50 protein-coding genes and 1 pseudogene (1 of these 51 cut by a window edge) are annotated in these 56,509 nt (G+C 70.9%); 35 read left to right on the forward strand and 16 right to left on the reverse strand.

Annotated features, from left to right (window positions below):
- Positions 1 to 414: 414 nt before the first annotated feature.
- Positions 415 to 1,605, forward strand: coding sequence for a cytochrome P450 (locus ACFYXM_RS29800; RefSeq protein WP_389293980.1), 1,191 nt, complete (start codon positions 415 to 417; stop codon positions 1,603 to 1,605).
- 14 nt (positions 1,606 to 1,619) lie between these two features.
- Complete coding sequence (locus ACFYXM_RS29805; RefSeq protein ID WP_389293982.1) at positions 1,620 to 2,039, forward strand: PaaI family thioesterase; 420 nt, start codon at positions 1,620 to 1,622, stop codon at positions 2,037 to 2,039.
- Positions 2,040 to 2,093: 54 nt separating this feature from the next.
- Here the strand turns inward: ACFYXM_RS29805 and ACFYXM_RS29810 are convergent, their stop codons facing one another.
- Positions 2,094 to 3,131: a Gfo/Idh/MocA family oxidoreductase gene (locus ACFYXM_RS29810; RefSeq protein ID WP_389293984.1), complete on the reverse strand. Its 1,038-nt coding sequence runs from the start codon at positions 3,129 to 3,131 to the stop codon at positions 2,094 to 2,096.
- Between the two features lie 221 nt (positions 3,132 to 3,352).
- Here ACFYXM_RS29810 and ACFYXM_RS29815 point away from each other — a divergent pair, with 221 nt between their 5' ends.
- The 6 genes from ACFYXM_RS29815 to ACFYXM_RS29840 all read left to right on the forward strand — a co-directional run bounded on the left by ACFYXM_RS29815 (position 3,353) and on the right by ACFYXM_RS29840 (position 9,404).
- The gene (locus tag ACFYXM_RS29815) at positions 3,353 to 4,111 is read left to right on the forward strand and encodes a GntR family transcriptional regulator (RefSeq protein WP_389293986.1); all 759 of its coding nucleotides are present in this window, start codon (positions 3,353 to 3,355) and stop codon (positions 4,109 to 4,111) included.
- 504 nt (positions 4,112 to 4,615) lie between these two features.
- Positions 4,616 to 5,599: a sugar ABC transporter substrate-binding protein gene (locus ACFYXM_RS29820; RefSeq protein WP_389293987.1), complete on the forward strand. Its 984-nt coding sequence runs from the start codon at positions 4,616 to 4,618 to the stop codon at positions 5,597 to 5,599.
- The gene (locus ACFYXM_RS29825; protein WP_360104483.1) at positions 5,596 to 6,648 is read left to right on the forward strand and encodes an ABC transporter permease; all 1,053 of its coding nucleotides are present in this window, start codon (positions 5,596 to 5,598) and stop codon (positions 6,646 to 6,648) included. The genes ACFYXM_RS29820 and ACFYXM_RS29825 overlap by 4 nt, the downstream gene beginning before the upstream one ends.
- Entirely contained in the window at positions 6,648 to 7,493 is an 846-nt protein-coding gene (locus tag ACFYXM_RS29830; protein ID WP_389294078.1) for an ATP-binding cassette domain-containing protein, read from the forward strand. Before ACFYXM_RS29825 ends, ACFYXM_RS29830 begins: the two co-directional genes overlap by 1 nt.
- A 145-nt stretch (positions 7,494 to 7,638) precedes the next feature.
- Entirely contained in the window at positions 7,639 to 8,802 is a 1,164-nt protein-coding gene (locus tag ACFYXM_RS29835) for an ROK family glucokinase (RefSeq protein ID WP_389293990.1), read from the forward strand.
- A gap of 14 nt (positions 8,803 to 8,816) precedes the next feature.
- Positions 8,817 to 9,404 carry a hypothetical protein gene (locus tag ACFYXM_RS29840; RefSeq protein ID WP_389293992.1) on the forward strand — a complete coding sequence of 196 codons (588 nt, stop codon included), beginning with the start codon at positions 8,817 to 8,819 and terminating at the stop codon, positions 9,402 to 9,404.
- A 13-nt stretch (positions 9,405 to 9,417) separates the two neighbouring features.
- Here the strand turns inward: ACFYXM_RS29840 and ACFYXM_RS29845 are convergent, their stop codons facing one another.
- The 4 genes from ACFYXM_RS29845 to ACFYXM_RS29860 form a co-directional block, all read right to left on the reverse strand.
- Positions 9,418 to 9,621 carry a hypothetical protein gene (locus ACFYXM_RS29845; protein ID WP_389294080.1) on the reverse strand — a complete coding sequence of 68 codons (204 nt, stop codon included), beginning with the start codon at positions 9,619 to 9,621 and terminating at the stop codon, positions 9,418 to 9,420.
- Positions 9,621 to 9,827: a hypothetical protein gene (locus ACFYXM_RS29850; protein WP_389293993.1), complete on the reverse strand. Its 207-nt coding sequence runs from the start codon at positions 9,825 to 9,827 to the stop codon at positions 9,621 to 9,623. The genes ACFYXM_RS29845 and ACFYXM_RS29850 overlap by 1 nt, the downstream gene beginning before the upstream one ends.
- A 239-nt stretch (positions 9,828 to 10,066) precedes the next feature.
- A complete protein-coding gene (locus ACFYXM_RS29855) occupies positions 10,067 to 11,518 on the reverse strand; it encodes an MFS transporter (protein WP_389293995.1) in 1,452 nt (483 codons plus the stop codon).
- Complete coding sequence (locus tag ACFYXM_RS29860; RefSeq protein ID WP_389293997.1) at positions 11,515 to 12,462, reverse strand: nucleoside hydrolase; 948 nt, start codon at positions 12,460 to 12,462, stop codon at positions 11,515 to 11,517. Before ACFYXM_RS29860 ends, ACFYXM_RS29855 begins: the two co-directional genes overlap by 4 nt.
- 437 nt (positions 12,463 to 12,899) lie before the next feature.
- On the opposite strand from ACFYXM_RS29860, the gene ACFYXM_RS29865 reads away from it, so the two are divergent.
- A complete protein-coding gene (locus ACFYXM_RS29865; RefSeq protein WP_389293999.1) occupies positions 12,900 to 13,952 on the forward strand; it encodes a LacI family DNA-binding transcriptional regulator in 1,053 nt (350 codons plus the stop codon).
- 134 nt (positions 13,953 to 14,086) lie between these two features.
- On the opposite strand, the gene ACFYXM_RS29870 is transcribed toward ACFYXM_RS29865, so the two are convergent.
- The 3 genes and pseudogenes from ACFYXM_RS29870 to ACFYXM_RS29880 form a co-directional block, all read right to left on the reverse strand.
- A complete protein-coding gene (locus tag ACFYXM_RS29870; protein WP_389294001.1) occupies positions 14,087 to 15,007 on the reverse strand; it encodes a ribokinase in 921 nt (306 codons plus the stop codon).
- Between the two features lie 328 nt (positions 15,008 to 15,335).
- Entirely contained in the window at positions 15,336 to 16,349 is a 1,014-nt protein-coding gene (locus tag ACFYXM_RS29875) for a LacI family DNA-binding transcriptional regulator (protein WP_389294003.1), read from the reverse strand.
- Positions 16,350 to 16,838: 489 nt separating this feature from the next.
- Positions 16,839 to 16,990, reverse strand: a pseudogene (locus ACFYXM_RS29880) (MFS transporter); the annotation flags it as partial.
- Positions 16,991 to 17,104: 114 nt separating this feature from the next.
- Here ACFYXM_RS29880 and ACFYXM_RS29885 point away from each other — a divergent pair.
- The 3 genes from ACFYXM_RS29885 to ACFYXM_RS29895 are packed head-to-tail and all read left to right on the forward strand — an operon-like array spanning position 17,105 to position 19,865.
- Positions 17,105 to 18,379, forward strand: a complete 1,275-nt coding sequence (locus ACFYXM_RS29885) for an alpha/beta fold hydrolase (protein ID WP_389294005.1) — start codon at positions 17,105 to 17,107, stop codon at positions 18,377 to 18,379.
- 13 nt (positions 18,380 to 18,392) lie between these two features.
- Positions 18,393 to 19,049 carry an MBL fold metallo-hydrolase gene (locus ACFYXM_RS29890; protein ID WP_389294007.1) on the forward strand — a complete coding sequence of 219 codons (657 nt, stop codon included), beginning with the start codon at positions 18,393 to 18,395 and terminating at the stop codon, positions 19,047 to 19,049.
- Positions 19,050 to 19,085: 36 nt separating this feature from the next.
- Positions 19,086 to 19,865: an exodeoxyribonuclease III gene (locus ACFYXM_RS29895; RefSeq protein WP_389294009.1), complete on the forward strand. Its 780-nt coding sequence runs from the start codon at positions 19,086 to 19,088 to the stop codon at positions 19,863 to 19,865.
- 164 nt (positions 19,866 to 20,029) lie between these two features.
- On the opposite strand, the gene ACFYXM_RS29900 is transcribed toward ACFYXM_RS29895, so the two are convergent.
- Positions 20,030 to 21,214 carry a Cmx/CmrA family chloramphenicol efflux MFS transporter gene (locus tag ACFYXM_RS29900; protein ID WP_389294011.1) on the reverse strand — a complete coding sequence of 395 codons (1,185 nt, stop codon included), beginning with the start codon at positions 21,212 to 21,214 and terminating at the stop codon, positions 20,030 to 20,032.
- A gap of 477 nt (positions 21,215 to 21,691) precedes the next feature.
- Here ACFYXM_RS29900 and ACFYXM_RS29905 point away from each other — a divergent pair, with 477 nt between their 5' ends.
- The 5 genes from ACFYXM_RS29905 to ACFYXM_RS29925 all read left to right on the forward strand — a co-directional run bounded on the left by ACFYXM_RS29905 (position 21,692) and on the right by ACFYXM_RS29925 (position 25,451).
- The gene (locus ACFYXM_RS29905) at positions 21,692 to 22,132 is read left to right on the forward strand and encodes a DUF6278 family protein (protein ID WP_389294013.1); all 441 of its coding nucleotides are present in this window, start codon (positions 21,692 to 21,694) and stop codon (positions 22,130 to 22,132) included.
- A gap of 123 nt (positions 22,133 to 22,255) precedes the next feature.
- A complete protein-coding gene (locus ACFYXM_RS29910; RefSeq protein ID WP_389294015.1) occupies positions 22,256 to 22,999 on the forward strand; it encodes an amino acid ABC transporter ATP-binding protein in 744 nt (247 codons plus the stop codon).
- Positions 23,000 to 23,012: 13 nt separating this feature from the next.
- Positions 23,013 to 23,924, forward strand: a complete 912-nt coding sequence (locus tag ACFYXM_RS29915; RefSeq protein ID WP_389294017.1) for a glutamate ABC transporter substrate-binding protein — start codon at positions 23,013 to 23,015, stop codon at positions 23,922 to 23,924.
- A 16-nt stretch (positions 23,925 to 23,940) separates the two neighbouring features.
- On the forward strand, positions 23,941 to 24,585 hold the full coding sequence (locus ACFYXM_RS29920) for an amino acid ABC transporter permease (protein ID WP_389294018.1): 645 nt from the start codon (positions 23,941 to 23,943) through the stop codon (positions 24,583 to 24,585).
- On the forward strand, positions 24,582 to 25,451 hold the full coding sequence (locus ACFYXM_RS29925; RefSeq protein ID WP_389294020.1) for an amino acid ABC transporter permease: 870 nt from the start codon (positions 24,582 to 24,584) through the stop codon (positions 25,449 to 25,451). Before ACFYXM_RS29920 ends, ACFYXM_RS29925 begins: the two co-directional genes overlap by 4 nt.
- Positions 25,452 to 25,674: 223 nt before the next feature.
- Here the strand turns inward: ACFYXM_RS29925 and ACFYXM_RS29930 are convergent, their stop codons facing one another.
- Entirely contained in the window at positions 25,675 to 26,898 is a 1,224-nt protein-coding gene (locus tag ACFYXM_RS29930; RefSeq protein WP_389294021.1) for an Ig-like domain-containing protein, read from the reverse strand.
- A gap of 225 nt (positions 26,899 to 27,123) precedes the next feature.
- On the opposite strand from ACFYXM_RS29930, the gene ACFYXM_RS29935 reads away from it, so the two are divergent.
- The 7 genes from ACFYXM_RS29935 to ACFYXM_RS29965 all read left to right on the forward strand — a co-directional run bounded on the left by ACFYXM_RS29935 (position 27,124) and on the right by ACFYXM_RS29965 (position 35,839).
- Positions 27,124 to 28,293: a lipid II:glycine glycyltransferase FemX gene (locus tag ACFYXM_RS29935; protein ID WP_389294023.1), complete on the forward strand. Its 1,170-nt coding sequence runs from the start codon at positions 27,124 to 27,126 to the stop codon at positions 28,291 to 28,293.
- Positions 28,290 to 30,041, forward strand: coding sequence for a murein biosynthesis integral membrane protein MurJ (murJ, locus tag ACFYXM_RS29940; protein WP_389294025.1), 1,752 nt, complete (start codon positions 28,290 to 28,292; stop codon positions 30,039 to 30,041). Before ACFYXM_RS29935 ends, murJ begins: the two co-directional genes overlap by 4 nt.
- Positions 30,042 to 30,148: 107 nt before the next feature.
- Positions 30,149 to 30,832: a response regulator gene (locus ACFYXM_RS29945; RefSeq protein ID WP_389294027.1), complete on the forward strand. Its 684-nt coding sequence runs from the start codon at positions 30,149 to 30,151 to the stop codon at positions 30,830 to 30,832.
- Positions 30,829 to 32,277 carry an ATP-binding protein gene (locus ACFYXM_RS29950; protein ID WP_389294029.1) on the forward strand — a complete coding sequence of 483 codons (1,449 nt, stop codon included), beginning with the start codon at positions 30,829 to 30,831 and terminating at the stop codon, positions 32,275 to 32,277. The genes ACFYXM_RS29945 and ACFYXM_RS29950 overlap by 4 nt, the downstream gene beginning before the upstream one ends.
- Complete coding sequence (locus ACFYXM_RS29955; RefSeq protein ID WP_389294031.1) at positions 32,274 to 32,822, forward strand: hypothetical protein; 549 nt, start codon at positions 32,274 to 32,276, stop codon at positions 32,820 to 32,822. The genes ACFYXM_RS29950 and ACFYXM_RS29955 overlap by 4 nt, the downstream gene beginning before the upstream one ends.
- 296 nt (positions 32,823 to 33,118) lie before the next feature.
- The gene (gene ggt / locus ACFYXM_RS29960) at positions 33,119 to 34,933 is read left to right on the forward strand and encodes a gamma-glutamyltransferase (protein ID WP_389294033.1); all 1,815 of its coding nucleotides are present in this window, start codon (positions 33,119 to 33,121) and stop codon (positions 34,931 to 34,933) included.
- Positions 34,934 to 35,086: 153 nt separating this feature from the next.
- Entirely contained in the window at positions 35,087 to 35,839 is a 753-nt protein-coding gene (locus tag ACFYXM_RS29965) for a glycoside hydrolase family 75 protein (protein ID WP_389294035.1), read from the forward strand.
- A gap of 119 nt (positions 35,840 to 35,958) precedes the next feature.
- Here the strand turns inward: ACFYXM_RS29965 and map are convergent, their stop codons facing one another.
- Positions 35,959 to 36,726, reverse strand: a complete 768-nt coding sequence (gene map / locus ACFYXM_RS29970) for a type I methionyl aminopeptidase (protein ID WP_389294037.1) — start codon at positions 36,724 to 36,726, stop codon at positions 35,959 to 35,961.
- 41 nt (positions 36,727 to 36,767) lie between these two features.
- Between map and ACFYXM_RS29975 the strand changes: the two genes are divergently transcribed.
- Positions 36,768 to 37,037, forward strand: coding sequence for a helix-turn-helix domain-containing protein (locus ACFYXM_RS29975; RefSeq protein WP_389294039.1), 270 nt, complete (start codon positions 36,768 to 36,770; stop codon positions 37,035 to 37,037).
- A gap of 566 nt (positions 37,038 to 37,603) precedes the next feature.
- Here the strand turns inward: ACFYXM_RS29975 and ACFYXM_RS29980 are convergent.
- From ACFYXM_RS29980 to ACFYXM_RS29990, 3 genes are all read right to left on the reverse strand, one after another.
- Positions 37,604 to 38,662, reverse strand: a complete 1,059-nt coding sequence (locus tag ACFYXM_RS29980; RefSeq protein WP_389294041.1) for a Rieske 2Fe-2S domain-containing protein — start codon at positions 38,660 to 38,662, stop codon at positions 37,604 to 37,606.
- Between the two features lie 211 nt (positions 38,663 to 38,873).
- The gene (locus ACFYXM_RS29985) at positions 38,874 to 39,695 is read right to left on the reverse strand and encodes an SDR family NAD(P)-dependent oxidoreductase (protein ID WP_389294043.1); all 822 of its coding nucleotides are present in this window, start codon (positions 39,693 to 39,695) and stop codon (positions 38,874 to 38,876) included.
- A 425-nt stretch (positions 39,696 to 40,120) separates the two neighbouring features.
- The gene (locus ACFYXM_RS29990) at positions 40,121 to 41,389 is read right to left on the reverse strand and encodes an aminotransferase class I/II-fold pyridoxal phosphate-dependent enzyme (protein ID WP_389294044.1); all 1,269 of its coding nucleotides are present in this window, start codon (positions 41,387 to 41,389) and stop codon (positions 40,121 to 40,123) included.
- 334 nt (positions 41,390 to 41,723) lie between these two features.
- On the opposite strand from ACFYXM_RS29990, the gene ACFYXM_RS29995 reads away from it, so the two are divergent.
- From ACFYXM_RS29995 to ACFYXM_RS30030, 8 genes are all read left to right on the forward strand, one after another.
- On the forward strand, positions 41,724 to 42,566 hold the full coding sequence (locus ACFYXM_RS29995; protein WP_389294046.1) for a nitrilase-related carbon-nitrogen hydrolase: 843 nt from the start codon (positions 41,724 to 41,726) through the stop codon (positions 42,564 to 42,566).
- A complete protein-coding gene (locus ACFYXM_RS30000) occupies positions 42,563 to 43,846 on the forward strand; it encodes an aspartate aminotransferase family protein (RefSeq protein WP_389294048.1) in 1,284 nt (427 codons plus the stop codon). The genes ACFYXM_RS29995 and ACFYXM_RS30000 overlap by 4 nt, the downstream gene beginning before the upstream one ends.
- A gap of 289 nt (positions 43,847 to 44,135) precedes the next feature.
- Complete coding sequence (gene hydA / locus ACFYXM_RS30005; RefSeq protein ID WP_389294050.1) at positions 44,136 to 45,527, forward strand: dihydropyrimidinase; 1,392 nt, start codon at positions 44,136 to 44,138, stop codon at positions 45,525 to 45,527.
- A gap of 46 nt (positions 45,528 to 45,573) precedes the next feature.
- Complete coding sequence (locus tag ACFYXM_RS30010; protein ID WP_389294052.1) at positions 45,574 to 46,587, forward strand: TIGR03842 family LLM class F420-dependent oxidoreductase; 1,014 nt, start codon at positions 45,574 to 45,576, stop codon at positions 46,585 to 46,587.
- A gap of 566 nt (positions 46,588 to 47,153) precedes the next feature.
- Complete coding sequence (locus tag ACFYXM_RS30015; protein WP_389294054.1) at positions 47,154 to 47,687, forward strand: hypothetical protein; 534 nt, start codon at positions 47,154 to 47,156, stop codon at positions 47,685 to 47,687.
- Between the two features lie 64 nt (positions 47,688 to 47,751).
- Positions 47,752 to 48,765, forward strand: a complete 1,014-nt coding sequence (locus ACFYXM_RS30020) for a hypothetical protein (protein WP_389294055.1) — start codon at positions 47,752 to 47,754, stop codon at positions 48,763 to 48,765.
- A gap of 41 nt (positions 48,766 to 48,806) precedes the next feature.
- A complete protein-coding gene (locus tag ACFYXM_RS30025; RefSeq protein WP_389294056.1) occupies positions 48,807 to 50,138 on the forward strand; it encodes a Dyp-type peroxidase in 1,332 nt (443 codons plus the stop codon).
- A gap of 63 nt (positions 50,139 to 50,201) precedes the next feature.
- Complete coding sequence (locus ACFYXM_RS30030; protein ID WP_389294057.1) at positions 50,202 to 51,086, forward strand: hypothetical protein; 885 nt, start codon at positions 50,202 to 50,204, stop codon at positions 51,084 to 51,086.
- A gap of 169 nt (positions 51,087 to 51,255) precedes the next feature.
- Here the strand turns inward: ACFYXM_RS30030 and ACFYXM_RS30035 are convergent, their stop codons facing one another.
- Positions 51,256 to 52,377, reverse strand: coding sequence for a PP2C family protein-serine/threonine phosphatase (locus tag ACFYXM_RS30035; RefSeq protein ID WP_389294059.1), 1,122 nt, complete (start codon positions 52,375 to 52,377; stop codon positions 51,256 to 51,258).
- A 487-nt stretch (positions 52,378 to 52,864) separates the two neighbouring features.
- Here ACFYXM_RS30035 and ACFYXM_RS30040 point away from each other — a divergent pair, with 487 nt between their 5' ends.
- The gene (locus ACFYXM_RS30040; RefSeq protein ID WP_389294061.1) at positions 52,865 to 54,430 is read left to right on the forward strand and encodes a serine protease; all 1,566 of its coding nucleotides are present in this window, start codon (positions 52,865 to 52,867) and stop codon (positions 54,428 to 54,430) included.
- A gap of 121 nt (positions 54,431 to 54,551) precedes the next feature.
- Here the strand turns inward: ACFYXM_RS30040 and ACFYXM_RS30045 are convergent, their stop codons facing one another.
- Complete coding sequence (locus ACFYXM_RS30045) at positions 54,552 to 55,340, reverse strand: hypothetical protein (protein ID WP_389294063.1); 789 nt, start codon at positions 55,338 to 55,340, stop codon at positions 54,552 to 54,554.
- A gap of 257 nt (positions 55,341 to 55,597) precedes the next feature.
- Between ACFYXM_RS30045 and ACFYXM_RS30050 the strand changes: the two genes are divergently transcribed.
- Positions 55,598 to 56,509, forward strand: the 5' portion of a protein-coding gene (locus ACFYXM_RS30050) for an amidase (protein WP_389294065.1). 561 nt of this gene lie beyond the right edge of the window; the window shows 912 of its 1,473 coding nt (coding positions 1–912); the start codon lies at positions 55,598 to 55,600; its stop codon lies beyond the right edge, outside the window.

Consider the following 56,509-nt stretch of genomic DNA (forward strand, 5'->3'; position numbering starts at 1 on the left):
CTGCACTGGTCACGCTTCCGCAGACGCAGCCAGGCCCGAGCCCGACGCTCCCACTACAAACGCCGAGGCCACACCCTTCAGATGCGGTTGCAGTATTAGGGCGGACCGGCCCCGGCCGCCGTCCGGCGGTTGCCGGTGCGAAGCAGCCCGCGAATCCTGATGGGAAGCCGTTTCGTCCGTCGGGAGAAGTCCTGGCGGGCCGACCGATGAGTTCCGGCCGACCGTGGGGTCTGAAGAGCGAAAGCGACCGATTCGAACGAGCATGCGTGCTCGGTGCGAGTACCGGAGCAAGGAGCACAGCCATGGCTGAGCTGGCACTCGCCGATCAGGACGGCTGCGGAAAATCGAAGCCGCCGTAGGGTGAACCGGTCGATCTCCAGCGAGAGAACCGATCAGACCGGGAGGGGCGATCCCATGTCCGACGTCAGCAGCCTTGTCGACCTCGATCTGCGTGAAGTCGAGGACTTCACCGCGAACCCCTATCCGTCCTACGAGAAGCTGCGTGCCGCGGGCCCCGTCCACACCGTCCGTACCGACGAGTTCGAGCGGGTCTGGCTCGTGGTCGGATACGACGAGGCCCGCGCGACCCTCGCCGACCTGCGGTTCTCCAAGCAGTGGCAAGGACGGATCGAGTGGCCCGAGGGCAACGATCCGATCTTCGCCAACATGCTGGAGCTGGACGCCCCGCGCCACACCCGGCTCCGCAAGCTCGTCACCCGTGAGTTCACTGCGCGCCGGATCGAGGCACTGCGGCCGCGCGTGCAGCAGATCACCGACGAACTCCTCGACGCGATGGTTCCCGCGGGGCGCGCCGATCTCGTGGACGCGCTCGCCTTCCCGCTGCCGATGACCGTGATCTGCGAGCTGATCGGTGTGCCGGACCTGGACCGCAACGCCTTCCGTCGGCTGTCGAACGCCATCGTGACCCCGACCACGCCCGATCAGGAGCGCGAAGCCGTCACCGCCATGGGCGCCTACCTCGGTGAGCTCATCGAGGACAAGCGGCGCTCGCCCGGTGACGACCTGATGAGCGCGCTCGTCAGGACCCGCGACGAGGAGGGGGACACGCTGTCGCCCGAAGAACTCGTGGGCATGGCCTTCCTGTTGCTGGTCGCCGGGCACGAGACCACCGTCAACCTCATCTCGAACGGGGTGCGGGCCCTGCTCGACCATCCCGGCCAACTCTCCGCCCTGCGTGCCGACTTCGACCTGATCGACGGTGCGGTCGAGGAGATGCTGAGGTACGACGGCCCGGTGGAGACCTCCACGTTCCGCTTCCCGCGCGAACCGGTCGAGGTCGGGCGGCGCGTCATTCCGGCCGGGGAGCCGGTGCTGGTCTGCCTGGCGGGCGCCGACCGCGACCCCGACCGCTATCCCGAGCCGGACCGTTTCGACATCCGTCGTGAGACCCAGGGGCATCTGGCCTTCGGTCACGGCTCCCACTTCTGTCTGGGGGCGTCACTGGCCCGGATGGAGGGCCGGATCGCGATCCGTACGCTGTTGGAACGGTGCCCCGGCCTCGCGCTGGACGAGGAGGCATGGCGCCCGGACTGGCTTCCCGGCATGCTGATCCGCGGGGTCCGGTCCCTGCCCGTCCGCTGGTGAGAGAGGATTCCGTCATGACCGAACTCGATCTGAGCATGGCGCGCAAGGTTCTCGAGAGTCAGCCGTTCAGCGGGCTCGTGGGGGCACGGATCACCGCCTTCGGGTCCGGCGCCGCCACGCTGGAAGTGGACATGAGCCAGGAACTCCGGCAGCAGAACGGCTTTCTGCACGGTGGCGTCCTGGCCTATGCGGCCGACAACTCGATCACCTTCGCCGCCGGGACGACCCTCGGCCCGGCCGTACTGACCGGCGGCTTCTCCATCCAGTACGTGCGGCCCGCCACCGGTCGCACCCTGGTCGCCCGCGCGGAGGTCGTGCACACCGGACGGCGACAGGCCGTGGTCCGGTGCGATCTGCTGGCGGTGGGGGAGGACGGGGCGGAGACGCTCTGCGCGGTCGCCCAGGGCACGGTTCTCTCCGCCACACCACAGTGACGAGCCATCACACGGCCCTACGAAGGAGAAGAGTTGGCGTCCCGGGGTGGCGATTCACCTCGCGGCGCCGCCCCCGGTCCGGTCGGCCGTCCCGTCGGACACCTCCGCGATCCCCACGGGGCGCCGCTCCGTGCGGGACACCTCGCACGCCTCCGCGATCAGCAGCGCGTGCCATGCCTCCCTGCCGTCGCACGGGTTGGGCAGTTCGCCCCGAACCAGCCTTACGAAAGCGTCCAGTTCCGCCTCGTAGGCCGGGCCGAACCGTTCCAGGAAGCCCGGCCAGGGGTTCGGCGGCGCGGCGGGGCCCAGCGGTTCCGCGGACGTGACCGGTGTGCGGTCGTCCAGTCCGACCGTGATCTGCCCCTTCTCACCCGCCAGTTCCATGCGTACGTCGTAACCGGCGCCGTTGCAGCGGGTGGCCGTCGCCGTGGCCAGGATGCCGTCATCAAGGGTCAGCAGCACCGCCGCCGTATCCACGTCACCGGCCGCCCGGAACATCCCGGGCCCGGCGTCCGACCCGACGGCGTACACCTCCGTCACCTCACGGCCCGTCACCCAGCGCAGCATGTCGAAGTCGTGCACCAGGCAGTCCCGGTACAGCCCGCCGGAGAGTGGCAGATACCCGGCGGGCGGCGGTGCCGGGTCCATGGTCATCGCCCGCACGGTGTGCAGCCGGCCCAGCGCCCCCGAGCGCACCGCCTCGCGCGCCGCGCCGTACCCCGCGTCGAACCTGCGCATGAAGCCCATCTGGAGGACGCTCCCCGCCCGCTCCACCTCGCGCAGCGCGCCGAGCGTCCCCGGCAGACCGAGCGCGATCGGCTTCTCGCAGAACGCGGGGAGCCCCGCCCGCGCGGCCCGCCCGACCAGATCCGCGTGCGACGACGTGGCCGAGGCGATCACCACGGCGTCCACCCCCGCGCCGAACACCTGGTCGGCACCGTCCGCGTGCTTGGCGCCGAGGTGGTCCGCGACCCGCGCGGCGCGCGCCCTGTCGGTGTCGGTCACCACCAGGGCGTCCACCCCTGGGTGGCGGGCCAGCACACCCGCGTGGAAGGAGCCGATCCGGCCGGTGCCGATGAGTCCGATGCGCATGGACCCAACGTGCCGCCCACCCGTGGCGCTGTCAACCATATGTCAGGACAACAGCACAATGGCGTGACAGGGCGACAGGGCGACAGGGCGACAGGACTACGGGAGCAACAGGACACCACGACGACAGGACGCCACGACACCGGACGCCACGACGACAGAACGACGTCACGACAGAACGACATGACTACCGGAGGCTCTGACGTCGGCGTTACCCTCCACGCGTGTCCAAACCCACCGCCGACCCCGCCGCACTCGAACTCGGCGTGGACCGCACGAGCCCGGTCCCCCTGTACCACCAACTGGCCCAGCAGCTGGAAGCGGCCGTCGAGGAGGGCCGGCTCGCCCCTGGCACCCTTCTCGGCAACGAGATCGACCTGGCCTCCCGGCTCGGCCTGTCCCGGCCCACCGTCCGCCAGGCCATCCAGTCACTGGTCGACAAAGGGATCATGGTCCGCCGCCGGGGCGTCGGCACACAGGTCGTGCACAGCGGGGTCGGGCGCCCGCTCGAACCGAGCAGCCTGTACGACGACCTGGAGGCCGCGGGCGGACACCCCACGACCCGCGTCCTGCGCAACACCGTGGAGCCCGCCGGTCCCCGGGTCGCCGACGTCCTCGGCGTCGCGGAGGGCAGCGACGTCCACCTCGTCGAGCGGATCCGGTACGCGCACGACGAACCGCTGGCTCTCCTGCGCAACCACCTGCCGCCCGGAACCGTCGACCTGGACACCGCGCGGCTGGAGAGCACCGGCCTCTACCGGATGCTGCGCGGCGCCGGCATCGCCATGCACAGCGCCCGCCAGTCCATCGGCGCCCGCCCGGCCACCGCGGAGGAGGCCGCCGTGCTCGCCGAGACCGAAGGGGCCGTTCTGCTCACGATGGAACGCACCACCTTCGACGACACCGGGCGAGCGATCGAATGCGGGTCCCACCTCTACCGGGCCTCGCGCCACTCCTTCGACTTCCAGCTGCTCGTACGGTGACGGCGTCCTCCGGATCGTCCGGCCGGTGACAGCTGCTCCCGGCCGGCTCGTACGGTGACGACCGTCACGCCCGGGGCTCCGCCCGCGGGAGCCCGGCCGGCCTCTCCGGGGAACGGCCGACCGTCGTCGGGCGGATCGCCGACGACCGTCACGCGGACCGTTGACGCCGGGGCGGTCCGCCGCTACAACTGCCCTCGGGGCGACCGGACACCCGTTCCTCCCGGCCCGTCCGCCGCCCTTCACCACGTATCACAGCGGGAGAGAGCCCACCGCGCACCGCCCCGAAGAGCCCCGCGCACCGCCCCCCGAGGACCCTCCCGCGTCCCGCACGGCACACCCCGCGCCGATGCCTGTGCCCCGCCCTGCCGGGCGGTCCCGTCGTCGACTCGGGGATACTTGGCCAGCCGGGCCGGGGGCGACACGCCCCCGGCCGACCACAGAGCACAGCGAGCAGCACAAGAAGGGCACGGCGTCGTGGCAAGGGTTCGGACAGGGGTACGTGCGATGGGCGCCGTGCTTGCGGCGGTGCTCGCGGCCTCCCTCGCGGGATGCAGCAGCACCGGTGGCAAGCGGGCGGAGGAGCGCGCGGCCCGGGCCGCCGCCGAGGGCCGCGCCGCGGTCGACACGCCCCGCTGGACCTTCGCCATGGTCACCCACTCCGGTGACGGCGACACCTTCTGGGACATCGTCCAGAGAGGCGCCGAGCAGGCTGCCGTCAAGGACAACATCAAGTTCCTGTACTCGCACCACGACGAGGCCCAGCAGCAGGCCCAGCTGGTCCAGGCCGCCATCGACCAGAAGGTCGACGGGCTGATCGTCACGCTCGCCAAGCCCGACGCGATGAAGGAAGTCGTCGCCAAGGCCACCCGGGCCGGGATACCGGTGATCACGGTGAACTCGGGCTCCGCCGAGTCCAAGCGGTTCGGCGCCCTCACCCACGTCGGCCAGGACGAGTTCATCGCGGGCGAGGCGGTCGGCGACGAGCTGAACGCGCGCGGTCGCAAGAAGGCCCTGTGCATCCTGCACGAGCAGGGCAACGTCGGCCACGAGCAGCGCTGTGCCGGGGCGAAGAAGACCTTCGACGGGCAGATGCAGAACCTGTACGTCGAGGGCACCAACATGCCCGACGTCCAGGCGTCCATCGAGGCCAAGCTCCAGGCCGACAAGAGCATCGACGCGGTCGTCACCCTCGGGGCGCCGTTCGCGGACGCCGCCGTGAAGGCGAAGAAGACCGCGGGCAGCACGGCCGAGATCGACACGTTCGACCTCAACGCCAAGGTCGCCACCGCCCTGGAGGACAAGACCCTCGGCTTCGCGGTCGACCAGCAGCCCTACCTCCAGGGGTACGAGGCCGTGGACCTGCTCTGGCTGTACCGCTACAACGGCGACGTGCTCGGCGGCGGGCGCCCGGTCCTCACCGGTCCGCAGATCATCACGGAGAAGGACGCCGCCGCGCTCGCCCCGTACACGAAGCGGGGGACCCGATGAGCGCCGCCGCGGATCCGGCCGCCCCGGCGGGCCCCGACGAACGGCTGCTGCGCACCTCCCCGCTGCGCAGGCTCCTCGGCCGTCCCGAACTCGGCTCGGTCGTCGGCGCTGCCGCCGTGTTCGTCTTCTTCGCGCTCGTTGCCGACAGCTTTCTGCGCGCCTCCAGCCTCGGCACGGTGCTGTACGCGGCCTCCACCATCGGGATCATGGCCGCCCCGGTGGCGCTGCTGATGATCGGCGGCGAGTTCGACCTGTCCGCCGGGGTGCTGGTCACCAGCTCCGCGCTGGTCTCGTCGATGTTCAGCTACCAGATGACCGCGAACGTCTGGGTCGGCGTCCTCGTGTCGTTGCTGGTCACTCTCGCCATCGGCGCGTTCAACGGCTTCATGCTGACCCGTACCAAACTGCCGAGCTTCATCATCACGCTCGGCACGTTTCTGATGCTGACCGGCCTGAATCTCGGCTTCACCAAGCTGATCAGCGGAACCGTGTCGACGAAGACCATCGGCGACATGGAGGGCTTCGACTCGGCCCGCCGGGTCTTCGCCTCGCAGTGGACCATCGGCGGCGTCGAGTTCAAGGTCACGATCCTGTGGTGGGCCGTGCTCGTCGCGATCGCCACCTGGATCCTGCTCCGCACCCGTTTCGGGAACTGGATCTTCGCCGTCGGCGGCGAGGCGGACGCGGCCCGCGCGGTCGGCGTCCCGGTGATCCGCACCAAGATCGGGCTCTACCTCGGGGTCGCCTTCGCCGCCTGGGTCTCCGGGCAGCACCTGCTGTTCTCGTACGACGTGGTGCAGTCCGGCGAGGGCGTCGGCAACGAACTGATCTATATCATCGCCGCGGTCATCGGCGGCTGCCTGATCACCGGCGGCTACGGCTCCGCGATCGGCTCCGCGGTCGGCGCCGTCATCTTCGGCATGACGAGCAAGGGCATCGTCTACGCGGAGTGGAACCCGGACTGGTTCAAGTTCTTCCTCGGAGCCATGCTGCTCCTGGCCACCCTGCTCAACGCATGGGTACGCAAGCGAGCGGAGGCGACGAAGTGATGGCCCCCCTGGCACCGGCCGACCGGGAGACGACCCGCCGGGCCCTCGTCGAGCTGGACCACGTCAGCAAGTTCTACGGCAACATCAAGGCGCTCACGGACGTCTCGCTGGAGGTCCACGCGGGGGAGATCTCCTGCGTGCTCGGCGACAACGGCGCCGGCAAGTCCACCCTGATCAAGATCATCGCGGGACTGCACCGGCACGACGCGGGCAGCTTCCTGATCGACGGTGAACAGACCGTCCTCGTCAACCCGCGCGACGCCCTCGACCGCGGCATCGCCACCGTCTACCAGGACCTGGCCGTCGTCCCGCTCATGCCGGTCTGGCGGAACTTCTTCCTCGGCTCCGAGCCGACGACCGGCGCGGGCCCCTTCAAGCGCCTCGACGTACGGCTGATGCGCGAGACGACCCGCACCGCACTGCTGCGCATGGGCATCGACCTGCGCGACGTCGACCAGCCGATCGGCACCCTCTCCGGCGGCGAGCGCCAGTGCGTCGCCATCGCGCGCGCCGTCCACTTCGGCGCCAAGGTCCTCGTCCTGGACGAGCCCACCGCCGCGCTCGGCGTCAAGCAGTCCGGGGTCGTCCTCAAGTACGTCGCGGCCGCCCGCGACGCCGGTCTCGGCGTGGTCCTCATCACGCACAACCCGCATCACGCGTATCTCGTCGGCGACCGTTTCGTCCTCCTCAAGCGAGGCGCCATGGCCGGCAGCCACACCCGGGAGAGCATCACGCTGGACGAGCTGACCCGCCAAATGGCAGGCGGCAGCGAGCTGGAGGAGCTCAGCCACGAGCTGGAACGGGCGACGGAACCGGGCCGTCCGCAGGGGTCGGACCAGCCGTAGGACCGCGCCTGCGGCGGCCGGACCCCCGGCGGGCGCGCCGTCCGGCGCCTCCCCGGGGGACCGGGCAGTGGCAGAATCGAGGCCGACGGGCGCAGTCCGCCGCCGGGGAAGCACCCGCCCCCGGCCCCCCGACCCCGCAGGGACGATGAGCACGTACCGCGACTTCACCCACCGCGGCTCCGCCCGCGCCACCGTCCTGCGGACCGTGGGCACCCGCGAGCGCCGCTCGCACCTCACCGCGCCGAGAGTGCCCACTGTCGGCATCGATATCGGCGGTACGAAGGTGATGGCCGGCGTCGTCGACGCCGACGGCAACATCCTGGAGCAGCTGCGCGCCGAGACGCCGGACAAGTCCAAGAGCCCCAAGGTCGTCGAGGACACCATCGTCGAGCTGGTCCTGGACCTCTCCGACCGGCACGACGTGCACGCCGTCGGCATCGGAGCGGCCGGCTGGGTCGACGCGGACCGTTCCAAGGTGCTGTTCGCCCCCCACCTCGCCTGGCGCGACGAACCGCTGCGCGACGCCCTCGCCTCCCGCCTCGTCGTCCCCGTCATGGTCGACAACGACGCCAACACGGCCGCCTGGGCGGAATGGCGCTTCGGCGCGGGCCGGGGCGAGGACCACCTCGTCATGATCACGCTCGGCACCGGCATCGGCGGCGCGATCCTGGAGGAGGGGCGGGTCAAGCGCGGCAGGTTCGGGGTCGCCGGGGAATTCGGCCACATGCAGGTGGTGCCCGGCGGACACCGCTGCCCGTGCGGGAACCGCGGCTGCTGGGAGCAGTACAGCTCCGGCAACGCCCTCGTCCGAGAGGCCAAGGAGCTGGCCGCCGCCGACTCACCGGTGGCGCACGGCCTCATCGAGCGCGTCAAGGGCAACATCCCCGACATCACCGGACCGCTCATCACCGAACTGGCCCGCGAGGGCGACGCGATGTGCGTCGAGCTCCTCCAGGACATCGGCCAGTGGCTCGGCGTCGGCATCGCCAACCTGGCCGCCGCGCTCGATCCCTCCTGCTTCGTCATCGGCGGCGGCGTCAGCGCCGCCGACGACCTGTTGATCGGCCCCGCCCGGGACGCCTTCAAGCGACACCTCACCGGCCGCGGCTACCGCCCCGAGGCCCGCATCGCCAAGGCGCAGCTCGGCCCGGAGGCGGGTATGGTCGGCGCCGCCGACCTCGCCCGGCTGGTGGCCCGAAGATTCCGCCGCACCAACCGACGCCGCGTCGAACGGTACGAGCGGTACGCACAGATCTACGACCAGGCCGCGAGCACCATCCGAAACACCCGCAGCACCCGCACCTTTTAGGGATTGCCACAGACATGACCGCAGCCGAACACGTCGTCCTGCCGCGCCAGTCCCCGCCTCCCGACGACAAGCCGCCGCAGGACCGGCGCCGGACGATCCGACGCCGTCTGATCACCGCGACCATCATCGTCCTGCTCATCGGCATCCCGGCCGGCTATCTGCTGATCTCCGCCGGGCAGAGCCGCCGAGCGGGCCAGAACAAGGAGGCCGAGGCGGCGGCGCAGGGGCTCCAGGAGGGCTGGCCGTCCCGGTTGCAGCGCCGGATCTACGAGCTGCCGATGCCCGGCAACTCGCTGGACGTCCAGTACTACGAGACGAACAACTGGAAGGTCAGCCGGCTGTACGTGGAGTTCCGCACCACCTCCGCCGGACTCGACCGGTTCCTGAGCCGGCTGGGCAGCGGCCGCGCCGCGCTGGAGCCGGGCAAGGTGACCATCGGCGCGCGCGACCAGCAGATCTCCGGGTGGAGCTTCGGCCCCGGCATCCAGTGGGCGGGCACCACGCACACCAACAAGGACCCGCGGCCTACCCAGGACATCACCGTGAACATGGCCGACCCGATGAACCCCGTCGTGTACGTCGTGTCCGCGGCGATCCCCTGAGCCGGGCCCCCGCTCACAGGCCGAGGCCGCCCAGACGGGCCTCGTACCGTTCGACGGTGCGCTGGGGGACCCGCAGCATGCGGGCGGCCGCCTTGGTGCCCTTGAGCTGCCGGACCAGGTACCACAGCTGCACGTCGGCCGACTTCGGGGCGGGGCGGATGAACGCCAAGACCTTCGGCCATGCCTGCCTCTGCGCGGCCGTCGTGATGCCGTCCATCAGCTGCCGGCGCGGCCATACCCGCGGCCGACCCGGCTCGATGCCCCGCACGGCTTGATCTTCACCGTGGAGCCGGCCTCGGGGAAGAAGACCTCCTCGTCGCCGGATTTTGCAGAGCGGTTCCGTTCACGGTTCATCGGGATCCGCACCGTCTGCATCAGCGCATACACGTAATGGGCCGCCCCCCGAAGAGGAATGCGGCCCATCAGTGTGGGGTCTGCGCGGTGATCGCGTCAGAGACGGCGAAGACCAGTCGTCCGCGATTCGCAACGACGATCGAGGATTCCTGCCCTGCGGCCTGAGCCGGAAGACCTGCGGCCTGAGCGGGAAGAACTGCCCGCCCCTCGGGGTGCTGTGACCAGCCCCGGGAACTCCACCGGTCCACCGGCCGGGCTGATCCCGCTGCCCCGGCGTCGACCGTGTCGTGCCGGGGCAGCCACAGCCGTCAGGTTCCGTCTTCCGCCGCCACCGGCTTGGGGATCAGGAAGGACGCCGCGGTGGCGAGGCCCAGCAGGACGACGCCCGCGATCATGCCGGCGACATAGCCGTCGGCTGATGCCGGGTCGGCGGGCTGGAAGGCCGTCTGGACCGCGTAGAGCGCCGCGAAACTGAGCCCGGCCCCGAGGTTGAACGCGCCGGCGTTCAGCCCGGGCAGGAATCCGGGGTTCTCACGCGGGGACAGCACGATGCCGAGTCCGTTGAGCACGATGTTGCCCACGCCCGCGTAGGTGATGCCGACCAGGAGCGAGGCCACGAGCAGCAGGGCACGCGACTGGGCGTCCAGGGTGAGGATCATCAGGACGACGGAAGCGGCCGCGCCGATCAGGCCCAGACGCAGGATACGGCGGTAACCGAAGCCGGCGGCGAGCCGGCCGGCGATGGGACCCATGGCAAGCCCGGCCAACGCATACGGCGTGAGCGTCCACCATGCGGACTGTTCGGCGGACATGCCGAGCCCGGCGTGTGCGTCCTGGGCGAACGCCGGGATCAGCCCGTTCATGACGGCGAACACACCGGTCATGGTGAGCACGGTGGTCAGCAGCGTTGCCCAGGTCGCGCGCTGTCGCAGGTGCCGGGTGGCGACCAGCGGGTGCCCGCTCCTGCTCTCGGTCCGCCAGAACAGGGCGAAGGCGATGACGGCCACGACGACAAGGACGGCGACGAGCGGCCAGTTCGCGGCGCCGAGCTTGCCGGCCTCGTTCAGCGCGATCAGCAGTGCTCCGACGGAGACGACCAGCAGTGTGACGCCGGGCCAGTCCATCCGGGACGCGGCGGCCGCCTTGGTCTCCGGTGTCATGGTGGCGACCAGGACCGCGGCGATCGCGGCCACCACGGCCATCACCCAGAACACCGAGGCGAAGCCGTGCTTGTCGGCGAGGAACCCGCCGACGAGGGAGTCGACCCCGGCGATACCACCGTTGACGGCGGTGATCACGCCCAGCAGGGTGCCGTACTTCTTCGGCTCGGTGACCTCGACCCGCAGCATGATCAGGCACAGCGGCACCGTAGGCCCGGACACGCCCTGGATGATGCGGCCGACGAACAGCATCGGCACGTTCTGTGCCAGCGCGGAGACCACGCAGCCGACCGCCATGAGCGCCATCATCGCGACCAGCACCCGGCGGCGGCCGATGATGTCGCCCAGCCTCGGCAGGAACAGCGAGAACAGGGCCGCGGAGGTGAAGAACGCGGTCTGGGTGAGCCCGATCTCGGCCGAAGTGGCGCCCAGGCTGTCCTCGATGCTCTTCAGTGCCGGGCTGAGCATGCTGGCGTTCAGCTGGAAGGCGAAGCACGCCATGAGGAGCGCGGCGAGCAGCACGCCCACCCGGACCGGACGCCGGTCGGTGACCGGCCTCGGCCCGTCCGGGACGGCTTTGGTACTGGTGGAGACGTTCATTCGGCGCCGTCACCGATCCGCGTCAGGGCGTCCACGACGAGGTTCCAGAAGCGCTCGTGGTCGAGCTTGACGGCGACCTGGGTGTGGCAGTCGGGCGGGGCGGGCGCCCGGAAGTCGGTCACGGTCATGCCGAGGGTCAGCCCGCCGGTGAGCTCGATGTCCACCGGGGCCTTGCGCACCGTCATGACGGTCGGGTCGATGACGTAGGCGACGGCGCACGGGTCATGCACCGGAGGGTGCTCGAAGCCCTGCGCCTCGAGGTAGGTGGCGCCGAAGAAGTCGAGCAGCTCGCCCACGAACGCCGCCGGCTTGGTGCCGACCGCGGCGATCTTCTTCCGCACCTCCGGGGTCGCGAGCGCCTGGTGGGTCAGGTCGAGACCCACCATGGTGACCGGCCAGCTCTCGTTGAAGACGATGTGCGCGGCCTCCGGGTCGATGATGATGTTGAACTCGGCGACCGCGCTCCAGTTGCCCTCGTGGTATCCGCCGCCCATCAGCACGACCTCGCGGACGCGGGAGGCGATGCGCGGCTCCTTGCGTACGGCGAGCGCGATGTTGGTCAGGCCGGCCGTGGGGACGATGGTGATCTCGCCCGGCTCATGGGACATCACCGTGTCGATGATGAGGTCCACGGCGTGGCGGCGGTCCAGCTCCAGGGTCGGTTCGGGCAGCACCGGGCCGTCGAGTCCCGACTCGCCGTGGATGTCCGGCGCCGTCTCGATGGTCCGCACCAGCGGCCGCGGACTTCCCGCGGCGAAGGGAATCCCGGTGATGCCGGCGATACGCGCCACGGACAACGCGTTGCGCGTCACCTTCTCCAGCGTCTGGTTGCCGACCACGGTGGTCACGGCGACCAGATCCACGTCCGGATTCCCGTACGCGAGGAGCATGGCAATCGCGTCATCGTGTCCGGGGTCGCAGTCCAGGATGATCTTTCTCGCCATCAAAAGAGCCCCTTCGCTCAGCTGAACAGTTTGAGGTGGATCTCGGCCAGCGCCGCAACAGGGCTACTGCACAGAGTGCGCCGGTACGGTTCCCCGACCGCCATTGCGGTCCACGCCGACATGCGGCGCCGACCCACGGGCGGGCAGTGAAACGGACGGGTACCGCGCACTCCTCCTTGATCACGCGGTGGGAAAACGTTGGGAGAACGATCTGGGAAATCGTTCTCCGAGAACTTTGCGCACCGACGCCCATGATGTCAATGGGTGAAGTCTTATCTCACGTTGTGACCCGTTTGGGACAGCGGATCACCGTCTGGGCACGGGGAACGGCCGGTGATAACGTTTGCCAACTCCCCGTAGGCATCCGCCCGCTTCACGCGGCCGGACCAGAAGAACAGGGCAGGCGATCCGAAGTGGCGGAAGTAACACTGCGAGACGTGGCTCGGCATTCGGGCTGTTCTGTCGCCACGGTGTCCCGGGTGCTCGCCGGCAGCCGCCCGGTCGGCGCGGAAACCGCCCGGCGGGTACGTGCGGCCGTCGACAGTCTCGGCTACCGGCCCAACCACGTGGCCCGCGCGTTGCGCAGCCGCTCGACAGGCACCATCGGCCTCGTCCTGCCGCAGATCACCAACCCGTTCTACCCCACTCTGGTACGGGAACTGACGCGCGCGCTGCACACCCACGACCGTGCCGTGATCCTCGCCGACTGCGACGACGACCCGATGACCGAAGCGGCCCGGATCGACGCCCTGCTGGCCCGGCAGGTCGACGCCCTGCTCGTCGTCCCGGTCGACGAGAAACGCAGCGTGGCCGCGGTGACCGGCGCAGCGGCCCGGGTGCCGTTGGTGCTGCTGGACCGAGGTTGCGGCCCCGGCGTCGCCGACTCCGTGGTCGTCGACAACGCCGCTGGCATACAGCTCGTGCTGGACCACCTCGCGGCCGCGGGGCGTCGCCGTCCGTGCTTCGTCGGGGCTGCGGGCACCGCCTCGGCGGCGGTCGAACGCCGCGCCGCGTACGAGTCCGGCGCCGGCGCACTGGACTCGCAGGCGCCCGGACGTGTCGAACTCGGTGAATTCTCCGTCGAGTGGGGGCGGGCCGCGGTGGACCGGGTGCGCGCACACCGCCCGGACGCCATCGTCTGTGCCAACGATCTGATCGCCATCGGTGCACTGCAACGACTGCGACAGCTGGGAGTGGACGTCCCGGGGGAGATCGCCGTCACCGGCTTCGACGACATCCCCATGGCGAGCCTCACCGACCCCGGCGTGACCACCGTCCGCCAACCCGTTGCCGAACTGGCCGCGGAGGCCGCCCGGTTGCTGGACCGGCGGCTGGCCGGCGAGAAGGCAGGCCCGAGCCGCACCGTACGACTCGGTCCGGAACTCGTCGTCCGCGGCTCCAGCACGACGGACCGCAGCGGTCCGGCCGACGCCGCGCCCGGTGCCGACGCGGCCTGGGCCCGGGAACCTGCCGGAGACCCGGCGTCATGACCGTGGTCGGCATCCGGGGCTGACCGGTTGCCGGCCTGGCGCCCCGATCCCCGCCTCCACGCACCCGGCACGCCGCACCGTGTGTCATCCCGTCGGCGCCCCGGCGGGATGACAGTTGAGCATTCCCGTTCGCTTCACAGCACGGAGACTTCCTCCGCGCTCGGGTAGGACTCCTGCGCGCCCTGCCGGGTGACGGCCACCGCACCGACCCTGACGGCGAACGCGGCGGCCTCGGCCAGCTGCTCTCCCAGGCCGAGCCGCCAGGCCAGGGCGGCGGTGAACGCATCGCCCGCCCCCGTCGTGTCCACGGCCTCGACCTTGGGGCTCGGTACGAGTACGACGTCACCCGTACGGCCGTCGGCGACGAGCGCGCCCGCCGCACCCAGCGTGACCACGACCGACCGCGGGCCGAGCTTCAGCAGTGCTCGCGCCCACTCCTGAGGCGTGGCGCCGGCGGTTTCCCCCAGTATGTAGCGCGCCTCGTGCTCGTTGACGACCAAGGGGTCGCAGGCGGCCAGCACGTGATCGGGCAGGGGTGCGGGCGGGGACGGGTTCAGAACCAGCCGGGTATCGGGGGATATGGCACCGGCCACCTCGGCAACCGTCTCCAGCGGAATCTCCAGCTGAACGGACACGACCCGCGCCGCCTCGAAGAGGGGTCCGGCCGCCCGGACGTCCTCCGGGGTCAGCCGGGCATTGGCACCCGGCGACACCACGATGCTGTTGTCGCCGGAGGGGTCCACGGTGATCAGTGCGACTCCGGTCGGCGCCCCGCCCACGAGGACGCCCCCGGTGTCCACTCCGGCGGCCCGCTGCGATTCGAGCAGCAGGCGGCCGTGGGCGTCGTCGCCGACCCGTGCCAGCAGCGCAGTGACGGCCCCGAGGCGGGCGGCGGCCACCGCCTGGTTCCCTCCCTTGCCGCCCGGGTGGACGGCAAGATCGGAACCGAGCACGGTCTCACCGGGTGCCGGCCGGCGTTCGACACCGATGACCAGGTCGGCGTTGGCCGAGCCCACAACCAGCAGGTCGTACTGGTGGTGGTCGTTGACGTGCATTGTTCCTGCTTTCCGGGGTCGGACGCTGCTCAGGCGCTGTTCGGGAGAATTCGGCAACATTCTTCTCGGTGACTACCTTGAACTGGCACCTTGACCATGCTAACGACCTTCTTTCCCTCTGCGGCTCGCACCGCGTTCCGCACGGCGTCGGCCCAGTTCCTCGGGCCGCGACTCCGGCCGCCTTCGTCTCCGCCCGGGCGCACGCCTCCGTCTGCGCGAAGAAGGGGCCGTTGATCGGCGAACGCCGTCATCTCCCGCCGGGCGGAGCCCGGTTCGTGTGCCTTGGTCTTGCGTACGCCTTCGACACGCAGCAACTCGTCCCGGGTGCTCACGGGCTGCTACTCCGGTTCGCCGCGGATTCGCCGCACGAGCTGCGTACGACAAGGCGGGCGGGAAAGGTGACGGACTGAGGGGAGCGTCCCTCGACAATGTCGACGAGGGCGTGCACGGCGGCGCGGCCGAGTTCGCCGGTCGGCTGGGCGATCGCCGTAATCGGCGGATCGGTATGCAGGAACCACGGAATGTCGTCGAAGGCCGCCAGTCCGATGTCCTGCGGGACGCGCAGTCCCCGCGCCCGGATCGCGTCCAGCGCGCCGAGTGCCATCAGGTTGTCGGCGGCGAACACGACCTCGGGCGGTTCGGGAAGCGTCAGGAAGCGCTCGGTGACACGGCATCCGCTGTCCGCCTGGAAATCGCCCTGGCCGATGTAGCTGTCGGGCAGCGCGAGTCCGTGCTCGCGCATCGCCTCGCGGAAGGCTTCGACTCGCTCGTCGCCCGTGGTGGTGGCCGGGCCCGCGATGATCGCCAGCCTGCGGTGGCCGAGGCGGTGCAGGTGGGCGACGAGGTCCCGGACGGCGGCGCGGCCGTCGGTACGCACCACGGGCACGTCCACGCCTTGGATCCAGCGGTCGACGAACACCATCGGTGTGCCGCCCGCCGCCGCACCGGGCATGAACGGCGAACTGCCGTCGGCCGGGGAGACGAGGAGCCCGTCGATCCGACGGTCGAGGAGCGTACGGATGTGATGTTCCTGCAGGTCGGGGCGTTCGTCGGCGTTTCCGATGATGACGCTGTAGCCGAGCGCGCGGGCCTCCTCCTCGACGAAGCGCGTCAGTTCGGTGAAGTACGGGTTGAGTACGTCACTGATGACCAGGCCGAGGGTGCGTGTCTGATCGGTGCGCAGCGAACGGGCGACGGCGTTGGGCCGGTAGCCGAGGACCTCGACGGCGGCGAGGACACGCGTGCGCGCGTCGGGGCTGACGGAGGGATGGCCGTTGAGAACGCGAGAGACCGTGGCGACGGACACCCCCGCCTCGGCCGCCACATCCTTGATGCTCGCCATTTTCCGGACCACCTCCTTGCGGTTCCCGTGGCCTCGAAACCAGCGACTCGCCGCCGTGGAATCGATTACATGGAAGATTGGAATCGATTACGTGACCGAAAACAAGACCTCACCCGCTAGCCGAGACCAGATCGTGACGAAGCGCCCGCAGCATTCGCGGCACCGCCGCCCAGTCCTTCCTCCTGCCTTCCCGATCGCCCACGCCAACCACCGGAACTCACCGACTGGCTCGACACCCTCCAACTCGCCGACCCAACCGCCCGCCGCTGCGAGGATGTGCCGTCGTGGTCATCCACCACTGGAAGCACTGGGCCCGTTGCTGCTCCGGTTCATCGAGCAGGGCGTTGGCGCCACCGGGATCCGCCCTGGCGTGATCGGCGAGGTCGGCAGCGTGTGGGTGACGGCCCTGGCTCCCGCCGGGCGTCGTCTGTAACCGGACAGCGAAAGCTGACCGCACGGCGCTCAGACGGCCGAGCCGAAGCTGGAAGACGCCCACACGGTGACGTACAGGGCCACTGCGTCGATCGGATACAGCTCGGGCAGGCCGATTGCCGGGATCAGTACGCCGGCCGGCAGCGGGCCCCCACCAAGCCGGCCTGGCCGACCGCTGGGCCGAGGGCGTTGGCGGCGGGCAGTTCCTCGGCCCTGGGCCCCCGAGGTTCCGGCAGCGCCGGTCCTGTCGTGGCGAGCGGCACAAGAGCCGTTAGGTTGGGACCGGTCATGCGGGATTTTGTGACAGATGAAGGTGTGAACCCGTGAGCGAAGCCAAGATCGAAACGCTGCAGTACCGCTTTGACGGGCCAGAAGACGCACCAGTCCTGATCCTGGGACCGTCCCTCGGTACTACATGGCACATGTGGGACCGGCAGATACCGGAGCTCACCCAGCGCTGGCGGGTCCTCCGCTTCGACCTGCCCGGCCACGGCGGCGCCCCCGCCCGCCCGGCCGCCGCCGTCACCGAACTCTCCGACCAGCTGCTCGCCACCCTCGACGCACTGGGCGTGCGGCGCTTCGGGTACGCGGGCTGCTCCATCAGCGGAGCGATCGGCGCCGACCTCGCGCTGCGGCATCCGCACCGGATCGCCTCGCTCGCCCTGGTCGCAGCCTCGGCCCGGTTCGGCAGCGCCGACGAGTTCCGCCAGCGCGGGGTGGTCGTCCGCACCAACGGGCTGGAGCCGATGGCCCGCACCGCTCCCGAGCGCTGGTTCACCCCCGCGTTCGCCTCCGCGCAGCCGGCCATCGTCGAGTGGGCCGTCCAGATGGTCCGCACCACCGACCCCGGCTGCTACATCGCCGCCTGCGAGGCCCTGGCCGCCTTCGACATCCGCGCCGGACTCGGCCGCATCACCGTCCCGACCCTCGTCCTGGTCGGTGCCGAGGACCGGGTGACCGGGCCGGGCGACGCCCGCACCCTGGTCGCGGGCATACCGGACGCCCGGCTCGCCCTCGTCCCCGGAGCCGCCCACCTCGCCCCGGTCGAACAGCCCGCGGCCGTGACCGATCTGCTCCTCACCCACTTCTCCACGGCCTGGCAGGACACCCTCGCGGGCATCCCGATGCCCGCCGACACCCCGCGGCTCTCGGCCCCCGTGCTGCCCGTCGCGGAGATCACCGCCGCCGAACGGCCCGAGCCCCCGGCCACCGGGCGGCCCGACCCGTACGACCAGGGGCTGAAAGCGCGCCGCGAGGTGCTCGGCAACGCCCATGTGGACCAGACCACGGGGGAGACCGACGACTTCACGGACGACTTCCAGGAACTCCTCACGCGGTACGCCTGGGGCGAGGTGTGGACCCGCGAGGGCCTGGACCGCCGCACCCGCAGTTGCGTCACGATCGCCGCGCTGGTCGCCGGAGGGCACCTGGACAGCCTCGCCGCCCATGTCCGGGGCGCCCTGCGCAACGGCGTCGCACCGGTGGAGATCAAGGAGGTGCTGATGCAGACCGCCGTGTACTGCGGCGTCCCGGCCGCGAGCGCCGCGTTCTCGGTCGCCCGGACCGTGATCCGGGAAGAAACCACGCCCCGGCCGTAGCAGGATGGGCCCCATGAACGCTGTGAACCCCGCGCACCTCACGCTGACCAAGAAGAAGCACTCCTGCGTCCGGCTGGAGAAGGAGGGGCGGACGCTGGTCGTCGACCCGGGCGGCTTCTCCGAGGAGGACGCCGCCGTCGGCGCCGAGGCGATCCTGGTGACGCACGAGCACCCCGACCACTTCGACGAGCGGCGGCTGCGCGCCGCCCTGGAGGCCGACCCCGCCGTCGAGATCTGGACGCTGCGCAGCGTCGCCGACCGGCTCTCCGCTGCCTTCCCCGGCCGGGTCCACACGGTCGGTCACGGCGACACGTTCACCGCGGCGGGCTTCGACGTGCAGGTGCACGGCGAGCTGCACGCGGTGATCCACCCCGACATCCCGAGGATCACCAATATCGGCTTCCTGGTGGACGGCGCGGTCTTCCACCCCGGCGACGCGCTCACCGTCCCCGACCACCCGGTCGACACGCTGATGCTTCCCGTGATGGCCCCCTGGAACAAGATCTCCGAGGTCATCGACTACGTGCGCGAGGTCGGGCCGCGCCGCGCCATCGACATCCACGACGCCCTGCTCACCGATCTCGCCCGGCCGGTCTACGACAGCCAGATCGGTGCGCTCGGCGGCGCCGACCACGGCCGACTGGCCCCCGGGGACTCCACCGGCCTGTGACCTCCCGCCGGAGCGAAGGGCGCTAGGTTTACGTACATGCGCATCGCCACCTGGAACGTCAATTCGATCACCGCCCGGCTCCCGAGGCTGCTGGCCTGGCTGGAGAGCACCGGCACGGACGTGCTGTGCATCCAGGAGACCAAGTGCACCGCCGAACAGTTCCCCACCGAGCAGCTCCGCGAGCTGGGCTACGAATCGGCGGTCAACGCCACCGGCCGGTGGAACGGGGTCGCACTGGTCTCCAGGGTCGGTCTGTCCGATGTCGTGACGGGCCTGTCCGACGGCCCCGACTACGAGGGCGTGCAGGAGCCGCGGGCGATCTCCGCGACCTGCGGCCCGGTCCGGGTCTGGTCGGTGTATGTGCCCAACGGCCGCGAGATCGAGCATGCGCACTACGCGTACAAGCTGCGCTGGTTCGAGGCCCTTCAGAAGGCGGTCGCCGCGGACGCGGCGGGCGCGCAGCCGTTCGCGGTCCTCGGCGACTTCAACGTGGCCCCGACCGACGAGGACGTCTGGGACCCGGCCCTCTTCGAGGGCGCCACGCACGTCACCCCCGCCGAACGCGCCGCCCTCGCCGCGCTGCGCCAGGAGGGCCTGTCCGACGTCATGCCCCGTCCCCTCAAGTACGACCGCCCGTACACCTTCTGGGACTACCGCGAGCTGCGCTTCCCGAAGAACAAGGGCATGCGCATCGACCTCGTCTACGGCAACGCGCCCTTCGTCGCGGCGGTCCAGGACAGCTACGTCGACCGGGAGGAGCGCAAGGGCAAGGGCGCGTCCGACCACGCCCCGGTGGTCGTGGACCTCGGCCTCTGACGCCGTGGACCGGGGCCCCGCCGTTGCCGCGCGGCCGTTGTCAGTGGCCGCCGATACGGTGGTTGCCGTCCTTATCCCGCTTGCTGGCTGCTTGCTGAGACCAGGACAGCCCCGCCCGTTCAGCGCCGGGCGGGGCCTCGGCCGTCCTCGGACCGGTCGGCCGCCTACCGGACGGCGGGCACGCCGTCCCGGCTCCGCTCGGCGGTCGTCCGGCGCGTCCCGAGCATGGTCCAGCCGGTGCCCAGCGCCAGGACCATCAACAGCGCGCTCACCCACAGCGGCGACCGGAAGCCGAACCCCGCGTCGATCGCGAGCCCGCCGAGCCAGGGCCCGAGCGCGGCGCCCACATTGAACGCGGACGTCGCGAACGAGCCGGACAGCGTCGGCGCGTCGGCCGCCAGCCGGAACACCCACGACATCAGTGCCGTCCCCGTGCCGAAGGCGAGCATCCCCTGCACGAGGACGAGGAGCACCGTCGCGACCGGGCTGCCGGCGGTCAGCGCGAACACGGTCCAGCCGACGGCGAGGAGGGCCAGCCCGCCCGCGGTGAGCGCGACCGGCCGCGCGTCCACGACCCGCCCGGTGATGGTGACCCCGATGAACGAGCCCAGGCCGAACAGGGCGAGCAGCACCGGCACCCAGCCCTGGCCGAGCCCGGTGACGCGGGTGGCGAGCGGTTCGACGTAGGAGAACGCGCAGAACGTCGCTCCCTGTACGAGCGCCATGGTCAGCAGCGTCAGCAGCAGCCGCGGACCGGTCAGGGCCCGCAGCTCGGTCCCGGCGGACGCCGGGACGGACTCCGTCCGGCCTCCCGGGACCGTCCTGGCGATCACGACGGCGGCCGGGACGCAGACCAGGGACACCGCCCAGAACGCCGACCGCCAGCCCAGGTGTCCGCCCAGCACCGCCCCGGCGGGCACGCCCGCCACGCAGGCGACGGTGACGCCCCCGACCACCACGGCCGTGGCACGCGCCCGGGCCCCGGGGCCGACCAGGGACACCGCGGTCACCAGCGCCACGGCCCAGAATCCGGCGTTCGCGAGCGCCCCGACGACACGTGTCGCCAGGAGCACCCCGTAGTACGGGGTGAGCGCCCCCACGATGTGGACGGCGCCGAAGACGCAGAGGAAGAACAACAGGGCGCGGCGGCGCGGCCAGCTCCGGCTGAAGAGAGCCATGAGCGGCGCCCCGGCGATCATCCCGACCGCGAAGGCCGAGGTGAGCAGCCCGGCGGCGGGAATGGACACATGAAGGTCGGCGGCGATGTCCGAGACCAGACCGGAGAGCATGAACTCTGACGTGCCCTGGGCGAAGACGGCGAGCCCGAGCGCGTATACGGCGAATGGCATGAAGGAACCCCATGAACGGCTGACGGATGGACCGGGTGGAGGGGTGCGGGCCGCGCCCGGACGTCGTGACGGGACGACGGTCGGCGACGCGGAAGACGTCCGGGTTTCCGGGACGGAACCGGCCGGGCGGTGAACGCCGGGACGGGAAACCCGCGCACGAGCGCGGACGGGGAAACGCGCGGCCCACACGAGGACGGTCCGCGGCGGCAGCCGGGCAGGAGCGGCACTCCCGGCGGCTACGGCCGTGGGGGGAGCGCACTCGACTCTGACATGGCCACCGGGGGACCGGTGGCTAGCCTCTGTTCGCCTCGGGGCTGGACATGGCCGCGAAGCTACCAGCCGACGCCGGTGCGCCGCCACCCCGTGCCCGGTCCGCGGGCCGGTGCGGGGGTACGGGGCCCGTTCCCGGCCCGTACCCGGACGGCGGCCCGCGCGCCCTGTGGTGCGTATTCCGGATGGGATGCGACCCTGACTGGTATGAACATCCCTTTCCTGGACAACTGGCTTAAGCGGAACGATGGTACGCGGGGGCCGGGGCTCGCCTCGGCCGTGGCGGCCGATCCCGAAGGCGTGGCGGAGCTGCTCGCCGAGTGCGAACTGCTGCGCGTCCGGGCGGAGCAGCGGGGCCTCGAACTGGACGACAGTCCGGCCTCGTTGGCGGCCCTCGACCAGTTGCCGCCGCGCTGGCGCGATGATCCCGAGGAACTTCCCTGGCTGGGCAACGACGCGGGGCTGTATCTCGGCACGGTCCTGGTGCGCAATGTCCCCGGCGCGGCGTGGAGCATCTGGTCGAGCGGGCGCCCCGTGGTGCGGCTCGCCTCGGGGCGGGAGATCGACGTCGTCGAGGCGGGGCTGGACTGGGCGATGGCCGGAAGCCCCGAGCTCTCGCAGGTGTACGCGGAGTCGGCCGAGGGATAGGGCTCTCCGTAAAATCGAAAAAGAATCCTTATGCCCTGTTTATGCGTGTCGCCGGTGAAGCCCCTTTTCCCGCTGGATAGTTTGCGCTGACCTCGACGAAGCGAAGAGTGGGTGGGGCAGCGCATGGCCGTCGATCCGTTGATCGAACTGCGGGACGTCAACAAGTACTACGGACGGTTGCACGTACTGCGGGACATCGATCTCACCGTCGGCCGCGGCGAGGTGGTGGTGATCATCGGCCCCTCCGGCTCCGGCAAGTCGACGCTCTGCCGGACCATCAACCGGCTGGAGACCATCGAGTCGGGCCGCATCGTGATCGACGGCAGGCCCCTTCCCGACGAGGGGAAGGCGCTCGCCGGGCTCCGCGCCGAAGTGGGCATGGTCTTCCAGTCGTTCAACCTCTTCGCGCACCGGACCGTGCTGGCCAATGTCTCGCTCGCCCAGCTCAAGGTCCGCAAGCGGAAGAAGGACGAGGCCGACCGGCGCTCCCGGGAACTGCTGGAGCGGGTCGGACTCGCCGCGCACGCCGACAAGTTCCCCGCCCAGCTCTCCGGCGGCCAGCAGCAGCGGGTGGCCATCGCCCGCGCCCTCGCCATGGATCCCAAGGCCCTTCTCTTCGACGAACCCACCTCGGCCCTCGACCCCGAGATGATCAACGAGGTTCTCGAAGTCATGCGGCAGCTCGCCCGGGACGGCATGACCATGGTCGTCGTCACGCACGAGATGGGCTTCGCCCGCTCCGCCGCGAACCGCGTGGTCTTCATGGCCGACGGCCGGGTCGTCGAGGACCGCACTCCCGAGGCGTTCTTCACCGCCCCGGAGAGCGACCGCGCCAAGGACTTCCTGTCCAAGATCCTCAAGCACTGACGGGGGCTCCCTGTTGCGTACGAGAAGAGTTCTGGCCGCCTGCGCCGGTCTCCTGCTGGCCGTGCTGGCCGCCGGATGCGGGAAGGAGGGCAGCCCGCCGGTGAAGGGGCCGAGGCCCGACCAGCTGCCCGTCTACCGGGTCGACACCGCCTTCCGGCTTCCCCAGTCGCCGACCTGGACCGCGGCGAGGAAGCGCGGCTTTCTGCGGGTGGGGGCCAAGGAGGACCAGCCGTACCTCGGCGAGAAGGACCCGGCCACCGGAACCTACTCCGGATTCGACATCGAGATCGCCCGGATGACGGCCGCCTCGCTCGGCTTCGACCCGAAGACCATCCGCTTCCGGACCATCGCCTCCGCCAACCGCGAGACGGCGCTGCAGAACGGCCAGATCGACTTCTACGTCGGCACCTACACCATCAACGACCTGCGCAAGAAGCTCGTCGGCTTCGCCGGGCCCTACTACATGGCCGGCCAGTCGCTGCTCGTGCGCACCGACGAGCACGACATCCACGGTCCCCAGGACCTGGCCGGCAGGACGGTCTGCTCGGCGGCGGGATCGACCCCGTACCAGCGCATCGCCGCCGAATACCCGAAGGCGGTCCTGGTCTCCTACGACACGTACTCGATCTGCGTCGACAACCTGCTCACCTACCAGGTCGACGCCGTCACCACCGACGACGCGATCCTGCTCGGCTTCGCGGCCAAGGCGCCCGACGAGCTGAAGGTGGTCGGCAAGCCGTTCTCGAGGGAGCCGTACGGCATCGGCGTCCCGCGGAGCGACAACGCGCTGCGGTTCGCCATCGACGACGCCCTGGAGGCCAACGAGCGCAACGGCAACTGGAAGAAGGCGTTCGAGGCCACGCTCGGTCTGTCCGGAACGCCCGCGCCGACCCCGCCGCCCATCGACCGCTACCCGGCCGGCTGAGAGGACGGGACACGACATGGACGTACTCACGCACAACTTCTCGCTGTACGGCAAGGGCTTCCTCGGTACCGTCGAGCTGACCGTCTACTCCTCCGCCCTGGCCCTGCTGCTCGGCTTCGTCATGGCCTCCTGCCGGGTGGCGCCCGTCGGCTCGCTGCGGGTGCTCGGCACGGCATGGGTGACGGTGCTGCGCAACACCCCGCTGACCCTGCTCTTCTTCGCCGTCCTGCTCGGACTGCCGCGCTTCGGCCTGGTGCTCCCCTTCAAGGTCTTCGCGGTCCTCGCGCTCGGCTGCTACACCTCCGCGTTCATCTGCGAGGTGCTGCGCTCCGGCATCAACACCGTGCCCAAGGGGCAGGGGGAGGCGGCCCGCAGCCTCGGCATGACCTTCGGCCAGACGCTCAACCACATCGTGCTGCCGCAGGCGTTCCGCTCGGTGATCCCGCCGGTCGGCTCGACGCTCATCGCCCTCGCCAAGAACTCCGCGATCGCCGGGGCGTTCAGCGTCACCGAGCTCCTCGGCACCTACAAGACCCTCAACGAGCTCGGATACAGCGTCATCTGGAGCTTCGTCTGGATCGCCGTCGGCTACCTGATCATCACTCTGTCCATCAGTGCGCTCTTCAACGTGATGGAGAAGCGCTGGGGAGTCGCCCGATGACCCGTACCGCGCCGGCCGCGACCGCCCTCTACGACGTCCCGGGACCCGCCGCCCGCAGGCGCCACCGCACGTACGGGATCGTCTCGACGACCCTGATCCTGGCTGCCGCCGGCTGGATCGTCTTCCTGCTCCTCGACACCGGACAGTTCAGCGGGGCCAAATGGACACCCTTCGCGTACAAGGGAATTCAGGAACTCCTGCTGCGCGGCCTGGGCAACACCCTCAAGGCGTTCGCGTACGCCGCGGTGCTCTCCCTCGCGCTCGGGGCGGTGCTCGCCGTCGGCAGGCTCTCCGACCACCGGGCCGTGCGCTGGGTCTCGACGCTGCTCGTCGAGTTCTTCCGGGCCATGCCCGTGCTGGTGATGATCTTCTTCGTCTTCGTGGCGCTGAAGGCGCAGCCGCTGACCGCGCTGGTCACCGGGCTGGCCCTGTACAACGGCTCGGTGCTCGCCGAGGTGTTCCGCACCGGGATCAACTCCGTGGACCGCGGCCAGCGCGAGGCGGCGTACGCCCTCGGGATGCGCAAGACCCAGGTCACCACGTACGTGCTGGCCCCGCAGGCGGTGCGCGCCATGCTGCCCACGATCATCAGCCAGCTGGTGGTGGCGCTGAAGGACACCTCGCTCGGCTTTCTGATCACCTATGAGGAGTTCCTCCACGCGGGCAAGCTCATCGCGTCCAATCTCGACTACGATCTTCCCTTCATCCCCGTGGTGATGGTGATCTCGCCGATCTACATCGGGCTGTGCATGCTGCTCTCCTGGTTCGCGACCTGGGTGGCCAGGCAGGAGCGGCGCAGCCCGAAGACGAAGGCGGTGGAGGTGGCCCCGGCCGAACCGGGAACGGTGCTGCCGGGAATGCGATAGCGGGGAACCGCCGCGAGGCGGCTCCCGAGGAGCGGTACCCGTCCGGCGGCAGCCGGTGATCACTCCTCGCGCACGGGACGGACCCGTACGCACGCGCACATGTGCGCGTGCGTACGGGTCCGCCGCGGCCGAGGAGAAGGTCAGCTGCGAGCCGGTCGGGCCGCTCCCCGCGCACGGCGGGGCCGGTCTCGTGCGACGGGGCGGCGCGGCGCCGGTGCCCGGCTCACCTCAGCGCGCTCTTGGCGCGCCAGTCGGCCCAGGACACGTTCCAGTCCCCGTACCCGTTGCCCTCGGCGACCGTGCCCTTGGCGTCCGCGCCGGTGATCTCGAAGGGGTCGCCGACGCGCACCTGCCGGTACAGCTCGGCGGCGTTCGCGTCGCTCATCCCGACGCAGCCCGAGCTGCGGTTGGCCACCCCGAAGTAGCCGGCGTTCCACGGGGCGGCGTGGGCGTACATCCCCGACCAGGTCAGCCGCATCGACGAGTCGACCATCTTGTCGTAGGCGTCGCCCAGGCCGACCGTCTCCGAGCGCATGTTGATCGTGCCCTCCTTGGACATCAGCACGGCCGTTCCGCGCCACGAGGCCTTCACGCCGCCCGGGGTACCGGCCGACATGGGCACGTCCAGCACGGTCTTCCCGTCCCGCTTCAGCGCCAGCCGGTGCCGGTCGAGGTCGACCTTGACCACCTGGTGGGCGCCGATGCTGAACGTGGTGCGGTAATCGCGGACGAACCAGCCGCCGGAAGCGCCCGAGTCGACGCCGTTGAGAGCGGCGTCGAGCGTGACCTTCGTACCGGACTTCCAGTACTCCTTGGGGCGCCAGTCGACACGGTCGCGGCCGGAGTAGTCCCGCAGCCAGCCCCAGGAGCCCTCGGTGTTGTTCGAGGTGGTGACCTTCAGTGCCTTCTCGACCGCGGCCCGGTTCTTCACCGGGTTGTCGAAGACGATCGACAGCGGCTGGGCGATGCCGACCGTGGTGTTCTTGCCGGGGACCAGGGTGAGCTTGTTGACCTTGTCCGCCGCGGCGGTGGTGAACCGGGCCTCGGCGCTGCCGCCCCCGGTGTCCCGTGCCTCGACCCGGTACGTGGTGCCGGGGGCGGCCGGCCGGTCCGACGTCCAGGTCCGTCCGTCCGCCGATATCCGGCCGGTGAGCGCGTCGCCCCCGTCCGCGCGCACCGTGACCGCCTTCAGCTTCCCGGCCTCCAGGGTCACCTTGACCGGCTGCCCGGGGGTGGCGCCGGAGCCCTGGAGGTTCACCGAGATCCGGGTGGTGCGCGCGGGCGCGCTCCCGGCGCCCTTCCCCGCGTCCGCACCGGAGTCCGACGCGGACGCACCGCCGCAGGCGGTGAGGGAGATGCCCAGCACCGTGGCCCCGGCGATCAGGGTGAGCCGGGCCGGACGGGCGAGCGGTGACGTGCGGCGGGTGCGCCGGCATGCGGACGACAAGGGAAGACCTCCAGGGCAGTGCTTTTCGACGGGAAAGAGGTGCGCATCCGACGATAGGTTCCGCAAATCGGTGGAAAACCGGGAAATCCCTTGTGTGACATCGGTCGCAGCGCAACGGTCATCGTCCGGTCACATTCGCCGCTCGGCACGGTCACGGACCGCTGTGAGCATCCTTCTCGCCCCGCGGAGCCGACGAGCGGGGCGGAACAGGGAGGGCCACGAAACATGTCAGCGCTGCTCGCCACCGAGGACCGCGGCCGCGACCGGGAATCGCGGATACGCGTCCTGACCGCCGACGAACACCGGGCCTTCCTGGCCACCCGCACCGACGCGAGCTTCCTGCAGCACCCGTCCTGGGCCGGGGTGAAGGACCAATGGGCCGCCGAGACGATCGGCTGGCACGACGGCGATTCCGGCGAACTGGCCGGGGCCGCACTGGTCCTGTACCGCCAACTCCCGGGAACCCGGAAGTACTTCGCGTACCTTCCCGAGGGGCCGGTGGCCGACTGGGCCGACCCCGGGATCGACCGCTGGCTGGACCCGCTCATGACACACCTGCGAAGGGCTGGCGCCTTCGCCGTCCGGATCGGTCCCTCGCCCGCGTACCGCCGCTGGGACGCCGCCCGCCTCAAGGCGGCCACCGGCCCGGGCCGCAAGGTCGGTGACGTGCTCGCCACCGAGGTCGACCCGCTCGGCACCGCCGTCGCCGAACGCCTCAGGGCCCGGGGCTGGCGCCGCTGCGGAGGCGACACCGGCGAGGACGCCGACGCGCAGCCCCGCTACGTCTTCCGGGTGCCGCTCACCGGACGGACCCCCGGTGACCTGTGGTCCGGGCTCAACCAGGAATGGCGCCGCAACGTCCGCAAGGCCGAGAAGGCCGGGGTGCGCGTCGTCATCGGTACCGAGGCCGAACTCCCCGAATTCCACCGGCTGCTGCGGATCACCGAGGAACGCGACGGCTTTTGCCTCGGCCGTTCCCTCGCCTACTACCAGCGGCAGTACGCCGTGCTCAACGCCGAACACCCCGGCCGCATGAGGCTCTACCTCGCCGTCCACCAGGGCGAGATCCTGGCCGCCCACACCATGATCAGCACCGGCCGGCGGGTCTGGTACCAGACCGGCGCCTCCGCCGACCACCGCCGCGAGGTACGTCCCAGCAACGCGCTCCAGTGGAAGATGATGCTGGACGCCCACGCCCTCGGCGCCGATGTGCACGACATGCGCGGGGTACCCTCCACCCTTGACCCCGACGACCGCCCCTTCGGACTGCTGCGCTGGAAGCTCGGCACCGGCGGGCAGGTCGTCGAGACCCTCGGAGAGTGGGAGGCATCGGTGGGCGGAGCCACCAACAACGCCCTGTACCGGGCGTTCCAGAGCTACATGGCCCGCCGATGACGGCCGCCGCCACCACGCACCCCGCGAGGACCCCGGAGCGCGGCTCGGGCTCGGTGCTGCGCAGCGGCGCCCTCATGGCGTCCGGGTCCCTCGTGTCCCGGGCCACCGGCTTCGTCCGCTCCGCCGTCGTCGTCGCCGCACTCGGCACCGGACTCCAGGCCGACGGATACACCGTCGCCAACACCGTGCCCAACATCCTCTACATGCTGCTCATCGGCGGCGCGCTCAACGCCGTGTTCGTCCCCGAACTGGTGCGTGCCGCCAAGAACCACGCCGACGGCGGAGCCGCGTACACCGACCGGCTGCTCACCGTCTGCACGACCGGACTGCTCGTCCTCACCGCGCTCACCGTCGTCGGCGCACCCTGGATCGTCTCGCTCTACGCCCCCGGCTACCACGGCGAACAGGCCGAGCTGACCATCGCCCTGACCCGCTACTGCCTGCCGCAGATCCTCTTCTACGGCCTGTTCACGCTCCTGGGCCAAGTCCTCAACGCCCGCGACCGGTTCGGCGCGATGATGTGGACCCCGGTCCTCAACAACCTCGTGATCATCGCGGTGTTCGGGATCTACCTGGCCGTCGCGGCGGGCTCCGACGGCACGTTGAGTGCCGCGCAGGCCCGCTGGCTGGGCTGGGGCACGACCGCCGGGATCGTCGTGCAGACGCTCGCCCTGCTGCCCTCGCTGCGCGCCGCGAGGTTCCGCTGGCGGCCGCGGTTCGACTGGCGGGGCAGCGGACTGACGCGCCCGCTGCGCGCGGCGGGCTGGCTCGTCCTGCTCGTGCTCACCAACCAGATCGCCTACTGGGTGGTCACGCGGCTGTCCACCGCCACCGGCCAGCTCGCCGTGGAACAGCATGTGGCGGGCGGGCCCGGCTACACGGCGTACAGCTACGCCTACCAACTGTGGGTCGTGCCGCACGGCATCGTGACCGTCTCGCTGGTCACCGCCCTCATGCCCCGGATGAGCCGGGCCGCGGCCGAGGGCGACCTGGCGGGGGTGCGGAGCGACGTCTCGTACGCCCTGCGGACCTCGGCCGCGGTCGTGGTGCCCGCGGTGACCGTGCTGTTCGCGCTGGCGCCGTGGGTGATGGGCGCCGTGTACGGGTACGGGCGCACCAGCGACGCCGACATCGCGGTCATGGCGGGCATGATGGCGGCGTTCGCGCCCGGTCTGATCGCCTACTCCGGTCAGTACGTGCTCTCGCGCGCGTTCTACGCAATGAGCGACACCCGCACCCCCTTCCTCCTCAATCTGGTGATCGCCGCCCTCAACGCAGGGCTGTCCGTCGCCGCGTACCTGCTGCTGCCGGTCCGCTGGGCCGTGACGGGCATGGCCGGGGCGTACTCGGTGGCCCTGTTCGCGGGCTTCGGTGTCACCGCGTATGTGCTGCACCGCAGGATCTCCGCGCCCGGCGCCGGAGGAGTCCCGGAAACGGGAGACGGCGAGGCCCCGGGCACCGGGGGAGTCCCGGGTGCCGGGGCCGTCCCGGGCAAGGGCCTCGGCAGGGCCTCGCTGCTGCGGTCGCCGGGACTGTGGGCGCAGATACGACTGGTGGTCGCGGGGGTACCGGCCGGGCTGCTGGGCCACGTGACCGCCCGCGCCTGCGACGGGCTCGGCGACTTCGCCGCGGTGGGGGCGGGGACCGTCGTGCTCCTGCTCACGTTCGTGCTGCTGGCCCGGCCGCTGCGGCTGCGGGAGATCGGCACCGCCCTCGCGGCGGCCCGGGGCCGGCTCCGACGCACCTGAGGCCCGCGCGGGCCGCACGGGCCCGGGCCGGCTCCGACGTGCACGACGACCGCGCGAAACGTTCACCGGTTTCGAATCCATTCCTTGATCGCTGGGATACTGCTGCCATGCCTCGCGTGCTCCTGATCGAAGACGACCCCTCCGTACGGGAAGGGGTCGTTCTGGGGCTGCGGCGGCGCGGTCATGAGCTGAGGGGCGTCGAGACCGGCGAGGAGGGGCTGGCAGCCCTGGCGGAGTTCCGGCCCGACCTGGTCCTCCTCGACCTGATGCTGCCCGGGATGAACGGGGTCCAGGTCTGCCACCGGATACGGGAGACCAGCCAGCTGCCGATCATCATGCTCACGGCGCGCGGCGACGACTTCGACGTGGTCGTCGGCCTGGAGGCCGGGGCCGACGACTACATCGTCAAGCCCGCCCGCACCGAGGTGATCGAGGCGCGGATCCGCGCCGTGCTGCGCAGGCTCGCCGAACCCGCGGGCCGCGACGGCATCGAGTTCCACGGCGAGCTCGCCATCGACCGCGCCGGGCTCTGCGTCGCCAAGACCGGGCAGCGCCTCCTGCTCGCCCCCTCCGAACTGAAGCTGCTCCTGCACCTCTCCGCCTCGCCCGAGCAGGTCTTCAGCAGGCAACAGCTCCTCGAATACGTCTGGGAGCACAGCTACCACGGGGACGCCCGGCTGGTCGACGCCTGCGTACGGCGGCTGAGGCAGAAGATCGAGGACGTGGCGGGCAGTCCCCGCTACATCCAGACCGTCCGCGGCTTCGGCTACCGTTTCGGGCCGCTCGCATGAGGCTGCGCCCCGTTCTTCGACCCACCCGGTCCGGGCTGCGGACCCGGCTCGTCGCGGCCTTCCTCCTGGTCGCCGCGATCAGCGCCGTCACCACCGCGACCCTGACCTACCGCGAGGCCCGCTCCGCGATCCTCCAGCAGGCCCAGGACACCGCCGTGGACCAGTTCCGCGACCGGATCGGCACGCTCGCCATGACCCTGCCGGTGGAGCGCGAGCACCTGCGCCGGGCCTGTCAGTCCCTGGCCAGGGAGGGCAAGCCGCACACCTGGCGGGTCTTCGCCGAGTACGGGGACATCAAGGTCTCCTCGACGGACCGGCCCACCTCCGACGTGATCACACCCGCTCTGCGCGAGGCCGCACAGGGCAGCACGCACGGCTCGTTCCAGCGCGTCGTCAAGGACGGGGACCCCTGGCTGACCGTGGGCATGCCCGCGCTCTTCGACCGGGGCGACGGGCGGCAGCCCACCGGCCTCGTCCTGTACGCCGTGATGCCGCTCACCACGGAGGAGGCCAATGTCGCCGCCATGGTCACCGCGGCCCGCGACGGCGCCCTGCCCGCACTGGCGATCGCGGTGGTCCCCGCCCTGCTCGCCGCCCGCAGTGTGCTGCGCCCGGTGCGCGACCTGGAACGGGCCGCGGCCGGCATCGGCAGAGGGGAGCTCGACACCCGCATCGAGGTCAAGGGGTCGGACGAACTCGCCGAACTCGCCCGCACGTTCAACGAGTCGTCGACGAAGCTCCAGGAGTCGGTGGCGGAACTCCAGCGGGCGGAGGCGCGGGCCAGACGCTTCGCCTCCGACGTGTCGCACGAACTGCGCACCCCGCTCGCCGGGATGCTCGCGGTCACCGAGGTGCTGGACGAGGACGCCGCGCAGCTGAACGCCGACACCGCCGCGGCCGTGCGGCTGATCAGCGTCGAGACCGGGAAGCTCGCCACCCTCGTCGAGGACCTGATGGAGATCTCCCGGTTCGACGCGAAGGCCGCCGACCTCCATCTCGACGAGGTGGACGTCGCCGAGACCATCCGCAAGACCCTGCAGAACCGCCGCTGGCAGGACCGGGTCGACGCCGAACTCGCCGACGGCGTACGGGCGATGCTCGATCCGCGCCGCTTCGACGTCGTCGTCGCCAACCTCGTCGGCAATGCGCTGCGGCACGGCTCGTCGCCCGTCACCGTACGGCTGCGGACGGAGCGGCGGGGTGCCGAGCGGTGGCTGGTGACCGAGGTCGCGGACAGCGGGCCGGGTATCGACCCCGCGGTCCTGCCGCACATCTTCGACCGGTTCTACAAGGCCGACGCGGCCCGCACCCGATCGGCGGGCAGCGGACTCGGGCTGGCGATCACCCAGGAGAACGTACGGCTGCACGGCGGTACCGTGCGCGCGGCCAACGGACCCGGGGGAGGGGCCGTCCTCACCGTGGAACTGCCGTTGGAGGGGACGTGAGGCGCGTACGACTGCCTGCCCTGCTGCTGCCCCTCGTGGTGGTGGCGACGGGCGGGTGCGGCATACGGGAGACCGAGGTCGTCGAGGTCGGTGATCCGGCGACCGTGGAAGTGGCCCCGGGACGCGAACAGGGCACGCTGCTCTACTTCGTGTCCCCGCCGCCCGCGAAACGGCTGATGCCCGTCGTGCGGCCGGTCGACCTGACGGTCCATGACCGGCCCGACAGCACGGGGGCGGTGCGTGCGTGGCGCGGCTCCGACAAGGCGATCGTCATGCTCCTCGACGGCCCGGACAAGACCGAGACCGCCGCGGGCCTGCGCACCGAACTGCCGCACGCCGATGCCATGTCGAGCCCGAGCCCGCGCCTGACCCTGGGCCCGGACGGGGTGCTGGTCCGGCTGGGCACACCGGTCGAGGAGCTGTCCGACATCGCCCGGCAGCAGCTGATCTGCACGGCCGCGCAGGCACTCACCTCGGGCCGCGCGGTGGCGGTACGGGTGTCCGGTACCGACGGGACCATCGGGCCGGACCACTGCTCCCTGTGAGGGCGGCGCCCGCCTCCCGGCCGGTGGCCCGGTGCTCGGCAACGCCCTTCTCCGCCCGGTGGCGTTCCGTACCTGTCCGGAACTCGCCCCGATCCGGGCCGGGTTCGGGGTTGATCCGTACACCGGGCAACAGCGAATGCGGATGGGCGGCCATCCGACGGTTGGACACCGGCCCGCCGACGCGGAACTCGGTGCGTTACCCGGCGCGGTCGTGTGCGACCGGGCCCACGGCGCTCCTGACGGCGTGGGCGGAGCGGCGCTACCCTGCGGCGGACAATCCTTCACCGGAGGTGCGCATGCGACGATTCCTCGCACGGAAAGTGTCGTTGATGGCGGTGCTCGCCGCCGTCGCCACGATCGGGGCGGCCGCCCCGTCGTCCCCTTCGTCACCGCCCCACGCGCCGACCCCCAAGTCACCGGTGGCGGTGGGCTACGGAGGGGCGGTCGCCAGCGTCGACGCGGACGCCTCGGCCGCCGGGATCGAGGTGCTCCGCAAGGGCGGCAACGCGGTGGACGCCGCGGTGGCGACGGCCGCCGCGCTGGGCGTGAGCGAACCGTACTCGTCCGGGCTCGGGGGCGGCGGCTACTTCGTCCACTACGACGCCAGGAAACACACCGTGGAGACGATCGACGGCCGGGAGACCGCCCCGCGCGGCGCCGATTCCTCGCTGTTCCTGGAGAACGGCAAACCGATCGCCTTCGACGACGCCGTCACCAGCGGGCTGAGCGTGGGCACCCCCGGCACCCCCGCCACCTGGGCGGCCGCGCTCGACGCCTGGGGCGGCAAGTCGCTGCGGGAGGTGCTGAAACCGGCCGTACGGCTCGCCAGGGACGGCTTCGTCGTCGACGGCACGTTCCGCTCGCAGACCGAGGCGAACCAGGCCAGGTTCGCGGACTTCCCGGCGACCCGGCAGCTCTTCCTGCCGGGCGGCCGGCTGCCGGTGGTCGGCTCCGTCTTCAAGAACCCGGACCTGGCGCGCACCTACGAGCTGGTGGGCCGCGAGGGTGTCGGCGAGCTGTACCGGGGCGAGGTGGCCGACGACATCGTACGCACCGTGCGCAGGCCGCCGGTGGATCCGGGGGCCTCCAGGACCGTGCGCCCGGGCGACCTCACCGCCAAGGACCTGCGTTCGTACCGTGTGCTGCGCCAGGCCCCGACGAAGGTCCGCTACCGGGGCCTGGACGTGTACGGCATGGCGCCCTCCTCGTCCGGCGGCACGACCGTCGGCGAGGCGCTCAACATCCTTGAGGGCACGGACCTTTCGGGGGCGACCGAGACGCAGTACCTGCACCGCTTCATCGAGGCGAGCCGGATCGCGTTCGCCGACCGGGGCCGGTGGGTCGGCGACCCGGCGTTCGAGGACGTGCCGACGCGGGAACTGCTGCGGCAGCGCTTCGCGGACTCGCGGGCCTGCCTGATCAAGGACGACGCGGTGCTGATCAGCCCGCTCGCCCCGGGGGACCCGAGGCATCCGTCGTCCGGCTGCCGGTCCGGGGGACCGGCGGCCCCGACGACGTACGAGGGCGAGAACACCACGCATCTGACGACGGCCGACAAGTGGGGCAACATCGTCGCCTACACCCTCACGATCGAGCAGACGGGTGGCAGCGGCATCACCGTCCCCGGGCGTGGCTTCCTGCTCAACAACGAACTGACGGACTTCTCGTTCGCACCGGCCTCCCCGGCCGTCCACGACCCCAACCTGCCCGGTCCGGGCAAGCGGCCCAGGTCCTCCATCTCGCCGACGATCGTGCTCAAGAACGGCCGGCCGGTGCTGGCCCTGGGCTCTCCGGGCGGTGCCACGATCATCACGACCGTGCTGCAGTCGCTCATCGGCACCGTCGATCGCGGACTGCCACTCGTCGAGGCCATCGCGGCGCCGCGCGCCAGCCAGCGCAACGCGGCGGCCACGGAACTCGAACCGGGGCTCTGGAACAGTCCGGTGCGGGCACGCCTGGAGGCCCTGGGGCACGTCTTCAAGCCCAACCCGGAGATCGGGGCGGCGACGGGCGTGCAACGCCTCCCGGACGGCCGATGGCTGGCGGCGGCGGAGAAGGTACGCAGGGGAGGCGGATCGGCGATGGTCGTCCGGCCCGTCGGAAGCCCCTGAGTCTCTGACGTTCCATCAATAACGTTTACTGCGGGGCTGTTTGATCACATCCGTTGGGTGGTGAAACGGCCCCGCAGTCTTGACGGGGGCGTGACTTCGGGTCCATCTTGGCGGCGTCGGTAAGGAAAGTTTCCTAATAGAAGGGCACCCCCTGTGCGTACCCGAACGCTCGCCCTCTCCGCAGCCTCCGTCGTAGCCCTGTTCGCGACCGCCGCACTGTCGTCGGCCGCCGAGGCCCGCCCCGCGCCGGACGCCGCGTCCGCCCCCACCGCCCTCCGTGCGGGCTCCGCCGCCGCGACGACCGGCGCGGGGGTCGAGGAGGGCTCCGTCAGCGCGGCCGACCTGCTGGCCAAGGTCACCTCGTGCTCGCAGATATCCAACGGCAAGTACCGTACGGACGACGAGAGTTCGGCGACCATACCGGTCTGCGGCAAGAACGGTGCCGTGTTCTGGAAGGCCGACATGGACATCGACTGCGACGGCCAGATCACCGCCGCGTGCAACGAGGACACCGACCCGTGGTTCCAGCCCGACACGGCGTTCCACACTTCCGACGACAAGCCGTTGAACGCCGAGAAGCTCCCGTACGTGGTCGTACCGAGCAGCAGCAGCATCTGGAACTACAGCAACGCGGGGATCAAGGGCGGTGGCATCGTCGCCGTCATCTACAACAACAAGGTCGAGTACGCCGTCGTCGGCGACACCGGCCCCAGCAAGATCATCGGCGAGGCCTCGTACGCCACCGCCAAGGCGCTCGGCATCGATCCCGATCCGGAGACCGGCGGCGCCGAGTCGGGCGTCACCTACATCCTGTTCAAGAACTCCAAGGCGTCCCCGATCGAGAGCCACAGCGCCGCCGTCACGGCGGGCGAGGCGCTCGCCAAGCAGTTCATCCAGAACAACTAGTGCCGTGACCGGCAAGGTTTGCCCGGACGACGCGACGGGGCAAACGTTGCCAGGAGCGGCACTGGCGCTCCTCCGGGCACTGGCACGCGCCGGGGCCGGAGGCGGGAACGGGTGCGGGGTCACAGCGCGGTCAGGATGTGCGGGCCGTCGTCGGTGATGGCCACGGTGTGCTCGGCGTGCGCCGCGCGGGAGCCGTCCGTGGTGCGCAGCGTCCAGCCGTCCCGGTCCTCACGGAAGGTGTCCACGCCGCCGCCGATCAGCATCGGCTCGATGGCCAGCACCATTCCGTGCCGCAACGGCATGCCGCGGCCCGGCCGCCCCTCGTTGGGGACGGCCGGGTCCTCGTGCATGGACCGCCCCACGCCATGACCGCCGAACCCCTCCGGAATGCCGTAACCGGCCTTGCGGCACACCGTGCCGATCGCGTGCGCGATGTCCCCGATCCGGTTGCCGACGACTGCCGCCGCGATCCCCGCGTCCAGCGCCGCGAACGCGCCGCCGATCAGCCGGGTGTCCTCGGGCCGTGCGTGCCCGACGGTGAAGCTGATCGCGGAGTCGCTCGCCCAGCCGTCGAGTGTCGCGCCCGCGTCGATGCTCACCAGATCGCCGTCGCGCAGCCGCTGGTCGGTCGGGATGCCGTGCACGATCGCGTCGTTGACCGATGCGCAGATCACGGCGGGGAACGGGACGGGAGCGAAATGCGGCCGGTAGTTCAGGAAGGGTGACCCGGCGCCCGCCTCGCGGAGCACCCCCCGGGCCACCTCGTCCAGCTCCCGCAACGAGACGCCGACCGCCGCCGCCTCCCGTACGTCCGTCAGCAGTCGGGCCACGACCCGGCCGCTCTCGCGCATGGCCTGGATGGATGTGTCTGTCTTCAGCTCCATCATGCCAATTACTATACCGGTCCGAGTGGTATTAGAATGACGGCATGGTACGAACGCCCCTGACCCCGGAGGAACGCCGCCGCGGCGAACGCCTCGGAGCACTGCTCCGCGAGGCGCGCGGCGGACGCAGCATGGTCGAGATCGCGGCGGGCGCCGGCATCTCCGCCGAGACGCTGCGCAAGATCGAGACGGGCCGTGCCCCGACCCCCGCCTTCTTCACCGTCGCGGCCCTGGCCGGCGCCCTCGGACTCTCCCTGGACGACATCCTCGCCCGCTGCGCCCCGGAACCGGGCGCGGTGCCGCTGGCCGGGTAGGCGGTCGCTCCTGACTCCTCCGGCCCGGCGGCCCTCCGAGGCCAGAGCCGCTTCCGTCCGGCGGGTGCGATATGCCCCTGGGCAGGGGCATGCCGAGAGGAGCTCGTCAACACTGGGGGACGGCATCGACGAGGCAGGCCGTGGCTGCGATCGAAGGAGGCGAGGGCGCGGAGCCGCGCCTCACTTCGCCCGGTAGCAGGCCGACTCGACAGTGACCTCCAGGAGGTCCGGAGCATTTCCGGCCTCGCTCGCAACGGATGTCGGAACGGCCGGGTGACGCGCACGGAGTCTCGCCCCGCGCGCCCCGGACTCCTGAGAGCCGGCCCCGAAGCCCTTACGACCCCACCCGCGATAGAGAGCGGGCGCCCGACGCCCTGCAACTCCGCCTCCGGCGTTGTCGCCGGTCAACGACGCCCCTTCCCCGAGCTCTCAGCTGCTTTCGAGCAGGGGAGACCCCATCCGCCTCCCTCCTCCGCCTTGGATGCGAAGCCGCACGACGCCGCTCGCTGATCCACTCCCTATCGCGGGTGAGGTCGTTACGGACGCGCGGCCCCCCGGGGCAGCCCTCAGGCCGGCTGTGCCGCCGCGTCCTCGGCCGGTGGCGGGTAGAACCGGCGGGCCCAGCGGCGGAACGGGCCGATCGGGCCGTCGCCGGGGGCGAGGCGGGGTGGTTGCCGGTACTGCTTGTGGTGCCAGATCGGGAAGTCGGCGGCGGTGAACTCGCAACTGGACCGGAAGATGGCGCGATCCAGCAGCCGGGCGGCGGCACGGCTCACCGCGCGGGCCAGCGGCGCCGGAAGCCGGGCCGGTTCCGAGAAGGCGACGCGGTTCTGCTGCCGGAACTGCATGCGGTTGGGGGCGATGGCCGTCGGCATCACCATCGTGCACATCCGCAGCCCGATGCGGGGCGTGTGCACATCGGCGTGCAGACAGCCGAGGCCGTAGCCGTCGACCTCGATCTCGACCTCGAAGTCCCCGAGCACCGGGGCGGATTCGTGGGCCCGCATCGATACGTGGAACCGGGCGTCGTCGTACACGACCGGACCGCCCATCTCGGCCCTCTTCCAGCCGTGCAGGGTGGCGAAGTGCCCGAGGTCCACCGCGTTCTCGATGACCTCCTGGGCGTGCCCGGCCAGCTCCCAGGCGGCGGTACGGGTGGGACGGTGTCCGAGCCGGTGCCATTGGGGGACGAACCAGTCCGGGGCGCGGCCGTCGTGGTGCCGCCACACGAAGACGGCACCGTTGACTTCGTGGACCGGTAACTGCTTCAGGGGTGATCTCGGCGGGCTGGTGTCGTACCCCGTCCGAACGCACCTGCCGTCCGGGCCGAACGCGAAGAAGTGGAACGGGCACACCAGATCGTCGCCGTCGACCGTTGCCAGGCCGAGATGCGCGCCGAGGTGCGGACAGTACGGCTGGACGGCGCGCAGCGCTCCCGTGCCGAGCCGGTAGAGGACCACGTCCTGACCCGCGAGCGGCCGGGTGAGTACGGTGCCCGGCCGTAACTCGTCGGAGAAGGCGAGCGCGGACCAGCCGCTCGGGTAGGGCAGGGCGGGTGTGCCCGCGGCATCGGAAGGTGTCGGTCCTTCACTGAAGCCGCGTCCGAACTCGCGTGACAGTCCCACGGCATCCCCCTTTTCAAGGCTGATCGCTCGGAGCCTGCCCAGGCCGTTCAGAGATCCTCGCCGCACCGACCGCATCACCCGAACGGGAACGGTGGAACGGGGAGGAGAACACTGGGTGGTTGACGGCAACCACCGGGGCGCGGCGGCCGGGACGCCCGTGGTGTCGCCCGGTGGGCGCGAGGAGGTCCGGCCCTCGACGCCCTCCGGGGGATCAGCCCGGAGCCATGCGGCTGAGGTGCTCCCAGGCCCTGTCCTGCTCGGTCCGGGCCTGCTTCATCTCCTGGACGAGATCGAACGACCGGCTGCCGAGGATCAACCGTCGCGGTGGCTCCGGCAGTCCGGCCAGCTCCATGAGCGCGGGCGCCGCCGTGCGCGGATCCGGACCGGCGTCGTCGCCCCATGTCTCCGCCATCCCGGCGCGCAGCGTGTCGTAGGCCGGATCGGGCGCGGTCGTCGTGGTGCCCGTGGTGAACAGCCCGGTGTCGTAGCCACCCATCTGCACGGAGGTGACCTTGATGCCGAACTGTTCCACCTCCATCGCCAGCGCCTCGCTGAGCGAGTCGAGCGCGGCCTTGCCCGCCCCGTAGAAGCCGACGGTGGCCATGCCGCCACCGGCGCCCATGGACGTGATCTGGAGGAGGCGTCCCGAGCCCTGCGCGCGCAGATGGGGGACGACGGCCTGAGCCACCCACACCGCGCCGAAGAAGTTCACGTCGAGATGGGCACGGATCTGTTCCTCCGTGGCCTCCTCGACCATGCCGTAGAGCAGGCCGCCCGCGTTGTTCACCACGACGTCGAGTCGGCCGAAGGACGCCACCGCACCGTCCACCGCCGCGAACACGGCCCGTCGGTCCGAGACGTCCAGCGCGAGTCGCACAAGCTCGTCCGGGTACGTCCCGGCCAGGTCCGCGAGCGGGGCGATGTCGCGGGCCGCCGCCACCACCCGCTCCCCGGCGGACAGCGCGGCCTCGGTGAACGCGCGCCCCAGGCCGCGGGATGCGCCGGTGATGAACCAGGTTCTCGTGCCCGGCACCGGATCCTCCTCGCTCGCGATGCCCGCCGCCCGGCCGCGGCCCGCCGTGTCCGCCGGATCCACCTGGGCTGCCGTGTCCGCCGGGGCCGCCGGACCTCCGGGGGCCGGCCGATCTGTCGGATCTCCCGGATCTTTCGGGTCCACGAAACCCCTCCTCGCGTTCATGGGGAACGCCGCGCTCTGCGAATGCTGCCGGTCCGGCAGCCCCGGATTTCCCGGGCGTTCCTCGGAAGTCTGCAGTGAGACGAAACGATCCGTCTCGTTGGGTACGTGGGAGACGGTAACCGAGCCGCGCCTTCCGGGCCAGTGGATTACGCCTCGCCGCCGCGGAGAAGGCCCGACGAGACGGAACGGTGGCCATCCGCACCGGGATCGTGCGAGGTGACCACCGTTCCGTTCCGGGCCGGGCTGCGGCCCGCGCGTGCCTACCGGGCGCGCTGCTCGTACCCCACGAGGCGTACGCAGACGGCGAGTCCGGCGATCGCCTGCTCCAGTTCCGCGAGGCCCGGGTAGCTGGGCGCGATGCGGATCACCGCGTCACGCGGGTCGTCGCCGTACGGGTGCGTCGCGCCGGCCGGGGTGAGCACGATGCCCGCCTCGGCGGCCCGGCGCACGACCTCCTCGGCGCAGCCGTCCGGCACCTCCAGGGTCACGAAGTAGCCGCCCTTGGGAGACGTCCAGGTCGCGAGGCCGGTACCGCCCAGCTCGGCGTCCAGGATCCGCGCCACAGCCTCGAACTTCGGCTGCAGCAGGGCCCGTTGGCGCTCCATGTGGGCGCGCACGCCGTCGGCGTCCCGCAGGAACAGGACGTGCCGCAGCTGGTTGATCTTGTCGGGGCCGATCGACCGCTTGGCGTTGTTGCCGAGCAGCCACTGCACGTTCGCGGGAGACGAGCCGAAGAAGGCGACCCCGGCACCCGCCGCGGTGATCTTCGACGTGGAGCCGAAGACGAACGCCCGGTCCGGGTTGCCGGCCTCGGCGCAGGCGGCGAGCAGATCGGCGATCTCGACCGGCTCGTCGGTGAGGTGGTGGGCGGCGTAGGCGTTGTCCCAGAAGATCCGGAAGTCGGGTGCCGCGGTGCTCATGGCGGCCAGCCGGGCCACGGTCGCGTCGCTGTAGCAGACACCGTCCGGATTGCTGTACTTCGGTACGCACCAGATGCCCTTGACGGTCGGATCGTCGGCGACGAGCCGCTCCACGGTCTCCATGTCCGGGCCGTCGGCGGTCATCGGTACCGGGATCATGTCGATGCCGAACCGCTCGCAGAGCGCGAAGTGCCGGTCGTAGCCGGGCACCGGACACAGGAAAGCGATCCGCTCCTGGTCCACCCAGCGCGATTCGGCGCCGGGTATCACGCTCAGCAGGGCGTGCACCAGGCAGTCGTGCATCAGCTCCAGACTGGAGTTGCCGGCCGCGAGCAGCTGCGCGACCGGTACCTGGAGCACCTCGGCGAAGATCTCGCGGAGTTCGGGCAGGCCCTGCAGGCCGCCGTAGTTGCGCACGTCCGTGCCGTCGGCGGACGTGCGCTGTCCGCCCGGCAGGCTGAGCAGAGGATCGGAGAGGCCGAGCTGTTCCGGCGCGGGCTTGCCCCGGGTGAGATCGAGCGCGAGTCCGAGTCCCGCCAGGGCCTGATAGTCCTGGCGGGCCTGATCGAGAAGTCCGGGCAGGGCGTCGGGGCTCGGCTCGGTGGTCATGGTGTTTCCTCTCGCAGATGCCGCGTGGAAGGGGATCCCCGCCGAGAATACAAACTGCTCGTCGGCCACCCATCGGCGCGCTCCGGTTGGGGGCGAGACGCCGTGCGTCCCGAGCGTTCCCGGCCGGACGAGTGACCACGGGGGCGCATGGGCCGTGCGGGTGTGAAGCGGGTACGAAACTGGACCGCACGGGTGCGAATCGTGATCGACTCCGCTGGTTCACGGCGATGGTCTTGCCCCGCTGTGTGGCGGGGCCTACGTTCTCCTCTACGCCCGTGTCTACGGGCGTAGAGGAGCGTTGAGGCTCTCTGACGCCGCGTCGAAGGAGCAGCTCATGTCCCACGTCGTACGCGCCGCACTCGTCCAGGCGACCTGGACCGGCGACACCGAATCCATGATCGCCAAGCACGAGGAGCACGCGCGCGAGGCCGCCCGCCGGGGCGCGCGGATCATCGGTTTCCAGGAGGTGTTCAACGCCCCCTACTTCTGCCAGGTGCAGGAACCCGAGCACTACCGCTGGGCCGAACCGGTTCCCGACGGTCCGACCGTCCGGCGGATGCGCGAACTCGCCCGGGAGACCGGCATGGTGATCGTCGTGCCGGTCTTCGAGGTCGAGCAGTCCGGCTTCTACTACAACACCGCCGCGGTCATCGACGCCGACGGTTCCTATCTCGGCAAGTACCGCAAGCACCACATCCCGCAGGTCAAGGGATTCTGGGAGAAGTACTACTTCAAGCCGGGGAACGCCGGCTGGCCGGTCTTCGACACGGCCGTCGGCAAGGTCGGCGTCTACATCTGCTACGACCGCCACTTCCCCGAGGGATGGCGGCAACTCGGGCTCAACGGAGCCCAGTTGGTCTACAACCCTTCCGCCACCTCGCGCGGCCTCTCCGCCTACCTCTGGCAGCTGGAGCAGCCCGCCGCCGCGGTCGCCAACGAGTACTTCATCGCCGCGATCAACCGCGTCGGGCAGGAGGAGTACGGCGACAACGACTTCTACGGCAGCAGCTACTTCGTCGATCCGCGCGGACAGTTCGTCGGTGATGTCGCCTCCGACAAGGAGGAGGAACTCGTCGTGCGCGACCTCGACTTCGGTCTGCTCGACGAGGTCCGGCAGCAGTGGGCGTTCTACCGGGACCGCCGTCCCGACGCGTACGAGGGACTGGTCGAGCCGTGAGCAGCCTGCATGAACGCCATCTCGCCGTCAGCCCCCGCTGGCTGACGCTCTATTACAAGAACCCATTGGAGATCACCCACGGCGAGGGCCGGCACGTCTGGGACGCCGACGGCAGGCGCTATCTCGACTTCTTCGGCGGCATCCTCACCACCATGACCGCCCATGCCCTGCCCGAGGTGACCAAGGCGGTCGGCGAGCAGGCCGGGCGGATCATCCACTCCTCCACGCTCTACCTCAACCGTCCGATGGTCGAGCTGGCCGAGCGGGTCGCCACGCTCTCGGGCATCCCGGACGCCCGGGTCTTCTTCACCACTTCCGGAACCGAGGCGAACGACACGGCCCTGCTGCTCGCCACCGCGTACCGCCGCTCGAACCAGGTCCTCGCGATGCGCAACAGCTACCACGGCAGATCGTTCTCCGCGGTCGCCATCACCGGCAACCGTGCCTGGTCGCCGACGAATCTGTCCCCGCTGCAGACGCTGTACGTGCACGGCGGAGTCCGCAGCCGGGGGCCGTACGCGCACCTGGGCGACGCCGAGTTCATCGCGGCCTGCGTCGCCGATCTGGAGGACCTGCTCGGCCACACCCGCCCGCCCGCAGCGCTGATCGCCGAACCGATCCAGGGCGTCGGCGGGTTCACCTCGCCGCCGGACGGCCTGTACGCGGCGTTCCGCCGGGTCCTCGACCGGCACGGAATCCTGTGGATCTCCGACGAGGTGCAGACCGGCTGGGGCCGCACCGGCGAGCACTTCTGGGGCTGGCAGGCGCACGGCCGGAACGGGCTGCCGGACATCATCACGTTCGCCAAGGGCATCGGCAACGGCATGTCGATCGGCGGGGTGGTGGCCCGCGCCGAGGTCATGAACTGCCTGGACGCGAACTCGATCTCGACGTTCGGCGGGTCCCCGGTCACGATGGCGGCCGGACTCGCCAACCTCTCGTACCTCCTGGAACACGATCTGCAGGGCAACGCCCGCCGCGTCGGCGGACTGCTGATCGAACGGCTGCGCGCGGTCGGTGCCGCTTCCGATTGCGTACGGGAGGTGCGCGGCCGGGGGCTGATGATCGGGATCGAGCTGGTGAAGCCGGGCACGGACCAGGCGAACCCGGAGGCGGCCACCGCCGTGCTCGAAGCGGCCCGGGAGGGCGGCCTGCTGATCGGCAAGGGCGGCGGCCACGACACGAGTGTGCTGCGGATCGCGCCGCCGCTCTCGCTGACCGTCCCGGAGGCGGAGGAGGGCGCCGAAATCCTGGGCAGGGCCCTTCGCACGGTGGGGTGAGCGGCGCGGTGGGGGAGTGGTCCGGCCGGGGGTCCGCGTGTCACGCGTGCGCGCCCCGGCCGGACTCCAGCCGGTCCTCGGGGGTGGCCCCCGGGCCTCGGGCTCCGAGGTACGGGTGCCTCCGGGGGCCGGCCGGCCGGTCAGCCGCGGTGGCCGGTGGGCTGGTCGAAAGAGCAGGCCGTGTGTCGTGTGATGCGGCGGCGTGAGGGTGCGGGCGGGTCGGGGGCGTGGCCCCGGCCCCGGCTGGTAGTGGCCTGGTTGGCGATCGGCGTGAAGGGAACTTTGGGAGATGACTCGGATTCTGATCACCGGCGGTCTCGTGATCACGGCCGCCGACGAGATGCACGCGGATGTGCTGATCGAGCATGGCCGGGTGGTGGCGTTGGCGGCGCCAGGAAGCCAGCAGTGGACCGCGGATCGTGTGATCGACGCGTCGCAGAAGTACGTGATCCCGGGCGGTGTCGACGCGCACACGCATATGGAGATGCCGTTCGGTGGCACGTTCGCGTCGGACACGTTCGAGACGGGGACGCGGGCGGCGGCGTGGGGTGGGACGACCACGATCGTCGATTTCGCGGTGCAGTCGAGGGGCGAGGCGCTTCGGGCCGGCCTGGATGCCTGGCATGAGAAGGCGGACGGGAAATGCGCGATCGACTACGCCTTCCACATGATCATGTCCGATGTGAACGAGTCGACGCTGAGGGAGATGCCGAGGCTCGTCGAGCATGGCGTGACCTCGTTCAAATTGTTCATGGCGTATCCGGGGGTCTTCTATTCGGACGACGGGCAGATCCTGCGGGCGATGCAGAAGGCCGGTGACACGGGCGGGCTGATCATGATGCACGCGGAGAACGGCATCGCGATCGACGTGCTGGTGGAGCAGGCCTTGGAACGCGGTGAGACCGATCCCCGCTACCACGGGGAGGTCCGCAAGGCGCTGCTGGAGGCCGAGGCCACGCACCGTGCGATCCAGCTGGCCAGGGTCGCCGGCGCGCCGCTGTACATCGTGCACGTCTCCGCCGAGGAGGCGGTCGCGGAGCTGGCCGCAGCCCGCGACAGGGGGCTGCCCGTCTTCGGGGAGACCTGCCCGCAGTACCTGTTCCTGTCCACCGACAACCTCGCCGAGCCGGACTTCGAGGGCGCCAAGTACGTCTGCTCGACGCCGCTCCGCCCGAAGGAACATCAGGCCGCGCTGTGGCGCGGCCTGCGGACGAACGACCTTCAGGTGGTCTCCACGGACCACTGCCCGTTCTGTTTCGTGGGCCAGAAGGAGCTGGGCCGGGGTGACTTCTCGAAGATCCCCAATGGTCTTCCGGGGGTGGAGAACCGGATGGACCTGCTCCATCAGGCCGTCGTGGACGGGCACATCTCGCGCCGCCGCTGGATCGAGATCGCCTGCGCGACCCCGGCCCGGATGTTCGGCCTCTACCCGCAGAAGGGCACGATCGCACCGGGCACGGACGCGGACATCGTCATCTACGATCCGCACGCCACCCAGTCCCTGACGGCGCGGACCCACCACATGAACGTGGACTACTCGGCGTACGAGGGGAAGACGGTCGCCGGCCGGGTCGAGACCGTCCTCTCGCGCGGCGAGGTCGTCATCGACCAGCGGACGTTCGCGGGCCGCGCCGGACACGGCACGTTCGTACCGCGCGCCACCTGCCAGTACCTGGGCTGACCCCGCGTGGATCCGGTTACACCGACTTGAACTTGGAGGCCCCTCAGTGGACTTCGGACTCGTTCTGCAGACCGACCCGCCCGCCTCGCAGGTCGTCGACCTGATGCGCCGGGCGGAGCGCAACGGCTTCCGCTACGGCTGGACCTTCGACTCCGCCGTGCTCTGGCAGGAGCCCTTCGTCCTCTACAGCCAGATCCTGGAACACACCACCAAGCTCCACGTGGGTCCGATGGTGACCAATCCGGGAACGCGGACGTGGGAGGTGACGGCCTCCACTTTCGCGACCCTCAACGACATGTTCGGCAACCGGACCGTCTGCGGCATCGGCCGCGGCGACTCCGCGATGCGCGTTGCGGGCCGCAAGCCCAACACCCTCGCCAGGCTCGGCGAGGCCATCGAGGTCATTCGCGACCTGGCCGAGGGCCGAGAGGCGGTGGTGGACGGCAACCCGATCCGCATCCCGTGGGTGAAGAACGGCAAGTTGCCCATCTGGATGGCGGCGTACGGGCCGAAGGCGCTCGCCCTCGCCGGGCAGAAGGCCGACGGCTTCATCCTCCAGCTCGCCGACCCCTTCCTCACCGAGTGGATGGTCAAGGCGGTCCGGCAGGCCGCCGCCGAAGCGGGCCGCGACCCGGCCGCACTCACCGTCTGCGTCGCAGCCCCCGCGTACGTCACCGTCGACGACTCGCCCGAGGCCCTGGCGCACGCCCGTGACCAGTGCCGCTGGTTCGGTGGGATGGTCGGCAACCACGTGGCCGACCTTGTCGCCAAGTATGGCGAGCACTCCGCCATGGTTCCGGAGGAGCTGACCGCGTACATCAAGGACCGGCACGGCTACGACTACAGCCACCACGGCCGCGCCGGAAGCCCTTCCACGGACTTCGTCCCCGACGAGATCGTCGACCGCTTCTGCCTCCTCGGTCCCGCCGCGGCCCACGTCGACAAGCTCAGGCACTTGCGGGACCTGGGCGTCGACCAGTTCGCCGTCTACGACATGCACGACAACCGGGAAGCGACCATCGACGCGTACGGTTCCACGATCATCCCAGCCTTGAGCTGAATGAGCCCTTTCCGGCCTGATCGTTCTGGTGGGAAGTCGGCGGGCTGTGCGAATTCGTGAAGCTCCTGGGAGACGATTTCTCGACCGGGATCACCCGTGTCTGCCAGGAGCTTCGTTCGCTTGCCTGCCCATCGGCGATCGATACCCGGCCGTGCCGGGGCAGCCATGCCCGGTGAGGCAAAGGGCCTGAGGGCAGTGAAGAACGGGCCATGGGGTTCGGCCGGGAGGTGACGGCGCCGGCCGGGCGTCAGTCCGCTGCGGTGAGCCGGCGTCGGGCCAGCAGAGCAGCGATCGCCCAGTCCTGCACGGCGACGCCGACTTGGTGAGGACGGCGCTCGGTGCGCTGCCGCCGGCCCGGTCCGGGCCGCCGGGCCGACCCGGCCACCGCGGACGCCGAAGGCCGCGCGTCAGCACGCGGCAAGGTGCCCCGGACACCACTGCGGGCAGCCGGCCCCGCACGGGCGTCTCGGATCGACAGCGCCGGGTGCTCGCATGCGGATGGTGGCACCGCGTGTGACGATGAAAAGCGAGTCTGTCCGACCCGGTAGGCGGCGGGAGGAATGGCCATGGAGATCAAGCCGCAGGCAGCCGTCATCCCCAAGGACACCGACCAGCTCGAACAGGGGAAATACGGCCCGGTCTTCCCGAAGACGCCCGCGTGCTACGGCTTCACGATCGTCGCGAGGGTGAAGCCGGGCCGGGCCGAGGCCCTGCGGGAGTACGGCTACGCCCTGGCCAAGGCACTGGAGAGCGATCCGTACCTTCTCGCGCCGCTGAAGCTGCACTATCTGCGTTGGGTGCTCTTCGACGATGACACGCGTTTCATGTACCAGGGGATCTTCGACACCGATTTCGACAAGTACACCGAGGACGCCATCGCGCTGTTCGGCAAGGCGGGAGTGAGCACGGCTTTCGAGAATCTCGAAGGGTTCCCCGAGGACTGGAAGACCAACCCTGACGCGTTCGTCAGGTTCGTGCGTCAGCACCACTGCCCGAGCTTCATCGAGTACGGGGAATACCCCTACGTCACGGCCGACGAGATCAAGAAGGCGCTACGGGTCAAGAGCGCACTGTCGGACATGCTCGACCAGTTGCAGTGAGCGCCCGCAGCCTGAGCCGAGCGCGGGCCGGCGCGCGCACGGCCCACCGCTGAAGGGAGGCGGCATGAACGAGGCCACCACCGCCCGCACCTACAATCAGAACCACATCCCGCGCGCTCCCACTCCTGGTCGGCGGCGGGTGAGTATCTACGTCTCATGGAGCTACCCGGCCGAGGCGGGCAGGAACCCGGCCGAGCTGGACAACCGGTTCTCCACGATGACCGAGGTCCGGCGGGTGGCCTGGCCCGCCTACGAGGATCCGAAGTGGTCCGACCCACTGCGATTCCAGCAGGGCATCGCGGGTTCACTGGAGCTGTTCTTCTTGGCCTGGGTGCCGTTCCAGCAGTTCGTCGAGGAAACCACAGGACACCCCGTCCCCGTGTACCAGCGCATCGACCAGGCCGGTTTCCACACCCCGCTCGACGAGCGGGTACTGGCCGACACCGACACCCTGTTCGTGTTCGGGCTGGACCACATGGTCACCGGCCAGGAGGCCGAGCCAGGCGAAGTCGAGGCACTGCGGGCGTTCCTCGGCCGCGAGGACGCCTGCCTGGTCCTCGGGCCCCACCACGATGTGGGGGCATCGGACGACCTGGCGGTGCGGGACATCGAGTACCACCATCATGGCGACCCCCTCGTCCCCCGGCAGCAGCGCTTCGCCGGATACCTCCGGGGCGTGATGCACGCGCTCGGCGTGCCGGTGGAGAACCGCTACGGGCTGCGGCCCGCCGTGCGGGAGCAGAACAAGATCGCCCCGTTTTCCGCGTTCAGAGACCTGGACGCCAAGGGCTGGCTGGAGGGAGTGACCAACTTCAACTTCCACCAGCACCTGCCCCACTACGCCGTGACGACGGACGAGCCGGACATCATTCACGTCCTGGCCGAGCAGCCGATCGACACCTCCAGGCCGCATCCGTTCACCGAAGCCGGCAACAGCACGTTCAACATGTTCCTCTGGATGCCCCCCGAAGGTGAACGGGCCGGCGACATCCTGCTCGCCGACTCCACCATCTTCAGCTCCTTGTTCGGCGGTGATGAGAGCCTGCGCAATTTCTGGCGGAACCTCGTCACCAAGTAGCGACGCAGGCCATCGCAGCGAGCGGTGAGGAGGCGATATCCGTGAACACAACGCGAGACGCACTGGAGCTCGACGACATTCAGCGCGGAGTGCTCGCCTCCCGGCCGACCCCGTACGCGGCGACCTATCTGGTGTTCCACATCAGTGACCGGGCGCACGGGAGGGAGCTGATGCGGCGCGCGAGCGCGGTGGTGACCTCGGCCGCCGACTCGGTCAGCCCCTCGGGGGAGACGTGGGTAAGCGTCGCGCTCACCCACCACGGGCTGGAGGCCCTCGGCGTGCCCGGCGCCTCGCTGGAGACGTTCGCGTGGGAGTTCCGGCAGGGGATGGCCGCACGTGCCGGAGCGCTGGGCGACGACGGCGGGAGCAGCCCCGAACACTGGGAAGCACCACTGGGCACCCCGGATGTCCATGTGGTGCTCACCGCGGTCGCACCCGACCCCGAGCGGCTGGAGGAGGCCATCGACCGGGCCCGCCCCGCCTACGAGCAGCTCACCGGGGTGACCGCGATCTGGCGGCAGGACTGCTACGCGCTGCCCACCGAGACCGAACACTTCGGCTACCGCGACGGCGTGAGCCACCCGGTCGTCGAAGGCAGCGGCATCGCAGGGTCGAACCGGCTGGAGACGCCGCTGAAGGCGGGCGAGTTCGTGCTCGGCTACCGGGACGAGATCGGCGGCATCCAGGTGCCGCAGCCGGAGGTTCTGGGACGCAACGGCAGCTACGCGGTCTTCCGTAAACTCCACCAGGATGTCGCCGCGTTCCGCCGCTACCTGCGCCAGGCCGCCACCGGCCCTGAGGACGAGGAGCTGCTGGCCGCCAAGATCATGGGTCGCTGGCGCAGCGGAGCTCCGCTGGCGCTGAGCCCGCACCACGACGACCCCGCTCTCGGCTCGGACTCCGGCCGGCGCAACACCTTCCTGTACGCGCGGGACGATCCTGATGGATTCGTCACCCCTGCCGGTTGTCACATCCGCCGTGCCAATCCCCGTGACGCCTCGGTGGCGGGCGAGGTGCGTCTGCACCGCATGATCAGACGCGGCGCCGTCTACGGCCCACCACTGCCCGACGGGCACCTGGAGAACGACGGGGTGGACCGGGGTCTGATGTTCACGTTCATCGGGGCCCACCTGGGGCGGCAGTTCGAGTTCGTCCAGTCCCAGTGGATGAACGACGGTGTGTTCTTCGGCGCAGGCGATGCGAAAGACCCCGTCGCGGGGTCCCACGACGGCAGCGGCGGCTTCACCGTTCCCCGGCGGCCGGTGCGCCGACGCCTGCCCCCGCTGCCGCGGTTCGTCGTCACCCGCGGCGGCGAGTACTGCTTCCTGCCCGGCCTGCGCGCCCTGCGCTGGCTCGGCGATCTGCGGGACTGACCGTGCGCGAGCCGCGCCCCGGCACCACGGCGAGGCGGCTCCGCAGGCCCGAGGGGTCGGCTCATGGAGACACTGCATCTGCTGTTCAACGCCGTCACCGTGATCTTCATCGCGGCCACCATGTTCGCTGCCGGCCTCGGAACCACCGTCGCGGCCCTGCGGAGCGTCTTCACCGACATCCCGCTGCTCGCGCTGGCCCTGCTCGCCAACCTGGTGGTCCTCCCGCTGCTCGGCTGGGGCATCAGCACGCTGTTCGGCCTGCCCGCTGCGGCGTTCATCGCCGTCGTCCTGGCGGCCTCCTCGCCGGGCGGGCCCTTCGGGGCGAAGCTGGCCATGGTGCAGAGCGGCGATGTCGTCGCAGGCGCGGCCATGCAGGTGCTGCTCGCCACCATCGGCAGCCTCACCTTCGCCCCCACCGCCAACGGGATCCTCAAGGCCGCCGACGTCGGCCAGGAAGTCTCCCTCGACGTCGCGGCACTGGTGGGAACCGTGGCCCTGTTGCAGCTCCTCCCGTTCGCCGTCGGTCTGCTGGTGCGCCACTGCGCAGCACCCACTGCACGAGCGTGGCACCCCACGGCGACCGCGCTCTCGAACGTGACCTTCCTGATCGTGCTGGCGGGCATGCTTCTCGGGAACTGGCGTGACGTCCTCGCCCTGCTCGGCTCGCTCACCCTGCTGGCCGGGGTCGTCCTCGCGGCCGCCGCCTTCGCCGTCGGCACCCTGCTCGCCACCGGGCCGCAGACGCGTCGCACCACCATGGGAGGCGTCGCCGCCGTACGCAATGCCGGGCCCGCCCTGGCAGCGATCGGTATCGCCTTCGCCAACCAACCCGCCATCCTCGGCGCGCTCGCCGCGGTCCTGCTCAGCGGCCTGGCAACAACCCTCCCGATCGCCGCGGTGCTCAACAGCCGCAGAAACCGCCCCCTGGCAGGCGGACAGACACACTGACCAGCACACCGCCTGCACATGCTCGCGCCGGGCGTCGAGGCCGCCCGGCCCTTCACCGCGAGGTCATCGACCACCCGGTCGATGTGCCCGGGCGCCATTTCCCGTGCAGGCCGGCCCGGGGCCGCGAGGGTTCGCTCCGGCAGACTGTGCGGTGTGTGCCGTGATGCGCTCAGCGGTACGGTGACCGCCGGACGCACAGGACCGCCACGTCGTCGTGCTGGCCTCCCTCCCCGGCGAACGTGCGCGCGTCGTCGTAGAGGGCGCGGGGCAGGTCGGTGGGGGAGAGGGTCGCGCGCTTGGTGAGGCGATCGGCGAGGGGGTAGAACGTGCCGTCGGCAGCGCGGGTCTCGGTGAGCCCGTCCGTGGTCAGCAGCAGCGTCGCGCCGGGCGGGAAGGCGAACCAGTCGACGGTCGCGGGTTCGACGGCGAGTTCGGCGAGACCGAGGGGGACGCCGGATGCGAGGGCCGGCGTGGTGACGGTGCCATCGTGCAGCAACTGCGGCGGAATATGCCCGCAGTTGATCACTTGAACCTCTTCGTGCGGGTCGACGTTGATGATGAGCGCTGTGACGAACCGTTCGTCGTCGCCGGTCCGCGCGGCGTAGGAGTTGTGCCGTACGACAGAGGCATCGAGGGCATCGGCGAGTGCGGTCAGGGTGGGCTCTCGGTGGGCCGTCGCACGGAAGGTGCCGATGACGGCGAACGCGGCGCCGACCGCGGGCAGGCCCTTGCCCTGGACATCGCCGATCAGAACCCGGGTTCCCCACGGGGAGACGACGACGTCGTAGATGTCGCCGCCGATGAGCCGGTCCTCCTGCACGGGCTCGTACACTCCGTCCACCAGGACGTCGTCGGTGAGCATGGGCAGAGGGCGCAGGATGTGGCGCTGCATCGCCGCGGCGGTGGAGCGCAGTCGCAGTGTCTCGTGTTCGCGGCGGATCCGACGGTGGCAGGCGTAGACGGACGCCGCGCCCAGGGCGAGGGTGAGCAGGACCATGAGGATCCTGTCGAGCCACGGCCGCCCGTCACCGTGCCGGACCAGCATGGTGACGATGACCACGAGCGCGGTCCATGCGAACACGAACTTCGTCTGGCGTACGGTGCACAGGGCTGACGCCGCCCCCGGCAGGAATACAAGGAGCCCGAGGAGCCACACCGGGGACTCGGACAGGGTCCCGAGGACCATCACCAGGACCGTCACCGACACCACACCGATCAGTACTTCGGTGTCGCGAGGTGGCTCGATCGCTTGGACGGGACGAGCGGAACTCTTCGGATGCTTACGGGGCACGGGACCTCCCGGGCAGATGGTGCACTCTCCGTACGGTAACGACCTGGGGAACGATAGGGAGTGGATCAGCGAGCGGCGTCGTGCGGCTTCGGATCCGGGGCGGAGGAGGGAGGCGGATGGGGTCTGTCCTGCTCGAAAGCAGCTGAGAGCTCGGGGAAGGGGCGTCGGTGACCGACGACGACGCGGGAGGCGGAGTCGCAGGGCGCCGGGAGCCCGCTCCCTCTTGCTCCCAGGTCGTAAGCAGGCCCGGCTGTGGGCGAGCCGCGCCCCGCCGGACGACGCCCCTGCGCCGTGGCCGGTGCCCTGGGCAGGGGGCGCGGCCCGTGGCGCTCCTCCCGTGGTCCACCGCTCCCCGACAACCCGGTCCGGCCCGCACCACGAGGGGGAAGACCTCCCGGTCGCGGCAGTCGTCCCAGCATCCACGGGCGCAGACCGAAATGTGGCGCAGTTCACAGGAACTCCGGTGTCGGTCCGAGCAGTACAGGACATGACCACTTCTTCCGTACCTCGCCGGAACGTCCTCCGGACCCTGGCCGTCGCCGTCGCCCTGGTCGGCAGCACGACGCCCGCCTGGGGCAGCGCGGCCTTCGCCGCAGAGCCGGAGACGTACACCCTCACGATCAAGCACCTGGACCGCACCGGTCACGCGACAGGGAAGTACACCACCCACGTCACCGGAATCTCCGGAGCCGGTGCCGACGAGTCGCTCCAGCCGTACGACGCCTCCGGCACCACCACCATGCGGCTGCCCAAGGGCCGGTACATGCTGGACAGCTCCCTGACCACCGGTAAGGAGACGGACGGCACGGACTGGGTCATTCAGCCGCGCCTCGATCTCGACCACGACACCACCGTCACCGTCGACGCGCGGACCACCGCCCCCGTCGACGTACGGCCCCCCGACGGCTCCGCGAGCTTCCTGCACAGCGGGATGTTCGTCGAGGTCACGCACAACGGTGCCACGCGGATGGCCAACATCATCAACTCCGCGCCGAATCTGCGCGTGGCCCACATGGGACCCGAGGCCGAAGCCGGGTCCGTGAAGCAGTGGTTCGACGCCTACTGGAAGACGGACACCGTCGGCTACGCGCTCGGCCAGACCTTCACCGGCACCCGCGCCCTGACCGGACTCGCACGGCAGTATTCCGCGCAGGAGCTGGCCACCCTGCAGATCCGTGGCGCGGCCCGGCCAGGCGCCACAGGCACCGCGTTCTTCGATCTGCAGCCGACCGTCGGACCGACCGTCGGCGCCTCTCAGACCATGGCGGTTCCCGGTACCGCCACCTTCCTCGTCACACCCCAGCGCGGTACCTGGGACATCGGCTTCGCGGCCCCCGGTGCAGCCGGTGCCGCGCCGAACCGCTACTCCGCCGACCGCGTCGCCGTGCGGGCCGGGGCCACGACGATCCAGACCTTTGACAACGCGGTCTTCGGCCCCGCCCTCACCGATCGTCCCGCCGCCGAACGCGACGGCGACACGATCAGCGCGAATATCCCGCTGCTCGCCGACGGCGACGGCCACGTGCCGTCGTCACCGTCGTACGCCACGGCCTACACCACGCTGCACCGCAACGGCGTACTGGTCGGCACCCAGTCCGGTGTGCCCGGACGCGCCGAGTTCACCGTGCCCTCGGCGCAGGCGCCGTACCGCATGACCAGCACGGTGAACCGCAGGGGCGCGACCGGAGCCACCAGCCGCGTGACCGCGTCGTGGACCTTCACCTCCGGCACGACGGCCGGCCCGGCCCCGGTGCCGGTGAGCGTCGTGCGCTTCTCGCCCGAGCTCAGCCCGACCGGCACCGCGGCAGCCAAGAGCCGGCTCCGGGTCCCGGTCGCCGTGCAGGGTGCTGCTGCGAACGGCCGCACCCGCTCGCTGACGGTCTCGGTGTCCACCGACGGCGGCGTCTCATGGGCCCGGGTCCCGGTCGACCGCGGCGCCGCCACGATCCAGAACCCGGCGTCGGATACCGGTGTCTCCCTGCGCGCGGAGCTGACCGATACCGACGGTAACACCCTCGACCAGACCATCATCGACGCCTACCGCACCCAGTGAACCCGGCAGCCGCCTGAAGACGGCTCCGGTCCGGTGGGCGACCTGCCGCCCGGGCTGCCGGTCCCCCGGCAGCCCGGGCCACCCTCTTTCGAAACACGCCCTCCAGGCGGCCGGTCCGCAATCACAGGGGCGCCGTCGTACGGCCCAGCAGAGCGTTGACGTCGTACGTCTCGTCCGGCGGCGGGGTGGTCGCGGGCACCGGCGCGTCGAACGCCGAGAGGTCCGCGACCGCGTGCGCCCCGCCGCCCTCCACCGTGATCCTCAGCGGGTAGGGCCGGCCGGTGGCGGCGACGTACATCGTCAGTGTCCGGCCGTCCCTGATCCGGGTCAGCGGCACCACCGGAGCACCGTCGAGCGTGGTGCGCCTGCCCTTGTTCAGCGTGCCCCGGTCGTTCTCCGCGTTGTCGACGACCAGCCGGCGGAGATGGTCCAGATCGCATCCGGCCGTCACACCGTGCAGCCTCGGATCGTCGGCCGAAGCCCTCAGGTACCGCCCGTCGAGGATCGCGGCGAACGCCGGGCCGCCGACCGGCACCTGGTTCTTCCAGAAGTCCGCGTCGGGCTTGAGCCACACGTCGTCGGCGCGCTTCACGATCCGGACCGAACCCCGGCCGCCGCCGAGGTCCACCGAACCGTCGCAGTTGCCGTCCCGGTCCATGGTGAGTTCCAGCCGCGCCGACGGGTTGCGGCCGCTGAGGTCGCCCCGCGAGCCGAGGTGCAGGGAACGGACACCGAGCAGCGCGTCGCGCGAGCGGTCGGCGATCTGCTGGGCGGAGAGCGTGTCGATGCCGTTGTCCGCCCGGGCCGTACCGCCTCCGAGGACGCCGCCGCTCACGAGCCCCGCCACCGTCAACAGGGCTGCGGCCAGGGCGATCCGGCGTGCGCCGGTGCGTCGGGTGGTGGTGATCACGGAGCCTCCCTCCACGAGCCCGTAAGGGCCGGTCCAGGTGTGCGGTCCGATCCATCCGAGCGTACGACGCAGCGGGACGCGGTGCGCGACGGCGCACGCCGGGGCGGGCGGGCCGCGTTGCGCCGTCGCTCGGAAGAACGCTTCGGGCCCAACGGTTGAGCGGACCGTCCCGGACTGGTTACCCTCCGGTAAGCGCGTGCGGTCACACGGGTGCGGGCGCGGCACGCACCCGCCGACACGAGGAAGGCGGGCAGCCCATGTCCTCAACGGAAGCCGTGGCGGCCACCGGACCGGCCCACCCGGCCGGACTGGCCGACAGCGCACGGGAGCTGGCCGAGGGCCGGACCACCTCGGCAAGGCTGGTGTCCGAGGCCCTGGCCCGTATCGAGGCCTGCCACGACACCCTCAACGCGTTCCGTCATCTGCGTGCCGATGCCGCGCTCGCCGAGGCGGCCGAGGCCGACCGCCGGCTCGCGGCGGGGGAGCGGCTGCCGCTGCTCGGGGTGCCGGTCGCCGTCAAGGACGACACCGATGTCGGCGGGATGCCGACCTACTTCGGCTGCGGCGGCGATCTGCCCCCGGCCACCGCCGACAGCGAGGCCGTACGACGGCTGCGGGCCGCCGGTGCCGTGATCGTCGGCAAGACCAACTCCTGCGAACTCGGTCAGTGGCCGTTCACCGAGGGCCCCGCCTTCGGCGCCACCCGCAACCCGTGGCACACCGGGCACACCCCTGGCGGCTCGTCCGGCGGGTCCGCCGCGGCCGTCGCCGCCGGACTGGTGCCCGCGGCCCTCGGGTCGGACGGCGCCGGTTCCGTCAGGATCCCCGCGGCCTGGACCCATCTCGTCGGCATCAAACCGCAGCGCGGCCGGATCTCCGTCCACCCCCACAGCGACGCCTTCCAGGGACTCACCGTCAACGGACCGCTGGCCAGGACCGTCGCCGACGCGGCCCTGCTGCTCGACGCGGTCGCCGGACCCCACCCCGACGATCCGCACCGCCCGCCCGCCGTCGAGGCATCGGCCGCCGCCCGCCGCGAACCGGGCCGGTTGCGCATCGCCCTGGCCTGGCGCCCCCCGCTCACCCTCACCCGTGCCGAGCCCCACCCCGACGTGCGCCGGGTCGTCACCGCCCTGGCCGAGACGCTCGCCCTCCTCGGCCACGACGTC

This window comes from Streptomyces sp. NPDC002476 (assembly GCF_042889785.1).
Taxonomy (GTDB): Bacteria; Actinomycetota; Actinomycetes; order Streptomycetales; family Streptomycetaceae; genus Streptomyces.

What these genes read in the sequence shown, in the direction of transcription:
- ACFYXM_RS29810 (WP_389293984.1), bottom strand. Translation starts at nt 3,131, where the DNA reads ATGCGCATCGGACTCATCGGCACCGGCCGGATCGGCTCCTTCCACGCG.
- ACFYXM_RS30030 (WP_389294057.1), top strand. Translation starts at nt 50,202, where the DNA reads ATGGAGACACTGCATCTGCTGTTCAACGCCGTCACCGTGATCTTCATC.
- ACFYXM_RS29845 (WP_389294080.1), bottom strand. Translation starts at nt 9,621, where the DNA reads ATGGACGGCATCACGACGGCCGCGCAGAGGCAGGCATGGCCGAAGGTC.
- ACFYXM_RS29800 (WP_389293980.1), top strand. Translation starts at nt 415, where the DNA reads ATGTCCGACGTCAGCAGCCTTGTCGACCTCGATCTGCGTGAAGTCGAG.
- ACFYXM_RS29910 (WP_389294015.1), top strand. Translation starts at nt 22,256, where the DNA reads ATGGCCGTCGATCCGTTGATCGAACTGCGGGACGTCAACAAGTACTAC.
- ACFYXM_RS30040 (WP_389294061.1), top strand. Translation starts at nt 52,865, where the DNA reads ATGACCACTTCTTCCGTACCTCGCCGGAACGTCCTCCGGACCCTGGCC.
- ACFYXM_RS29830 (WP_389294078.1), top strand. Translation starts at nt 6,648, where the DNA reads ATGGCCCCCCTGGCACCGGCCGACCGGGAGACGACCCGCCGGGCCCTC.
- ACFYXM_RS29825 (WP_360104483.1), top strand. Translation starts at nt 5,596, where the DNA reads ATGAGCGCCGCCGCGGATCCGGCCGCCCCGGCGGGCCCCGACGAACGG.
- ACFYXM_RS29950 (WP_389294029.1), top strand. Translation starts at nt 30,829, where the DNA reads ATGAGGCTGCGCCCCGTTCTTCGACCCACCCGGTCCGGGCTGCGGACC.
- murJ (WP_389294025.1), top strand. Translation starts at nt 28,290, where the DNA reads ATGACGGCCGCCGCCACCACGCACCCCGCGAGGACCCCGGAGCGCGGC.
- ACFYXM_RS29895 (WP_389294009.1), top strand. Translation starts at nt 19,086, where the DNA reads ATGCGCATCGCCACCTGGAACGTCAATTCGATCACCGCCCGGCTCCCG.
- ACFYXM_RS29875 (WP_389294003.1), bottom strand. Translation starts at nt 16,349, where the DNA reads ATGGCGAGCATCAAGGATGTGGCGGCCGAGGCGGGGGTGTCCGTCGCC.
- ACFYXM_RS29945 (WP_389294027.1), top strand. Translation starts at nt 30,149, where the DNA reads ATGCCTCGCGTGCTCCTGATCGAAGACGACCCCTCCGTACGGGAAGGG.
- ACFYXM_RS29925 (WP_389294020.1), top strand. Translation starts at nt 24,582, where the DNA reads ATGACCCGTACCGCGCCGGCCGCGACCGCCCTCTACGACGTCCCGGGA.
- ACFYXM_RS29935 (WP_389294023.1), top strand. Translation starts at nt 27,124, where the DNA reads ATGTCAGCGCTGCTCGCCACCGAGGACCGCGGCCGCGACCGGGAATCG.
- ACFYXM_RS29920 (WP_389294018.1), top strand. Translation starts at nt 23,941, where the DNA reads ATGGACGTACTCACGCACAACTTCTCGCTGTACGGCAAGGGCTTCCTC.
- ACFYXM_RS29855 (WP_389293995.1), bottom strand. Translation starts at nt 11,518, where the DNA reads ATGAACGTCTCCACCAGTACCAAAGCCGTCCCGGACGGGCCGAGGCCG.
- ACFYXM_RS29850 (WP_389293993.1), bottom strand. Translation starts at nt 9,827, where the DNA reads ATGGGCCGCATTCCTCTTCGGGGGGCGGCCCATTACGTGTATGCGCTG.
- ACFYXM_RS29840 (WP_389293992.1), top strand. Translation starts at nt 8,817, where the DNA reads ATGACCGCAGCCGAACACGTCGTCCTGCCGCGCCAGTCCCCGCCTCCC.
- ACFYXM_RS29835 (WP_389293990.1), top strand. Translation starts at nt 7,639, where the DNA reads ATGAGCACGTACCGCGACTTCACCCACCGCGGCTCCGCCCGCGCCACC.
- ACFYXM_RS29870 (WP_389294001.1), bottom strand. Translation starts at nt 15,007, where the DNA reads ATGCACGTCAACGACCACCACCAGTACGACCTGCTGGTTGTGGGCTCG.
- ACFYXM_RS29990 (WP_389294044.1), bottom strand. Translation starts at nt 41,389, where the DNA reads ATGACCACCGAGCCGAGCCCCGACGCCCTGCCCGGACTTCTCGATCAG.
- ACFYXM_RS29805 (WP_389293982.1), top strand. Translation starts at nt 1,620, where the DNA reads ATGACCGAACTCGATCTGAGCATGGCGCGCAAGGTTCTCGAGAGTCAG.
- ACFYXM_RS29890 (WP_389294007.1), top strand. Translation starts at nt 18,393, where the DNA reads ATGAACGCTGTGAACCCCGCGCACCTCACGCTGACCAAGAAGAAGCAC.
- hydA (WP_389294050.1), top strand. Translation starts at nt 44,136, where the DNA reads ATGACTCGGATTCTGATCACCGGCGGTCTCGTGATCACGGCCGCCGAC.
- ACFYXM_RS29900 (WP_389294011.1), bottom strand. Translation starts at nt 21,214, where the DNA reads ATGCCATTCGCCGTATACGCGCTCGGGCTCGCCGTCTTCGCCCAGGGC.
- map (WP_389294037.1), bottom strand. Translation starts at nt 36,726, where the DNA reads ATGATGGAGCTGAAGACAGACACATCCATCCAGGCCATGCGCGAGAGC.
- ACFYXM_RS30020 (WP_389294055.1), top strand. Translation starts at nt 47,752, where the DNA reads ATGAACGAGGCCACCACCGCCCGCACCTACAATCAGAACCACATCCCG.
- ACFYXM_RS30015 (WP_389294054.1), top strand. Translation starts at nt 47,154, where the DNA reads ATGGAGATCAAGCCGCAGGCAGCCGTCATCCCCAAGGACACCGACCAG.
- ACFYXM_RS29995 (WP_389294046.1), top strand. Translation starts at nt 41,724, where the DNA reads ATGTCCCACGTCGTACGCGCCGCACTCGTCCAGGCGACCTGGACCGGC.
- ACFYXM_RS29820 (WP_389293987.1), top strand. Translation starts at nt 4,616, where the DNA reads ATGGGCGCCGTGCTTGCGGCGGTGCTCGCGGCCTCCCTCGCGGGATGC.
- ACFYXM_RS29975 (WP_389294039.1), top strand. Translation starts at nt 36,768, where the DNA reads ATGGTACGAACGCCCCTGACCCCGGAGGAACGCCGCCGCGGCGAACGC.
- ACFYXM_RS29860 (WP_389293997.1), bottom strand. Translation starts at nt 12,462, where the DNA reads ATGGCGAGAAAGATCATCCTGGACTGCGACCCCGGACACGATGACGCG.
- ACFYXM_RS29905 (WP_389294013.1), top strand. Translation starts at nt 21,692, where the DNA reads ATGAACATCCCTTTCCTGGACAACTGGCTTAAGCGGAACGATGGTACG.
- ggt (WP_389294033.1), top strand. Translation starts at nt 33,119, where the DNA reads ATGCGACGATTCCTCGCACGGAAAGTGTCGTTGATGGCGGTGCTCGCC.